The following is a 57,671-nucleotide window of genomic DNA, read 5'->3' as shown; positions in this document are numbered from 1 at the left end:
TGAGAGTCAGACGCTTCGTATGGCATGTCGGTCGAGTTTGAAATGACTGGGAGAGAACGGATGGCGGTTTGGCCGCCAACATAAAGGGGAATTCTTACCGAATCGCGCGATCTTGACAGCGAATCGACTAAAACCTAGAAACATGCGCCCCTATATAGCTGTTTTGCAGATATTCGTTAACCCGCGTCGTTTCAAGACGAAGGAAATTGGTCGATGAGTGAAGAAGAACCTAAGAAGTCCAAGATTGAGCTGCTCAAGGAAGAGAGCATCGGGCTGCGTGGTTCGATCGTGGCCGAGCTCGCCGACCCAACGACCGACCAAGTCGCCGATGGAACCACGAAGCTATTGAAGTTTCATGGTACCTACCAGCAGGACGACCGGGACCTGCGTAAGTCGCGACGGAAGGAAGGTCTCGGAAAAGCCTACTCGTTCATGGTTCGCAACCGGATTCCCGGCGGCAAGATCACCGCTGCGCAAATGCTCGGTGAACTCGACATTGCCGACGAACTTGGCAACGGCACCATGCGGATCACCACCCGCCAGAGCATCCAGCTCCACGGCGTTGTCAAGAATAACTTGTGGGGCGTGATTCATCGCATCAATGAGATCAAGCTCTCGACTAAGTCGGCCTGTGGCGATGTGACGCGGAACATCTGCTGCTGCCCGGCACCGCTGCGCCACAACGGTCTTCGCGACCAGCTTCAGAAACTGGCTGATGAGATCGCGATTCATGTCCAGCCCACCACTGAGGCTTACCACGAAATATGGGTCAAAGACCCAGAGACTGGTGAAAAGGAACAGGTTGTCGGACCGCCAGTCGAGGCGGAACCCGATCCCATCTACGGAAAGGCGTACCTGCCGCGAAAGTTTAAGATCGCATTGGCGTTGTGCGATGACAATTGCATCGACATTTACGACAACGATCTCGGGCTGCTCGGAGTAACCGAGGGCGACGAGCTGATTGGTTTCAATATTCTGGCCGGTGGCGGTATGGGCACCACGCCCAGTAAGAAAAATTGCTTTCCGGCGCTCGCCAAGCGTCTAACTTTCGTGAAGACGGAGCACTTACTCCCGATCATCACCGCAATTATTCTCGTTCAGCGTGACTTCGGTAATCGCGAAGATCGTAGCCAGGCGAGAATGAAGTACCTGATTAACAATCTCGGCATTCCCGCATTCCGTCAGAAAGTCGAAGAATACCTGTCACAGGCGGAGGCAATCTGCGGTGTCGCTGATGGCAGCGTGCCGCGTCCATTGCCCGAACCGCATGCCGCCGACGTGAGTGGACACAACGACCACATGGGTTGGCACGAGCAAGGGGACGGAAAGTGGTTTCTGGGACTGCCGATCGAGAACGGACGCGTTAAAGATGAAGGCAAACTGCAACTGAAGTCTTGTTTTCGGGTGCTCTTCAACGGGCACGTTAGCAACGCCCGTCTGACAATGCAGCAGAACATCATCCTCTGCGATATCGAGCCGGAAAAACGGGGCGAGATCGAACAGATTTTGGCAGATCACGGCGTCGTCAGGATTGAGCAGATCAGCAACGCCCGCCGATTCTCATTCGCGTGCCCGGCGCTGCCCACCTGTGGGCTGGCGGTTACTGAGAGCGAGCGCGCCCTACCCGGCGTGATTGATGAAGTCGAAGCGGAATTGAGTGAGTTGGGGCTTGCCGAGGAGCAATTCACAATTCGCATGACGGGATGCCCCAATGGCTGTGCCCGTCCCTACAACGCCGACATCGGCTTGGTCGGTCGTAGCGTGGACGGAAAGTCTGGTGAAGGCCGCTACACCGTGTTTCTCGGCGGTAATTTGCTGGGTAATCAAATGGCAGAAATTTACAAAGATCAAGTGCCACGTAGTGAAATCGTGGCTACCCTGCGACCTGTTTTCATCCATTTTAAAGAGAATCACCAGCCAGGTGAGTGCTTTGGCGATTTCTGCCATCGCATTGGCGTCGGTGCACTGGGCGAAATGGCCGAAACTGCGGTCGAGTGAGTCTCAGGCTCGGTAATTCGCCCGACACAGAGTGAACGGGCAAAGCGATTTATGCAGATGAGTCGATGCCGCTCTCTGATGGTGGTAGCGACTCAAGCGGTTCAGTCGCGTGAGGGAGAATCGTAGTGATTTGTGCTGAGCTTCTCAATCTAAATAAGCGGGCAGCTCGGCACGCATGGCCTCGCGTTCGGATTCCATGTGAGGTGCGTCGCCACAGAGCATGATGGCGTGTAGGCGAACGGCGGCCGCTTCGCGAGGTTCGAGCCGGTCCGCGATCTTGCTCCAACGACTGGCGAGATTGGCACGCGCCTCCTCAAGTGTGACCCCCTCGGGGTTGTGAAGCGTGCCGGATTGAATCAGTTTCCATTCGGCCTTAGCTGCTGCCGCGATGGCAGGATTGCTGGCCTGGCCGAGCCATGCCAGGCCCTCATCCCAGCGACGCTGTTGCAAGCAGTAGATGCTGGCCATGAGGCCGGATGGAGGCTTGGCAGCAGCCAGACGTTCCCATTCGTTTGAATTTGGCAGCGTATCGATCGCGCGCCAGAGCGAATCGGTTTCTGAAATGGCCTCTTGATCGCTAGAAATCTTTACGAGCTGCTCCACATCGACGCGAAACGCTGCTAATAGATTGCTGCGATCGTGTGGCGAGAGTCGGTTGCTGATCAGAATTCGGTCTAATAGCACATTGGCCTGGCGCAGCATTTGATCTAGGTCGCTCGTCCGCACAACTCGTTTTCGAGCCGCTCGCCATGAATCGAGTAACAACTCGGTTTCATCCTCATCAAGGTTAGCCGTGTTCTCGAGTTCCTGTGCACTGGCACCAACGACGCGTACTGACGTTGAGAACTCCGTTGCTCGAAGTTGGGCGACAATCGTCGCCAGCGGGTGAATCAACCAAGAAGCTTGTCCAATCAATCGCTGTGCGGCCATGTTTTCGGCGGAACCGGACCGTGAGATATCTGCGATGAGAGCCCAGGAATCGATCAATTCGTCAGCGGTGACCGCCGTGAAGCGACGACCGGCCGCATCTGTTTCAGACCACAGATCTAAAGTCGCTGTCGTAATTGCCGCACTACTGGGCGGCGGTAGGGGGGCATCTCGGATGACGTCGGGTGCCTCCGCTGGAGGCGGAGCCGGGTTGCTCGATCCATTCGACGAAGGCGGGATATTCGCAGGCTGAGGATTGATGGAAGGCGGCGTATCATCCGGCAGTTGGGGTACGGGGCGCGTGGGGATATCCGGGGCGGGCAATCCGATGTCAGGCATTTCGGTAGCCCGCGCAAGTGCTGCCATCAATTCGGCGGTGGTCAGTTCGTGGGGCTCGGCCTGATCGCGCGTGGGTGTGTGCATCGCGGTGTCTGGAACGGCAGGCAAGGGAGCCGGCGGGCGTGTCGGTATCGTCTCCGGTGCCGTCAACTCTGAATTGGATGTGGGTAAGGCCACTTCCGGCGGAGGCGATGCAACTGCAGGTGGCGGTGCGGGTTGCGCCAGCGGTAAGGGCGAGGTGAGTGCCTCCTGAATCAGCGGTTGAGACTTCCTCGCCGATAGTTTCTGGGTGGACTGTGTCACGGCCAGATCCTCTGCCGATTGCGGCAGCGACATCCGATAGCCGATGGTTGCAGCAATTAATAGAATTGATGCAGCTGCGAGGGAGACAATTAAACGAGGTCCCTGAAACCAACGTGTCCATCGCGTCGAACGGGAGCGGAATTGTAACTCAGCGAGCACCTCGATGGCTTCGGTTCGATAATTAGCATGTATCTTCGGAAGGCGCCGTTGATCAGAAGCCTGTTGTTTGACAGGGTGGCGAAACGGCCGTCGAGCGGTTGGGGGAGCTACGCCAGGCGGATCCGTCGCGGGCTGCGGAATCATGTGACCGAACAGACGGAGACCATGCTGCTGATCGTCTTGACTCGATGGTTGCAACGAGGGGGGCGTCCCATCGATGCATGAAGCAGATTGCAGCACGATCGGAAGCATCCGACCCACACGAACCTGTTGGAAATAGCTGCCGCGGAATCGCGGATCGATCAACCGGTAGGTCGATAGCACGATTCGGGTGAGTTGCTGTTCATTGGATTCGGAGGGTTCCACCAGCTGACTTGACGCGATCGCATCGGCGCTGCGATGGGCGGCGCTGCGTATGATTGGCAAACGCCATTCGAGATTGCGGACACCAATGGTGGCGAAGTCGCCCTCGTTGGCGCCGAGCGTACCAGACTGCTCCCGCTGGGGCGGAGAATCGATCGAATCGTCTTGGAGGGAGTCGCCACCGAGATCCAACTCGAATTCGCGAATGAGTTCATCGACGGAAACTCCGCTAGCGGCCACGTCCTGCTGCGTATCAATCCGATTGCCGTCACCTTCGCTGCCAGCGGCATTGTCTCCATCACCACGGCGATCGCTATCTGGCAGCGCACGGTTGTACGGCGGAACGCGATTGAGCGGATCCATCGGTGATGTGCTATTGGTGGAAACGGGTTCAGAAATAGTAGTCAATCCATTGTGTCCCATTGTACGCTCCCCACACGGGCGGGGGTCGCAATTTTTAGTTGCCTGCTCCATCGGCCGAAAATTTCTGAGCTGAGGGCGCTCTCGCCCGCACGTATGATGGCGGCTCGATAGCCTATTTCCAGACGTGATTCCAGCGTGGACCGGTCCAATCGCTTCGTCGGCGAGATTCCGCCCCGCAGGATGCTCACAGCGGCAACCCGCAAAGAATCCACTCATTCCAGCAGATCCCGCAAATTCCGATCAAGTCGCCTAACCGTCAAAGTCGATACTTCGGTGGCAGGACGGTCTGGCGTCGGGTCGCCGTGCCTTGTTACACACACCTGCGTCGACTCGTTTCTAGCCGAAAGATTGAACTGCCGTGATACCGCCTTGCACTCGATTGAAGAAACACAGCTTTGTTCGCGAACTGGAGATGGACCGTGTGTCTGGATTGGGGAAGGCGAAATCGGTCTCGATCCCGTTAGCGCAAATCACTCGTTTGCTGATTGACGCCAGCGACTCAAATCGAGCTTGGTTGCGGGATTTCGCTGATGATTGTGTGAAAATTGATGCAGATTTGTACGAAGTCTTGTTGGCCTACCAGTCGCTACGTGGAACGTCCAGTTAGCGAGGTGGACGGCGGAAAGTTTCGCCGCCACGGTTCTTAGTTTACTCAGCCCTCTCATAGGAAAAGCGTCATGCGTTCGATCGCAGTTATCAACCAAAAAGGCGGTGTTGGGAAAACGACCAGCAGCGTGAATCTGGCCGCCGCTCTGGCTCGGGCTGGCCGCCGTGTGTGCGTGATGGATCTTGATCCGCAAGCTCACGCATCCTTGCACTTAGGCATCACCGCCATTGATGGTGAAGCGACCATGTACGAAGTGCTATGCGGGGAAGCCTCACTGAGCGATGCACGCCAGCAGGTCGATGAGAACCTGTTCGTCGTGCCCTCCAACCTCGATCTCGCGGCTGCTGAGATGGAGCTGGCCTGCGAAGTCGGTCGAGAGATGATCTTGAGCGATAAGTTGGCCGACGACAATGAGGACTTTGACTACCTGATCCTTGATTGCCCTCCCAGCCTTGGCGTGCTGACGATCAACGCGTTAGTTGCAGTCTCGGAAGTCTTTCTGCCGCTGCAGCCGCACTTCCTCGCCCTGCATGGACTCAGCAAACTGCTGCGAACCATTGAAGTTGTTTCGCGACGCATGAATAGCCGACTGCGACTGTCCGGTGTTGTGCTATGCATGTACGACTCCAATACGCGTTTGGCAGCAGAGGTCAGTACGGACATCGACGAATTCTTTACCGCGTCGAAAGACTCTCGGGAGTTCTTCCGAAATGCCAAGTTCTTCGATACACGGATTCGTCGAAACATCCGGCTCGCGGAAGCTCCAAGTTTTGGCAAGTCAATCTTTGACTACTCCGGCGAAAGCAATGGCGCCATCGACTATCAGTCTCTGGCTGACGAAGTCATCGCTCAGGAGGCGAGTCGAGTGGGGACTATTGCCACGCCGATCGCTGCGTAGGATTGGGGGCAGCCCCGAGCACGAGCATAGGGTAAAATTGCGACAACTATCTCACTCGGGGAACGCTCATGTTGATTAATGGACCTTTTGCTCAGAATCGTGGCGTCTCGCGCCGCGATGCATTGTTGAGCGGGATCGCGACAGCCGCGGTAGCCGCGGGTAGCTCGGTGGCGAATGCAGCGGATGCGGACGGGAGCCCGCGAGCCAACACGCCCGATGATCGTTGCCAATCTCCGAAGCAATACTCGTTTCGTAAATCGATCAATCTGTGGGCGTTCCCGTATCCCGACCGGATGACACTCCGAGAGTGCATGCAGCTCGCCAAGCAAGCTGGCTTTGATGGCATCGAGCTCAACTACGATCTCGAGAATGATCTTTCGCCGAAAGCATCTAACAAACAGCTCGCTGCGATCCGGCACATGGCCGACGAGATCGGAATCGAGATCAGTGGCTTATGCAGCTTTCTGTTTTGGCCCTACCCGCTGTCAAGCAACGATTCCGCCAAGCGAGATCGCGGGGTTGAACTGGCGGGGATGATGGCTGAGGCCGCAAGCCAAATGGGAGTGGAGAATTTGCTTGTCGTGCCTGGTGCAGTTCACATCCCTTGGCGTGACGATCACGAGCCGGTGCCGAATGATGTCTGCCTCAAGCGAGCAAAACAGGCGGTTGGAAAATTGGTGCGCCAGGCAGAGACATTCGGGGTCTACTTAAACATGGAGAACATCTTCTTCAATGGTTTCCTGATGACTCCCATGGAGATGAACCAATTTGTCGATGGCTTTGGAAGCGAAGCCATCCAGGTTCATTTCGATACAGGGAATATTTCGATGTTCCAATTTGCCGAACACTGGGTTCCCATCCTAGGCGAGCGAATCCGGAACGTGCATTTTAAAGAGTTCACTAAAAAGGGCACCGACTACTCACTGGAGACATTTCGTCCGCTACTCGATGGCACGACGAACTGGCCTGCCGTGATGGAGGAACTCGACAAAACGAACTACCGTGGCTACGTGACGTTCGAGTACTTCCATCCGTACCCGCACTATCCAGAAGCGCTTGTCTACCAGACATCGGATTCGCTTGATCGAATGCTGGGACGCTGGTCGGCCTAGTTGCAAGTTGCGTTGTTCATGCAAGTTGCGTTGTTCATCCGACACGCTCGCAAGACAGTCTACCTCGCTCCTCACCTGCGCCTCGGGTTAGTAGCGATGCACTCGGGTTAGTAGCGATGCACTCGAGTTAGTAGCGATGCATTCGGGCAGCGAGAGCAACTAACTCAACAGGCGGCTCGACATTTAGATGCATCCAGTGGGCCGCTCGATGCCAATATCGGGTGAGGTTTTGAACCTGTTGTTCTGTGCCACGGCGACCGCATGGGAAACACGAGCGAGCGATCCAGTAGGGGAGCGGCCCACGAAAATTAAATCACGTCACTGTGATCGATTATCCTCAGTCGTCCGCTCGCTATCTTCGATCAGTCCGTACACGCGCAGGCTTTCGCACTTACCCTGGACTTCTTGACGAGGCAATGCGGTGAAATGATCGGACGCTGAGAGTGCATGGAGGGTCGCCTCAGTAACTAGCAAATCGTGCCCGACACGCTTAGTCAGTGCTTCCACCCGCGCCGCTACGTTCACTGCGTCGCCCATCGCAGTATATTCCTGGCGTTCGGGCGCGCCGATGCTGCCCACCATCGCGATGCCCGTGTTGATCCCCACTCCGATCTTCATTTCGGACCATCCAACGCGAGCGAAATCGCCCTTCATTGCCTCGATGCGAGTGAGAAGTTTACGCCCCGCATTGACGGCATCATCGGCATGTCGCTCACTGGCGGAAGGATTACCACCGATTCCAAAGATAGCCATGAAACCATCGCCTAGAAATTTGTTAATCATCCCTCCGTGTTGCTCGACAATCTTCACCGCCTCGCCGAACATTAAGTTCAATCCGGCGATTACATCGTCAACGGGTGCGTTTGCTGAATGAGCGGTAAAATTGCGGACATCCACGAACATCACCGTGATCATTTGCTTGGTGCCTCCGAGAGTTCCAGGCGTGTTAGTTACATCACGAGCATCCTGAGCCGCCAGGATCTGCTTGACGGCCTCGCGGCCGACGTGCCGGCCAAATGTTGCTTGCAAGCGTTCCCGCTCAGCGAGCCCGGCGATCATGGCATTGAACTGATCGATCAGCATTCCGAACTCGTCTGCTCGGAGAGTTTCGATTTTCGCGGTTAAGTCGCCCTTGGCAACTGCCAGGGCGGCACTCTGCAGTTCTAACACCGGTGACGCTACCAAACGACCTAGTAACCACGACGTCGCGATGCCAAAACTGACTGCGACAACGGCCACGACGACGGCAAATATGGGAGCTGTTTGAGTCGCGTCAGGTACTAAAATTAACAATACCAGTGACAGCACTGGACTGACGACAGCCGATGCCGACCACATCAATCCACGCTGAGAAATTGTCATCGGCGCAGTGCCTGAGACGTTTGCAGGGGTTCCTGTCTGGAAGAAAACCGGAAACAACGTTTGCTGAATAACCAGTTCGACCGCAAAGAAACTATGGGTGACCGCGATCAGCGAAGCAATCAGGAAGGAAGTCGTCAGATGAATTACTACGTTGATCGAGAGCGGCTCATTCAGACTGGCTAGCGCCAACGGGAAGACGGGAATGCAGCTCAACCAGCCCATCGATGCGACGGCCAAGAACCACCAGGGCAAATTCACTACCTTTCGTCGCGAAGCCTCCAGATCTTCATCGCTCACGTTCGTGCCGTTGATCAGGCTGTGATGGATGGGACGCAGCTGATAAATCGGGATCAAAAACAGCAGCACCGCCAACGGGTAGACGACGAGGTTGAACCATTGCCAACACGCTGAGAAACGCGCCATCTGGAGTTGAGATAGCAGCGGCTCGATTTGCCAGAAATTATACAAGATGTTAAAGACACTGCCGACCAAGTTGGCGACAATCGGCGAGAGGACAACGAGCAACAACCCATGGCGGTGAAAGAACGTCCAGTCGCGTTTCGCAGATAACGTCGTGGAAGGCGACGGATTGGCATCGAGACTCAGGTCAATGGTGTCAGTAGTCAAAACAATCTTCCGGTAAACGATCCGCTCCTACTTAGCACGAGGCTCACCCGATGTCGACGATGCTGTTCTGCGACATTTCCTCGTCAGTTTCCGCTTTTATCACACAGCGCCCGTAGTTCGGCGACAACTTCCGATGCGTCAGCCGACCCCGCCAGGTTGGTGCGTTCCTCTGGATCGGTATCCAAGTCAAAGAGCTGCTCAAAAACAGGGTTCGTGTTAGGATAGCGAATGTACTTCCATTTGGTTGTTCGGATACCTTCGGACTCCGCAATGGGAGCACGTGGTGGGTCTGTGTTGTAGGTATGTTCGCAATAAAAATGAGATCGCCAATTGTCGGCACTCCCGTCGATAACCGGCATCAAATCCTTGCCTTGCATTGCGTCAGGAGGCGTGATGCCCGCCAACGCCAGCATCGTGGGGGCGAGATCGATGCCGAGGGCAAGTTCGTCCCGTCGTCCAGAACGCAGCGGTTCCGGAATACGAGGATCGTAGACAATCAGGGGAACGCGAATGGAATCTTCATAGAGTAGCCACTTCCCAAACAAACCGTGATCGCCAAGCAAGTCACCGTGGTCTGACGTGAAGATAATGACGGTATTCTCGTCAAGCTTCAGTTGTTTGAGCGCAGCGAGTATTTCGCCCACCGCCTGATCTGCTCGTGTTACCGTGCGGTAGAACGTGCGTAAGTGTGACTGCAGACGTTCATTGGATGCGAGAAAGCCCCTGCTGTTGTCTCCATTCAACGACTCGCGAATGAACTTGGGTTGCGACTCGAAATCGTCAGCGGTAAACGTGGGGGAGCAGGGGAGTTCTGCGTTTTCGTAAATATTGGGTGTCAGGGGATCGAAATAATTGAATGGACCGTGTGGCTCTTTGAATGCGACGGTCAAGCAGAACGGCTGGTCCGGCGTGGACTGTTGTAGAAACTCAATCGCTTTGTCTGACATCACCTGGGTCAAATACTGGCCTTCCCCGTCTACGTCCTGCCGGTACGCGATGTTTTGCGGAAATCCGTACCAATCGTCGAACTTGTTGGCAGGAAGACAGAGTTCGCGTCGATGCAGGGCTGGGTTGCCGATAGCGTATTTGCCAAGATAGCCGGTGCGATATCCCGACTTCCGTAACATCGCGGGATACGTCTTGGCAAACGCGGCGGCGCTCAGCGGGGCCTTGAAATCTCGGATCCCATGGCGATTCATTTGTTGGCCGGTGAACAGACATGCGCGGCTGCTGCAGCAGATTGGCGTGGTCACGAACGCATTGTCGAAGTAGATGCCGCGTTGCGCAAGTGAATCCATGTGAGGCGTGTGGACGGCTGTGTTACCTGCGAAGCCCATGACGTTTTGCGGCTGGTCGTCGGTGAACATGAGCAGAATGTTCGGACGCTTGTCCTCCGCACGCGCGGACGGTGACAGCAACGCACTAGCCGCTACCAGGGTGACGATGCAATGCAACCAAAAGAGCCTCATGGTGTCCGACTTTCTCAGGGAACGTAGCGGGATCGAGGATGCCGCACCCCGATCGCTCAGGCCGGTAGTATAGCACCGCCCTGTCCCTATTGCTGAGGTGTTGCCGCGACCGACGCTCGAAAATACTCTCCGAGCGCGACTATCGAGGACGGAGGGAAGGCGTCTGCGTTGGCGACCACATGGCAGGGCAATGTTTCGTGGCGCGATGACGCTGCGACCGCGACGAGAGTGTCGTCGGCGCATAAAAAAACGGGGTGAGTCTCTCTTTTGGAGAAACTCAGCCCCGATTGAGCGTATCGACGTTTTCTCAACTCTGTGATCGGTTCCCCCCGCCCGAATTCCCCACCGGCTGCTCGTTATTCGTAAAGTTATCCGAACAGGCGCGGTGAGTGGAATTCGTTATGGGGAAGCGATATTCAGCGTGGAAAGCGTCCTCTTGAACTTCGCTTGATACTCAATCCATCAGGATGGATGATTAGCATCCGCAAGCCGGTGCTGCGTCGCAGCAAGGCTCAGCAACTTGGCAATCGCATCCGCAGTTGTGGTTGTGGAACAGTTTGTTCAACAGGCCCTTCAGGCACGATTGACGAGGAGCACAGCAAGGGGCTGGTTCGCAGCAGTCGTTTGCACAACCGCAATCCGAAGCCGATCCGCAAGTGTCGCAACCGTTGTCGCAGGAGCTAGCTGCATTGCAGCAAGGTTCTGGGCAGCAAACGGTGACGGGAACTTGACGGCAGACGACGCGAGGAACGCACTTGGTCACGGTGTAAGGCTCGCAAACTTTGCGGCACTTAGCAACGCGGATCGTTTCTTGGTAGCATTCTTTGCGGCAAACCGTGTGGCACACGGTCTTGGTGCGGCATTCGGGAACCATCTTGCAAACTTTGTACGTGCAAACCTTGGTGCGGCATTCTGGGACCATCTTGCACACAGTGTAGTTGCAAGTCTTTTGACGGTTTTCGCAAACCATCTTGCACACGGTGTAGTTGCAGGTCTTGGTGCGGCATTCTTGAACCATCTTGCAAGTTGTGTACTTGCAAACCTTTTGACGGTTTTCGCAAACCATCTTGCAAACTTTGTATTCGCAGGTCTTGGTGCGGCACTCTGGGACCATCTTGCAAACGGTATAGTTGCAGGTCTTTGTGCGGCATTCTGGGACCATCTTGCAAACTTTGTATTCGCAAACCTTGGTACGGCACTCAGGAACACGACGGCATACGGTGTAAGGAATTTCGCGGGTGCGGCATTCTTTCACGTACTTCGTGCAGGTGATTTCTCGTTCTTCACAGGTAGGAACCCAGACCTTCTTGCAGATTGTCTTGGGGCAGCCTTGAACACACTCGACGCGGCACTTGCCGGGGCAGTATACCGTACGGCAGGTGGTTGGGTCGTAGTGGCATGTGCCGGGCTCACGCACGGTACGACGAATCATTGGGCCAGGAACCGTTTCGGTAACTGTGTCCCAATGTCCACCCTTGACCTGAATGGTCTTGGTGTACTGGACTGGAACCGTAACGGTGTAGTTCTCTGTGCGAACTTTGTCTTCACGCACGGTGTTGTAGACCGTGTAGTTGATGTTCCGTGTACGAGTTTCGTAAACGGGTTTCATCACGGTGTAGTTGATCGTCTTTTGACGAGTCTCGTACACTGGCTTGTTGACGGTGTAGTTGATCGTCTTGGTGCGAGTCTCGTAGACGGGCTTTTGGACCGTGTAGTTGATCACACGCTCGTGTTGCTCGTAAACGGGCTTGCTAACAGTGTAGTTGATCGTCTTTTGACGAGTTTCATACACAGGTTTCTTAACGGTGTAGTTGATCACTCGTGAGCGAGTTTCGTACACAGGTTTGTTGACTGTGTAGTTGATCGTCTTTTCGCGAGTTTCGTACGTTGGCACCATGACGGTGTACTGCACTTCTTTTTGGACCGTTTCCGGCACCATCCGAGTGCGATTGACAACTTGGTCAACATAGTACGTTTCGTTCCGTGTACGATGGCGAGTCTCTTGGACTTGTTCCATCACAGTCTCGCGAACTGTCCGCATCACGGTGTACGATCCATTTCCAGCACCTTCGCTGGTGACCACACCAGGAGCGGCAACAGCAACGGAACCATCAACGACGACCGAGTCGTCGGAGACAACACCACCATCGGCAACGACAGAGCCGCCGCCACAGCTGCTGCAGCCTTGGTAACTGATCGTGCTACAATAAGCAGCATGAGCAGCATTGGCACCCGACACAACCGCGATCAACGCGAGTGCGGGTAGTAACCACAACCTTTTCATAACACTTTCCTCTCAAGTAACAACGTTTAAAAGCGTTGTAGGACTTAGCTTTCCACTGGCAGCCGGAACCCCCCGGCATCGCCCATCAACATCGCAATTCATTCCCACCAACCCAGTCCATGCGGAGCGAAAACGGTAGATACCGCGTTGCGTCCCCGATGTCTCTTGTCCGCGTGGTGCCCGTCGGCCACACTAAAGCCGGTCGGTCGCTTACAAGAGCGGGAGGGTCGAGTTGCAATCACTCGCCGCTAACACGTACACAAGGCGTGAGGGATAGCGAAAATGATTTCGATGCACAAACTACATCGTCTGCGGATGAATCATGGAACAAAGAAAGGTGTCCGACCAGGTAAAATATGGGGTCTAGGCTGTGCAAACGTGCCGTCCGTTCCGGTTTTACCGATTATCCGTTTTTTGACCCCATCCTCGATATGCCACCTTCCATGAATCCACCAATCTCAGCTGGGCACCCGGATGGAGCTGGTTCCAATGAAATCGTTCGTACGGATTTATCCACTCCGGCCGTCGGGCGGCTGAGCCTTTACTTTCGCGAACTACATCGCTTGCTCGATGCTGGGCAAACGTCGACGAACAGTCGCGACTTAGCGGCGATGGTAAACGTCTCGGCTGCCGTCGTCCGACGGGACCTCAGTTCGATTGGGTCGGTGGGCCGGCGTGGTGTGGGGTACGATGTCGCATCACTTGCTGATCATATCGGGGTCGTTTTGGGCAGCGGCGTGCACTGGAAGGCCGTGATGATCGGGGTCGGGTTCCTCGGCAATGCTCTACTCCGCTATCGCGGGTTCGAGCGACTCGGATTTTCGCTGGCTGCTGCATTCGATACCGACCCGACCAAGATTGGTGGCGTCGTTGGGAATACAAAGATTTTGCCCATGGACCAACTCGAACCGGTACTGCGGGAACTGAAACCCGAACTGGCAATCCTCGCCGTACCAAGCGAACAAGCGAAAGAGGTGGCCGCCCAAGTCGTGGCGTTGGGCATCCAAGGAATCCTGAACTTCGCTCCCACCACGCTGAGAGTTTCCTCGGCAGTAGCCGTCATCAACGTGGACCTCGCCAGCGAGCTGCAGCAGCTCGCTTTTCGCATTCAGAATGCCTGAGCAGGACTGCCCCAATGATTGGGCTCAGAAGTCGTTAAACACTAGCCCACGCTGCGACGGAGTCGAGGTTGATATGGTTTTTCGACCATTGATTTCGTTGCCGTTCTGTTCCGCTGTTCTGAGTCGCGATATCGACGGCAGGCAGTAGCCCCGGACGCCAGACCGGGGTTGGAAGAAAAACGCACTTATCACCGCATTCACGCTAAAAGCCGTTTACGGCGTGGGTGGCGAGAGGCGTCGCCAACCATTCTGACGCTGGTTTTTTCGAGGAAGGCCTATCCAGAAAACTCGCCGCCACGTCTCTTTGGAAAGTAACGCGATCCCTAGTTCAGCCGAATCACAATTCCCCTGGTATCGGCAGACTTGGTGGCTTTCTTGGCAGCAGATTTTTTCTTGACAACCTTTCGCTTGTTCACGGTGCGATTACTATCGATTCGTTTTTTGGTCGACTTTTTATTCGTCGGTTTGGATACGCGCTTCTTGACTGACTTGACCTTCGCGGTTGCCGGGGCAGCCTGTTTGCGTTTGGTGGGCTTCTTCTTTACCGCTTTTGCCTTCGGCTTCTTCCTAACGTCTGTCTTTTTCTTCACTGCCTTCTTCGCCACCTTCTTTGCCACCTTCTTTTTCACCATTTTACGCGACTTTTTCGCCGCGATCGGTGTTTGCGCCGGTGACGCCAACTCGATTCCAAACATCGCCCCCAGATCTTCACCGGCAAGTTCAGAGTCACTGTCCAGGCCCATTGCGGATGTGGCGTTCTCAGCGACCATGGCCTGTGAGATCAGTTCATTTTGATCCACTCCACGGAGCAAAAACAGCAGTTCGGGTGCCGTATCGAGCCGATTGCCAACCCCGTAGAGCGCGGCCGCGAGATGCTTGCAGAGTGATGCACCATCGGGACAATTGCAGTTCATCTCAATCTCATTGCCCGCTGGAAACATGCCGCGTTTCGGATCCGTCATGCGGCGGATCACGTCATCGCCGAGCTTGCCACGCATCAGATCGATCAGCGAATGAATCGATGCGCTGCAGTCACGACAAATTGCTTTCCAGTCCGTATCGGCTAGCGGCGTGATTTTTATGGTGATGTCGTATAGCGACGAACCGCAAACCATCGCAGTGATCTGACCACGCGTGATTCGCAGGTCGGCAACCGATCCGTTGCGCGCGTAGGTTCGCCCTCGCGGTAGGCGATTGGAGTAGTCACTGTACTTTTCCAGATGAGTGCACCAGCTCTTGCCCCAGAACGTCGTTGCGATTCTGGTTCCCGAGATGTTAAGCGGCTGCAGGCTCTGACCCTTCTTAATGCGTTTGGCGGCCGCCTTGTTGCCGCGTGCGAGACGCTGGGCGACCGGCACATAGGGTGCGAATCCTCCGTACCATGACATGTAGTTGAATCCTTGAAAATCCATTAAGCAAAAGTAATACAAGGGGCTGCATGCCCAGAATCGGTACCGTCGTCAAACGGTGGAATCGACGTTGGAAGTGAACCTGGCTACGCGGTTGCCTTGTTGAGATCGAGCGACACGAAATCGAGAAGTTGCGCATCGTTCATTTCGGTCAGCTGCATTTCGTCTTTGCCCTGGGCACCAAACAATTCGCGACTGAGTGCTTTCTTGTCGCGAATCATATCATCTATTTTCTCTTCGAGTGAACCACGACAGACAAACTTGTGGACGAGGACATTGCGTCTTTGGCCGATCCGAAACGCTCGATCCGTAGCTTGATCCTCCACCGCGGGGTTCCACCAACGATCAAAATGCACCACGTGCGAGGCGGCCGTGAGATTCAGCCCTGTACCACCCGCTTTGACCGAAATCACAAAAAACGGTGGCCCCGTCTCAGCTTGGAATTCATTGACCAATTGGCTACGTTTTTTTGTTGCCGTTTTCCCGGTAAGCACCAAACCCTCACGCTCGAAAATACCTGAGAGGTAGTCGGCAAGCGGTCCACACATCGACTGAAACTGTGTGAAGACAAGCATCTTTTCTTGCTTCTCGATCAGCGTCTCAGCAATCGTCCGAAGCTCTGAGAACTTGCCCGAATCGTCCGGTGAGAAGTCCGACTGTTTGAGATGCAACGCGGGGTGGTTGCAAATCTGTTTGAGCTGCATCAGCGCCCCCAGCACCATCCCTCGACGCTGGATCCCGCTAGCAACCTCGAGGGAATCTTTAAGATCGTCGGTAACGGCCTTGTACAACGTTGTCTGCACCCGGGTCAGTCCGCAATCAACTCGCATTTCGGTTTTCTGCGGTAGATCTGGCACGATTTGCGGATCGGTCTTCATCCTCCGCAACACGTAGGGTTGAATCAATTTGCGGACGCTGGCGAGCCGTTGCGCGCGTGCATCCTCGTCTTTTGCATTCACAAAACGCTTGAACGCGGCTGCGGTACCGAGCAGACCAGGGGCGCAGAAATCAAATAGAGACCACAGATCGCCAAGATGATTCTCCACCGGCGTGCCGGACAGCAGGATCCGTCCACGACCTGGAATCTTTTTAATTGCCTTTGTTTGTGCTGCACCGGAGTTCTTGATCGCTTGCGCCTCGTCCAAGATAACGAGATTCCAATCTATCTCCGTTAACCATTTTTGACGACGCGCCAGTCCGTAGGTGGTTGCCACGAGATCGTACGGGGCCAGTTCGGCGGTGGGATTGGCCGCGATTCGTTTGAGCGTATCAGCATCGAGGTTGCTGCGATGAGCGACCAGCATGTTCAGATCAGGGGCAAAGCGTTCAACCTCACGCTGCCAATTGCCGAGCAAGGAGGTGGGTAGAATCAACAAACTCGGGCGGCTTTGCTGGGCCTTCGCAGCAACTTTGGACGCACCCTTTGTTTTTCCTTGACGCTGCGTCTTGGCCGTTCCTCTGGTCTCGGATCCACCTGGATATTTCAGGTGTAGCAACAGCGAGATGACTTGAATTGTTTTTCCCAGACCCATGTCATCGGCGAGACAAACACCGAGTCCCAATTGCGTCGCAAAATATAGCCAAGCGACACCATCGGACTGGTAGGGACGCAGGGTTGCTCGCAGGTGAGAGTTCTCCGTAATTTCTACTTTGCCATTAGGACTGCGCAGTTTCCCCAGCGTTTCGCGGAGCCAGTCGCCGGCCTCGATCCGTGTCCAAGGCTGCACCGATTCATCAACGTCGTCACCAGTGATCGCCGCTCCTGCGAGCAATCTCATACCTTCGAGGAAACCTATCCCGGAGGCATGAGCGTCGCGAAGATCTTTCCATTGCTGCAGGGCGGATTGCAAATGATCCGCGTCGACCTGCACCCATTTCCCACGCAGCAAAGTCATGCCCTCGCGAGCGGCCATCAACTGTTCGAGCTCGTCATCACTCAGCGGCTGACCATCGAGGGTGATGCCCACGTCCAGGTCGAGCGACTCACTACCGAGCCTGGCTTGCTGCTTCGAACCCACCCGCACAGTGACTTGCGGTCGTGGCGGTCGAGAGGCGTTCCACCAGTCGGGAATCCGGACGATGACGCCCGAATCCTCGATCTGTGGCACGCTGGAGAAGAACTCAAACGCTTGGGATATGCCCCACGCCTGGGGTGAAAACAGAGCTTTGGAGTCGAGCAGCTTCGCGATGGCTGGACATGCCTCCGCCGCCCGTGAGACGGGCGTGAGCAACGCATCGAGTTGCTCCGAATTGCCGCTGGAGATAGATGCCTTGAGTGCTTCCGAAAGTGGGACATGACGCGGTGTCGCGCCGGTCGTCTCACTGCTCGTATACGTTGCCAGAAAGGCGAACGGACGCTCAGGGTTTTTCTTGTTCTCGGCTAAGTGGAACGTCACTCGACCGTGCAGGTTCCACTCGGGGCGTAGCGAATGCAAATACGCCGCCAAACCACCTTTGCGTCGTTTCGCCTGAACAGACGTGTGCTCATCGAGGAGATCCCACAGTTCGACGAGCGTTTCGGGACTGGCGTATTCCAAGCCCAGCATGGGTGGTGCCTCGGCCAGAATCTCCTTCAAGGTCGCGGCGTCGGGCGGTTCAGGCGACCGCCAATCCCCGCCACCCGTCGAATTGCTGCGCCGGAGAGCTGTAAAATACCGATTGGCGAAGGCACGCCAGAACTGTAGCGGCGCGGGCAGTGGACCATCGGCACGTGAGGAGACTGAATAGCTTAGTCCCGCCGCGGGGGACTCTTTGAAGGTTTTAACCAGTTTCACGGGCAATTCTGCCGCGACCCCGTAGGCGACGTCTTCGTCCGTGCCCGCGACGAGATGAAGGTGCCCTAGCGGCGTCACGGCGATACGATGGGCGAGTGTCATGGATTTCTACTAATAAAGTCATGACAAGCACGTTGTCACTCGTAGGCGGATCGGTTTCGCCTCATTTTTAGTCTTTTCCAATTCTGAGTTGAACCACCATGGCGGCCCACAAAGCTGTTGAGGGTGCTATCGGCGACGTCTGCGGTGCAAACGAAACCGATGACCCGAGCGAAATGATTGCTCGCGCCGTCGACGAGCATCAGCGCAGCCTGCTGTCGTACGCTGGCGGCATCCTACGGGACCCAGTCGCCGCTCAGGACGCGGTGCAAGAAACTTTCTTGCAGTTGTGTCGCAAAGCCCGCCAAGTCGCTAGTAGTGACGAACCCCCGACATTGGCCGAGTTTGCCGCCCGACTGGCACCCTGGTTGTTCACGGTCTGCCGAACGCGAGTGATTGACATGCAACGCAAAAAAACACCTCAAAGCTTCGCCACGCGGCGCGGCTTCGACGAGCAGGGCGACAGCGCCCCCGAAGCCGCGGTGATGGATCCTGGTCCCACCCCAGCGGACGCCGCCTTGGCCAGTGAAGAACATCGCCGCGTGGCCGACTCGATCGGCTCACTGACTCCGAAGCAACGCGAGATTTTGCAGCTTCGCATGCAAGCCGGGCTGAGCTATCGCGAGATCGCGGACGTCACCGGCCTGACCACCTCCAACGTCGGCTTTCATCTTCACCAAGCGGTCGCGTCCCTGCGAGATCAACTCGTGACCGCCTAGCACACCGGTGTCACCAGCGAACAAACACATATCAATTCATAGGGTTACGAACATGTCCACAACCAATCCATACTGGGACGATCCACGCATCACGGCGTACGTGATGAACGAGCTGTCGCCCACCGAGACGGCCGAGTTTGAAGCCGAGATGCAACAGCAACCGCTTTTGGCAAAAGCAGTTGACGAAGCGAGACGCGTAACAGAACAACTCTCGGGATTCTACGCAGCGATGCCGGCGCCCATGCTCGACGCAGACCGTCGCGATGAAATCACGGGGGCCGCTGCACCCGCCGTTAAGCCTCGAGTCGGTGGCGCGAGCACAGGGCTACGAATCGCTTTGTGGGCGGTCGCCGCGTCGATCCTCATGCTCGCCGTCGCGGTCCCAATGTGGCAGATGCAAACGGTACAGACCGCGAGCACTTCGGTTTCCGACGAAACGCCGTCCCTGGAACTGGAGACTGCACGGTCCAGCAATGAGTTGATCACTGACGCCGAAGTGACACGGGGGCCTCAACCAACCGAATTCAGGTCGATGGAGTCTGCATCGGTCGTCGAAACCGCATCGGTCGAGGTCGCCGAGCAAGAAAAGATGGCAGTGATGGAGTCTGGCATGCGAACCTCTGGCGGCCCCGAGCCGGCAGCGGCTACTCGGAGTTTGAAGACTGCCCGAGGTGTTGCCCCTCCCTCAGCTCCCCTCGCGGCTGAGAGTGCACGTGGTGAGATCGCTAAAAAGGAAGTGGACTTGCCTGCCGCAGGCGCAGCGGTCAAAGAAAAACCTGCACGCCTCAGCCGAGTGATGGGCATGGATGAATATGGTATGGATGCAGAGGCGATGGAGGAGATGAGCATGGATGCAGATATGGACGGCGCCATGATGGGCGTCGGCGGTGAAGCCACGCGTCTCCAAACCTTAGGACGTAATGCCGACAGTATCGATCTAGCGATGCCTATGCCCATGGAGACCAGGCTGACCGACCAGGGTACTGGCCCAGGTTCACCGGGCGACAAGTTTTCCCCGCTTGACGAAAATGAGTTCCGTCGTGTTTCCGAGCATCCTCTGAGCACGTTCTCCATCGATGTCGATACGGCGAGCTACGCCAAGGTTCGCAGCTATCTGCAGAGCAATCAACTGCCACGTCCCGATGCGGTCCGGATCGAAGAGATGGTCAACTACTTCGATTATGACTACACCGGTCCCACTGCGATCGATGGCGAATCGAGTGATCCGTTCGCTGCAGCGATGACCGCGACGATCTGTCCCTGGAATCCGGAACATCGGCTCGTACGAGTTGGCCTGCAAGCGAAAAGTCTGACCGAGCAAGAACGTCCCCAATGCAACCTCGTGTTCTTGATCGATACCAGCGGTTCGATGAGCCAACCGAATAAACTGCCATTGGTGATCGAGGGCCTCAAGGTGCTACTGGACGAATTACGCGATGATGACCGTGTCGCAATCGTCGTATATGCGGGCTCGGCCGGCTTGGTACTCGATTCGACGCCTGTTGAAGAGCGACAGCGTATTCTCCGGTCCTTAACGCAATTGCAGGCTGGCGGTAGCACCAATGGCGGTGCGGGGCTGCAACTGGCCTACGCCACTGCTCGGGAGCATTTGCTCAAGGGTGGCGTCAACCGCGTGATCCTGTGCAGTGACGGTGACTTCAACGTCGGTATGACTGGTACCGACGCGTTGGTGCGTGAGGCCAGAACGCAGGCTAAGTCGGGCATTGATCTGACCGTGCTCGGCTTTGGAATGGGCAACCACAACGACGCGATGATGGAAAAAATCTCCAACGACGCTGAAGGCAATTACGCGTTTGTCGACACGATCGCCGAGGCACGAAAAGTGCTCGTTGATCAGTTGGCTGGAACACTCGTGACGGTCGCCAAAGATGTGAAGATTCAAATTGAATTCAATCCGGCGGTGGTTTCGTCATACCGACTGATTGGCTACGAAAACCGCCTGCTCGCCAAGGAAGATTTCAATGACGATACCAAGGACGCGGGCGAGATTGGTGCCGGCCATCAGGTGACGGCTCTGTACGAGATTGTTCCCGCAGGCGTCGAAGTTGACGCCGTCGCACCTCCCGTCGATCCGCTGAAGTATCAACCCAATGCTTCGACGGAGTCAGAAAAGGAACCGGCGACCGAGGAATCTGCCCAGGACAAACCACTGAGCGACGAGGTATTGACCCTAAAACTACGCTACAAGGCGCCGCAAGGTGAGACTAGCAAGCTGATGACGCGAGTGCTCACCGATTCGCAGACTCCGTTTGATCAAGCAGACGCGGATTTCCGATTCGCCACCTCGGTGGCCGCGTTTGGGATGCTGCTGCGAAACAGTCCATTCGTGGGCTCATGGACCTATGAAAACGTCGAGCGAGCGGCCGAAAACTCCATGGGTTCGGACCCTCACGGACTTCGCACCGAATTTGTCGGATTAGTGAAAACGGCTGAGAACTTAATCGTCAGGGAGTAACAGGGAGCTGTCGGTGGAAAATTCACCGTCGAGAGGTTTCGCTAGTGAAAGCGGCGAGCCGGCACTCTCATTCGTGTTCGCGAATGGGTTGCGTCCGGCCGCCGCGATTGAGATACAGCACCAAGTTGTGAGTCGCCCGACCGCCAGCGATAATATCGGGCCAGCCGTCACCGTTGACGTCCTCAACCACCAGATCCTCGCAAGCGACTTCGTTCCCGACGCGCTGCTCCGTCCAACTGCCATCGTGCTGGCGATCATACAGCAGGATGCCGACCGCGGGATTGGCGTCACGGTAGCCAACGACGATCTCGTCACTACCGTCGCGATCAATGTCCGCGCACCACACGGCATGACCACCGAGCAGTTTGTCGGTCAAGACCGTTCGCTCGGGCGATTTGTCCGTCAGCGCACCTTGGAGGAGGTAGACCACCGCGTGGGTGCCGTGCATCGGTTCGATCGTTGCGAGGAATTTGGTGCCATCGGCCAGTTGCCCCAGTTTGACTTCGCCCACACCTCGCTGTGATGGCTCATCGCCGTCAGCACCTGGCAACAACGTCAGACGTCTGTAGTTATGCTGTGCATCAGGATCGGGCGATATCACTGAGATCCCCTCCACACTGGCCGTCAGAGTTACCGGACGCTGCTCGTTGGATACAGTTGGCATGCCAAGTTCATCGGGCGCGACACACCAATGGTTGTGCATCCGATTGAGATCGCTGTTGAGGAGAGTGGGCTTCCAGCGATCAACGCGGGGATCGCCAGGAATCTCCAACGCCAGTAGACGTACACCCCCAGGGTGAACCGACGCATTGAGCGGCGAGACGACCAGCTGTGGCTCACCTTTACCGAGCACATCTGCCCATCGCATCCGATGTGTCCATGGTTCGGAAGTGATGGGATAGAGTTGCCAAGGATCGTCAATATTCTCGCCACGTGAGAGCCACTGAATTGTTCCACCTTGGGTGGGCCAACCGGCACCGAGTGCTAGATCAACATGGCCATCCCGGTCAATATCCAGTGGCGCAACGCACACATTGTCAGTTTGAGTCACGCCATCGAGTAGCACGCGGGCCCGCCAATCTGGAGCTTCGTAGCACAACACGCGGCTTTCTGTCACGCACACGATGTCGTCCGCACCGTCACTATTGATGTCGGCAATTGTCACGGCATAGACGACTTTTCCGGGGTGAGCGTCGAGGACTCGCGGGGTGAAATCGACTGCGTAGACAGGGGCTCCCAGTAGCGTTGATACCAGCCATGCGGAACACACCGCCAGCAGCGTACGGTTGTCAGACGGGGTTGCATTGGCAGGTACTGTCGATCGCATCGTATCATCTCCCGGTTGAAGGTAATTCAGGCTTCTGAATTGTATACCGGGATCGTATGGCGTGCGGGCCAGCCGCGGTCGGCAATCGTTCCGCTGCTGATGCTCACGGAGCGTTGGAGGGTGGATGTGAAGATCCACGCGCTGCAATGCTCCAGCTGATTCTGTGCAGGCGGCTCGCCCCCCAACGCGTCAGTATCGCGTTGGAGAGCACCTCCTCGTCCACGCAACGAATTACGGGGATGAATCACCCTACGCAGGGACTTCTCAATCCTTAGCGGATCACGCTATCGCTGGACGTGTCCGCCTTTTCAGCAACTTCGGGTGCTGGCAGCTCGCTCGCATCGACTGGCGTTAGTAGCGTTGCCAACGCATTGCTTCGCCATTGATTGAGCGTCTCGATTACGTCTAGCAGCGTGAGTTCTTCGACTGGCGGGGTCAACGCCAGCTCATCCGCAGCGGTGGCTACGGCCTCCGGTGCCGACTCTTCGTTGGACGCGAGTTGCTCGATCACGTCCAATTCCCAAGCTTCCATGACGCCAGAGCCCGATTGCTCATCGCCCTCCATGTTGATCGCTACAATTTTGGCCACGGCAATTTCGGCTACGGCAATTTCGGAGGAGGCGGGGCCTTCCGTCTCGCTGACGATGGATTGCTCCGGTGTATCCGCATCAGCGGCGGCGTCAATATCCGACACCGCGATTAATTCACTTTGGACCTCCATGGTAACGACTTCTGCCACGGCGACCTCTTCAACCGATGGGATCTCCAGCTCGTCAGTGGCGACCTGTTCCTCTGTCGCCGCGTTTGGCGCGTCGTCGGCGATTGGTGCCGGAATTAGCTCTCCATCAATCTCCATCGTGATGACTTCGGCTATGGCGACTTCCTCAACGCCAGGCGTTGAGGGCTCGTCGACAACAACCTCCACTGAGGCGACCACAGCGGAAGCTTCTGCTGCGGCGTCAGCAGGCGGATTTCCGTCTGCGACGGGCTCCTCGCCCTCAGCCAATACTGCCAGGGTGACCGGCTCATCTGAACTGTCCTCCGCCAGCTGCTCGGTCTCGGCGGTTTCGCCGAGCGTCGATGCAAACCAACTTCCAACGGTTTCTCCCACGGCCATGAGCGTCAGCTCATGGAGACTATTCTGCTCAGCAAATTCGTTAGTGTCATGGATCAACTCTTCGAGCAGACATTCGGGAGAACTCTGAATTTCAGGTTCCACGATCGCGATTTCAGCAGCGTTCTCAACATGCGGCGGATTGTCGAGGGCAACATAGTTCTTCGGACGAATCGGTTGAACGGTGGTCAACGCCAGGTAGTCCAGTTCAATATCCCGCTGAGCGATGTCGTAAGGAAAGTATGCGTCTGGAATCGTGGCGATCACTGGTGCCGAACCGATACCTGTCACCACTTCGTCGGCGACGAGGTCACTTGACTCCTCAGTCGGACTTAAGAACAGCTCGTCCGTCTCGGAGAGTTCAGCGATCCAATTCAACGCGTCCTCGCCAAGCCACCAGCAATCCAGTGCAGCGACATCGGTGGTCTGCTGTTGTTGATCGGCTGGGGATGTTGCGACCAAATCGAGTTTCTCATCGGCGGCGGGAGATTTCTCCAGCGATGTCGTTGCTAACGGTGCCGATTCAATTGGCCGCAATGGATAGGTGCTTGAGTCTGGAGTGACCGACCCCAGCCGCCCCACCACTGCGTAGGGTTCTAGAAACTGCTCCACCGGGATACCAATTCTGTCGGCAGATGCACTGACCGCTGCCGCGATGGACTGACTGAATTGAGTCGATGTGCGGTGGAGCGGCGTTGGGGGGAGGAGAGAGTCATGGTCTTTGCTGAAGACAGGAGACAGGTTCGTTTCGGGAACGAACTCATGAACGAGGATAGAGATTCCGCCGAGATAGGGAGGCGGACCGTCAGCCGCCAGAGCAGGAGCTGCCGCGGCGAGGAGCGAGCCGCCGGTAAAGAATGCCGCTAGCAGCATCCGGCGGCGACGTCCGCGACGAGTTGCACAGAAGCGTGAGGCGAGTTTTTTAATTGTTTTGAATGATTGCGATTTCATTTGAATAATCCTATGTATAAAAACCTGCGATCCTTCGCGGGCATGAACCAGCCCGGTATGGGCGTTTCACGGGGATGAACGGCGACGGATCTCGGAGGTTAGCGAGCAATAAACAACGCCCGCACGAGGTGGGAAAGTTGAGGTGGGATTCGATCGATGTAGGCCGGCACGGATGAAAGTGCGAACCGGATAGTAGATAAGAAACCGGCTTTCTCGCCCGTGTGCCGACCTGCATCGATCGCGGCATAGCACGTTATCGACGACCTCACCGACTGGGCGGTAAGATTCGATAAGCTAAACTTGTCCTTTTCGTGAAAACTGCCCGCTTGTATGGATTGAAGGGAAAGGTTCGCGTGATCGCCGGCTTGATCGTTCGATCTTCTCGCCCCACACTGACGGAATGCTTCGTTTTCCTCCGCAATGCAGATTGATTGCTCATGCCCCCTGATTCCAAACAGCTCGTTGACCCAACTATTCTGTTTCGGTTTGAGGTCCGGTTGCTTAAGCAGAAGATGGAATGGACATCACGCGGTATCAAGCTGCCGGAATCGTGCCGCATGCCCTCTTTCGCCGCCTTGTCGGGGGGGCCGATCTTCGCGGACCTTCGCATCGCTTGGTCAGTCGAGGGGATCGGGTTTTCGGTCAAGGTTGCTGGCAAACGAGCCATGCCCTGGTGCCGCGACACCCGCCTGGATGAAAGTGACGGGTTGCATTTATGGATGGATACCCGAAACAGTCCGAATATTCACCGTGCCACACAGCACTGCCATCGATTCCTTTGGCTGCCCGCCGGGGGCGGGCCGCAACGGGAACGGCCCGTCGCGCAGCTCGTTCCGATCAACCGCGCTCGCGGCAACCCGAAACCCATCGGTAGTCAGGCTCTCAAGATCCATGCAGCGCCGAAGCACGATGGCTACGAAATGTCAGGCTGGATCCCCGCCGATGCCATGACTGGCTACGAACCCATCGATCAACCTCGAATGGGATTCTTCTACACGGTCGCCGACCGCGAACTGGGGAACCAGTCGTTGACCTTGAGTGAACAGTTTCCGGTCACGGAAGATCCGTCACTGTGGGGCGAGGTCGCATTGATTTGAAGTTGGGAGGCCACGCTTGACGGGATGCACTGGCGTCTCTGCCGTCGTCGCTCGGTTGTTAGCCCAAACTCGCTAATGTGCGGCAGACCAAGTGGGGATGCAGGTGGGTGTTAAAATCGTGTTGTGACGAAATCTGCAGAGCGGCAGCAATGCACTGGCAGTCGCCGCCGGTGACCACAACACAGGACGGGTTGCCGTATAAACGCACGAGGCGCTCGATGCCGCCCACGACACTTGACAAGATCCCCAGTCGAATCGCTGAAATGGTGTCCTTGGCGGGCACGCAATGCGGCGCAGCGAGGCTGGCGGATTCGCACGAATCCTGCCAGTCGATGTGGGGAAGGGCATCCGTCCCTGCGGCCAGGGCTCTGGTTTGCATCTCGAGCCCGGGGATGATCGCCCCGCCTCGATAAATGCCCTCGGAATCTACGAGGTCAACTGTCACCGTCGTCCCGGCATCGACCACAACGAGCGGCAGGCGATAGACCTTCGCCGCACCGTAACAGCCAACCAGACGATCGATCCCAACCCGTTCGGGAGAATCGGTTTCGACCGCAAGGGGCAAATCCGTATGAGTGATTTGACGAAAGGCAGTGTTTGTTCCAGCCTTCGTTTGCGTGCGTTCAATCAACTCATGCGTTTTGGTGCGGTTGACACTGGCGATGCGAATGTCCGCTGGTTCGCTTCGCGAAGCCGCCCAGAGCGTTTGCGATAGCGACTCGATCGCCTCGGGGTCGGAGACTCGTTTGACGATGGCCTCGGATTCGTGTGCGAACGCGAGTTTGATTGCTGTATTGCCGACGTCGATCCCAATGATCACGGTTGCTCGTCCGACGTATCCCGCGGACGATTGCCCTCGCTGGTCTCCGGAGGCGCAATAGTACGCCCCATCGGCGATTGCTTGCCCCACATTTCCGGAATATCTCGAGCTTGATGATCGTTGGAGAGCGACGCGGTCGGACCCAACTTGTGCGGCGGCACGCGTCGCTTTTTCTTACTCTCGGCGGGCACATCGACTTCCCGGATCGGGCTCAGCTCTTCGCCCGCCTCCAGCATCTGCTGGCGTCGGGCGGCGACACGGACCATGATGGCCTCGACGAGGTCGCGCAGTCCAATCTCCGCGGCGGCACTGATTGAAAACAACTCGCGTGTGTGTTCAACGGGATGATCGGTGAAGTACTGCTGCATTCGCGAAAAGACTTCGCCATCGAGGTCGAGTTCGCTCTTCGTGAGCACCACCATTTCGTCACGATCGGCCAGACTCTCGTCATACTGCCGCAACTCCTCACGGATCGCTACATAGTTTTCGATGGGGTCACTTCCATCGACCGGCGTGGGTTCTACGAGGTGCACGAGCAAACCGGCCCGCTCGACGTGCCGTAGAAATTCGTGCCCCAGGCCGATACCTTCGCTGGCACCTTCGATCAGGCCTGGGATATCGGCGGTGACAAACGAACGTTCTTGATCGACGTCAACAATGCCGAGATTCGGAAACTTGGTCGTGAACGGGTAATCAGCAATCTCGGGTCGGGCGCTCGAAATGCGAGAGAGCAAGGTGCTTTTGCCTGCATTGGGCTTGCCGATCAATCCAACATCCGCAATGGATTTCAGCTCCAGCACGACATGACGTTCCTCGCCGGGTTCGCCGTCGGTGTGGATTCGCGGAACTTGATTGGTCGACGTCTTGAATCGGGCGTTGCCGTGTCCACCTCGCCCGCCGCGACACAGCACGAATGTTTCACCGGGGGTTGTCAGATCCTTGATCACGAAACCATCGGCGATGTCAATGACGCTCGTTCCACAGGGGACGTACAGTCGCATTTCACGGCCTTTGCGCCCGTGGCGTAGGGAGCCTTCACCGTGCCGTCCCTTCTCGGCGCGAAAAAAACGACGATTGGCAAACGCTGCCAGTGAGTTCACCCCGACACGAGCTTCGAAGACAATGCTACCGCCTTTCCCGCCGTCACCACCATCGGGACCGCCCCGGGGGACAAACTTTTCACGCCGGAAGCTCGTGCAACCGTCGCCGCCTCTACCAGCAGTGAATTCAACTTCGACGCGATCAATGAACATTCTGAGAAAGCTACTAGCTTCTAGCTTCTAGCTGCTAGCTTTTCGGCTGGCGACTGTAGGCGGTGGAGAGAAACAAAAAAGGCGTGATGACGATTCATCACGCCTTCATGGTAATGGATGCAGCGATCTTAGGTAGGATGGGACCAGAGTCCCGTCCGAGCCTTAACGCCCGCGATTGGGAACATCGTCCCAAGCCACGATTGTTGGCCCCCAAAGCTCCTGGGCTCAATAGCGAACCATCCGAAGCTAATCGCTGATCATGTCGTCTTAGAGGAACTTGGCCAAACGGCTGCACAAGTCAGCGGTACGGCATGAGTAGCCCCACTCGTTGTCGTACCATGAGACGACCTTGACGAACTTGCCGTTGTCACCGAGGACCTGCGTGAAGTCAGCTGCGAAGATGCTGCTGTGCGGGTCATGCACGATGTCGCTGCTGACGATCGGGTCGGTTGCGAAAAACAGAATGCCCTTGAGCGGTCCTTCGGCAGCCTTCTTGATCGCGTCGTTGATCGATTCCTTGGTGGCTTCCTTGGCCAAGTTGCAGGTCAAGTCGACTACGCTACCGGTAGGTACGGGAACTCGCATGGCAATACCAGTGAGCTTGCCTTGAAGTTCTGGAATGACCAAGCCGACTGCTTTGGCAGCACCAGTGCTGGTCGGGATAATGTTCAGGGCGGCAGCACGGGCGCGATACAAATCGCTGTGAGGCTGGTCTTGAACGTTCTGATCGTTCGTGTATGCATGCACGGTCGTCATCAGACCTTGCTCAATACCGAATGTTTCATGCAGCACCTTGGCGACGGGGGCCAAGCAGTTGGTGGTGCACGATGCGTTGGAGATGCACTGCAGATCGGCAGTCAGCTTGTCATCGTTGACACCCAAAACACAGGTCAGGTCGGCACCGTCCTTCGCGGGAGCGCTCAGCACGACTTTCTTCGCACCAGCTGCAATGTGGCTGTCATAGCCAGGCTTTTCGCCCGATGCACGACCGGTGAAGAAACCAGTCGACTCGATCACGATGTCAACTTTGAGGTCCTTCCAAGGCAGATTGCGAGGATCACGCTCGGCCAATGCCGCGATCTTCTGGCCTTCGACTGTCAGCGACGAGTCGTCGTAGCTAACTTCGCCGGGATACCGACCATGCACGCTGTCATACTTTAGCAGCGTTGCCAAGGTTTTGTTGTCGGTCAAATCGTTGATGGCAACGACCTCGAATTCGTCCTTGCGTTCCATCAGGTTGCGGAAGGTCAAACGTCCGATGCGGCCGAAGCCGTTGATTGCTACTCGAATAGCCACTTTGCTCAGATTCCCTTGTAGGTGAAGTTCAGTTACCACTGTGTTGCGCGGATTATAGGAACCTTCGCAAGAATTGAAACAGCCCCCGCAACATCGGACTTGTCCTTCCAACTGACCTTTTTCATGCCCAAATCCTCCTTTGAATCCACGGACTCGCCCCCCCACGTCGAGCAGAAAAGGTCGATCCCTGCCGACCAAACGCTATGGCGACGACCCGCCGGTGTGTCCTCGGGGACGTGGCGGTACGCTCACGAAGGGTCGATCGCTGCCCGCTACAACGATTTTGTGGCCGATACGCCGCTTTGCCGGGTCGATCTGCAATTGCTAGCAGAGGTTTTCCCGCAGTACGAGGCCGACGCAAACCGTTGCGATTCGGTGCAAACAGCAGCCACTGCTGGGGCGGTCGCCCCCCACGTCGAGCCGGGAAGTCCACACCAGAAAAAAATTGCTGGTGCAGCAAAATGGGTGCTCGATCTGGGCTGTGGGACGGGCCGGGCGTCGGAGTTGCTCGCCGCCGCCGGGTTCGAGGTCATGGCCATCGACCTCTCGATACCCATGCTGCAGCAGGTTCAACAGCGTGGGCTCAAGAGCGTGCTCCCGATTCATGCCAATCTGGTGGAACTTGACTGCATTGGGGACGATGTTGCGAGCGGCGCAGTTTGTCTGTTCAGTACTCTCGGCATGATCCAAGGCCGCAGCAATCGGCGGAGATTTCTGTCGCATGTTCGCCGCATCGTTCAGTCGGGCGGGCTGTTTTATTTGCACGTGCACCATCGCTATGCGGCCCTCACGAGTCTTCCGGGCACCCGCCAGCTCGCGGGCTCGGCGATGCGGGCTATGGTCCAGCCCCAATGGGAGTTCGGAGACGCCGTCTATCCATACCGCGGGCTACCTGACATGTTCCTGCACCAATTCTCCCGTCGGGAGTTGCGAGCCGATTTCGCGGCGTCGGGTTGGCAGGTTCAACGTTGGGAGCGGCTGTCGCTTGATGGATCCAGACTGCTTGGTAACAAGGAGCGAGCCATCGCTGGCGGATTCCTAGTGGTGGTGAACTAGATATTGTTTGCTGATGAAGAGTCATGCTCGCGGGGGCGATCTTTCGTAGCTTTGCAAGTTGCTCGCGTTCGCGCTCTGCCGCTGCTGATCCAAACTCGAATCTTGTCTACCGTTCGAAGGCCGCGAGTGTGGCCCATCTAAACCGCCCGGGCAGAATAAAAGCAGCCGACACCGCGCGGCGTTGTCCTGCGCGTCGTACCACGCCGATCCAACGCCAAGCGATTTTCCGCCGTTGGTCATCGACTTACCTGTGATGCCTCGATGGCAGCCACGCGGGGCGAGCTCTCGGGACTGATGGCGAGGGCCAGCCAACCATCCCGCAATTCAAGCTGGCTAATTGCCAGCCCTTGCATGGCGGGATGCCTGATGATTCTCGGTCCGGTTAGGGGAATGGGGCGTTGCTCCGAGAGTATCTTGTTGAATAATGCACGGACGGCAATGCGTTGGCCCATCGTCATGCCCGGACCGCTGATGCTGAGGTGCCCGTCGCGGACGAGGTGTGCATCGAGACCGTTAACCTTGGGCGCGTACCCCGCGCGTACGATGAACCTCGTCAACGCGGAACCTTCAGGCTCCGCTAGCCGCACGACTCGCAGTGTAATCCAGACTTTGCCGTCGACCATCTCAACGGTGATCGGTCGCGTGGAGGCAAACTCGATCATGGCCTCGCCCGGCACATCATCCGGCAACGGCTTGGCGTCCTGGCCGAACAGTTCCAACGTGTCGGCGTAGAACTGTTGAATCGATTTGGCGTGACCTGTGGGGAGCAATCGCTCCAGAGTATTGTTCAGAGCAGATTGATGGATCTGCACACTCACCAAGCTGTCGCTCCACGCACGCGGGCGCGGGGTGTGCGATGCCAATTGCCAATCGCCCGCCAACCGATATCTCGCCACGAGACGCTGCGGTGTCGTTTCCAGATCAATGACTTTGGGATCGAGGTTGAGCCGGCCGAGCGGACCTAGGACGAGGTCACTCAACTGCGTTTCGGCACCACGAGTCTTCTGCGTGAGCTGCGTCTGCAATTCAGCAGTGACTTCACCACGAATTCGTTCGTTGCTAATGCGTTCTGCCACCGGCAATGCATCTTCGAAACGACTTTCCGCGATCCCGTGCACGAGCGATCCAATCAGCGGCCAGCCGTCATAGGAACTTCGAATACCTCGCAAACGCTGATCGCCGGTTACGCTCACTTCGGTTTGACCGATTTGGTACCCATTGGGGCGAATGGTCACCGGTGTGCGGGCATTAAAATTGTTGTGGCCACTGCTTAAGACAGTCACCCCAGACTGTCCGCCGCGGCTTTGTGTTTGGACGTCACCGAAAGTTCCTAAGGAAAGTTGCCACGCATGGGGTGACGGAATGAGTTGCAGATTGAGGTCCGACCTAACCGTGCTCACACCCCGCACGGAATTGCCGAGTATCGTCGCTTGGATCGGCTCGGTACGTGTCGGAACGGTTGGCAGAAATCGATTGAGCATCTCCGAGGAAATGGCTGTTCGCACATTTGCGTTGCGATAGGTCACGTCAATCGCCTTGGCCACGCGTGCCGCTTCCACGCTTTCGGAAAACCGCAAAGTCTGGAATGCCTCACTGACCTTGATCGCCGCCAGGTCGATGGAATCGGTCTCCCCCCGCTCCAGATCGCCGAGCAGTCGAGCGTAATCGATTGGCTGAGCGGTCCACGATTGTAGGGAAACTGCCAGTTGCCGGATCGCGTGATGTTGTAACCATTTGCGATGCTCGCTCTTCAGCGAGAACTGATCCAGCCGCGACAAAAATCGCTGGGCGAGCAAGGCGCGCTCGTCTGCATCGTAGCTCGCAGCAACCGCCTCGATTTCGTCGAGGAGTAGGAATGCGGACCAGCCGGATTCATCACCCGTCGTGCTTAGCTGTTGGCGGACGGCTGCTACGAGTACGGCAACCTGTTGGGGCTGGCTCACTCGATTCGGCTCGGGAGTGTTCGGTTGAAAGCGTGCTAGCGAATACCCTACGCTATCTCCTGACTGCTCAACGCCGGGGACCGATGTTGCAACTTGACTGGCGGGTGATTGTTGTTCGTCACCGGACATACGAGCCAATCGCCAAATCGGTCCCCAAACGGCAGCCCGACGGGAGAGCGCGTGGGACGCTCGTAGCCATCGGACTTGTTGGTCGCGTGCCGGCACTCGTTCGGCTAACTGCAACCCTGTTTCAGACAGTTCCTTGAGTTCGCGGATCTGCTCTCCGCTGCGTTCATCGCCGATTCGCGGCAGACTGCGTAGTTCATCTAGCGAACGCTCGACGTCAGCGGCCCACTGTCCCATTGCAAGTGTTGTGGACTGCCGCTCACGCTCTGGCGCGGTGACTCGGTGGTGATCAGGTCGGTTGTTTTCAAGTTGGTCGGCACGATCAAACAGTTCCGCAATGATCTGCGCGTTGGTTCGACGTTGCAGCGATCCGGCGTTGATGCTGGACGGCGACGACAATGACGTTAACATGCTGTCGCTCTCGCTACGCCGCTGGGACAACACGAGGTCAGCGTCCGTAGAAATGACCGCGAGATCCTCGTAGAGCTGGACTGGTTGCGGCCATGTCACGGGACTGCGAGCGATTGCGGACGAGAGTTTCGCGTGATTCGTCGCGGGGCTGGATGCGTCGCTAGGTTCCTGCTGAGCATCCCCGCGAGCGTTCGGGCTCTTGACTTTAGCTACATACTCGATCGGTTGGGGTGTCGGGGAGCCAATACAATGCACCACCGCGATCTTCGGTTGTTCTGCTGATGCCGCCATCGCCAAGGTTGCGCCACGATTCAGCCGCCGCATCCAATCGCCGACATTGTCGCGATCTGCAATGACCTGTTGAGACGGGTTCCCGGTGGCGGTGAAGGGATCGTCCATTCCTGGGGCAAGAATGGAGGGGAGGTCGAGACTGGCTGAAGCAATTGGCTCCTGTCCCGAGTATCCCGCGAGCTCCGCCACCGGGTCTAATACCGGTGCCAACAACGTCCGAGCGATCACCTGGGAGCTCGATCCCAAGTCCGCTGCCTCTGACGAGCGTCCGCCCTCGTCGCGACCATCCCCCGAAACAATGCCGATCCCGCTGGCTTCCAGTGATCCGCCAGCGAATCGCGTCGGTGTCGCCAACCCTCGCATGCCCCGGTCCGGGCGATGCATCGGAGACACGTCGCGAAGCGAGCGAAACATCGAACTGTTGGCCAGTTCCTCTGTATCGACACTCGCAACCTGCATTGAGCTCTCGTCAACGTCATGCACAGAGCCGAGGAAACCATGGACAGTCGACACGATTCTCGCCACAGTGGTCGAGCTTGTCGTTAACGACCGCAGTGACGTGGAGTAAAACTGCGAGTCCCAACACATTGGTAGCGTCGTCGCCGCGACCAGCGCAGTCGATGCGAGTGTAGGCCACAAAAGCAGTGCTCGTTTAACGTCCTTGTCCATTGTTCCAATGCCTGGTGGAGGCATCCGTTGCAGTGTGGGGGAGGTGCACGGGGCGAACGTGATACGTGAAACATCACGGCAATCGTTGCCGGCATTCCACTTATTCACAACTCGTTCGAGCCCAGCAGAATCGACGGTGGGAGTTCCGTAGACTACCTAAGCCCGAAAGACGACGTGCCCCATAAACTTTCGCTCGTCGTCAACCTTGCTATCGTCGACGTCACCGACGAAAAACCAGGTTCGCTGGTCGCGATCATGCGAAGGTTACGAACGTGGGAACCAACAGCATTGAAACAATCTGCACAAACCGCAGAACCGGACTCCACGGCGAGCGGAAGCGATGGAAAGGGGGGAGGGTGTAGCCGCCCGTGTTGACGGTGTCCTCAAGAGTCGCTCACGCTTTGCACGTACTTGACTGTGCGCTCGTTCCGCGGCAGGACGAGCTGCATGATTGACATGTCGTGCAGCTGACCAATCTTGCGACCAACATTCCGAACGTTTCCTACCAGCTCGAACCCGCAGCTTGCATGCAATCGGGTCGAGCTTTCATTCCGCGCCCCGCCGCCAATGAGCGCTACGAGATTGAGAATCCCGCGCTGACTGCAATCGTCGATCAATCGAGTCAGCAACAGCGTGCCGATCCCATGCCCGCAGAAACCGGGATCCAGGAAGATGCTGTTCTCCGCACTCGGATGAAATGCTGTACGTCCGTAAAACAACTTCGTTCCGGCAAATCCTACGCACACGCCGTCGACCTTCGCCACCACATAGGGATACCCTCCGTCGAGACAAGCTGCGATCCGCTGCTGCATTTCCGAACTGCTCGGCGGAACCTCCTCGAAGGTCGCGAAAGTATTGAGCACATAGTGACGGTAGATGGTCGCGATCTCAACACAATCCCGGTCGACGTCGACTGGCAAGATTTGAAGCGAGAGGTTCTTGGCGGTCATGAGCGAGCCTCAGCGATAGAACTACAAAGCCTGTGAAACAGCGTGAAACCCGCTTAGCATACGGGCGCACTGAGTCGGCAAGTAGTGGTGAGGGGCTCGATCGCGATAATGCGACCCCTGATTTCGCGCCTCCTTCAGAAAAGATCTGACGTAGTGCGATGGCTTCTCCCGGCAGCTCACAAGTGACCGCTGCCGGCCACTGCTGTGGGAAGGAATTTGGCGACCTCATAATCCCTGCGGTCGCCCTGCTATTTGTCCCGACTCCCCGACCCCAACCGAGCCCAACCGAGCCCAAGATTCCGCATGACGCGGCCGCCCGAGCGCCTTGTATCGGGCAGACCACCAAGCTGGCCCACGGACGCTCGCCAACATGCAAAGCGTCTGCACAGGCCTCGCCCAGTCGACCTTTCAGATCACCCAGCAACCTTGAGTTGCGGGCGGGCCGCCGCACCAAGCAAATCTCGAAGACGCTCAAACTCATCCGCATCGGTGAAGTGGATAGTGATCTTGCCGCGGCTGCGCGCTGAAGCTTTGATTTCAACCTTGGTCCCAAACACCATTCTCATTTCTTGCTGCATGGCCTCGATGTGCGGCGGAATGGGTTTGCGTTTCTGTCGCGACTTATTCGTGACCTTCACACCCGTATCCGCATCCTCTTCGTTACGAAGCATCTCGCCGACGGCACTTTCGGTCACCCGCACATTCCAGTTCTCTGCCAAGATCTTTCCGGCCATCTGAACTTGAACATCCTCTTCGCCGATAGGTAGCAGCGCACGTGCGTGGCCCACGGTGAGCTCGCCAGTGGTAACCATCTCGAGAATGGAGGCTGGAAGTTCAAGCAATCGCATGAGGTTGGCGATCGTACTTCGGTCGATGCTTAAGCGCCGCGCAAGATCATCCTGCTTGCATTGATGCTCGTCAATGTAGCGTTTGAAGGACATGGCTTTTTCGATGGGATTGAGATCCTTGCGTTGCAGGTTCTCGATGATTGCGAGCTCGGCGACGAGGCGATCATCGGCTTCACGTACTTCGGCTCGAATTGATTTCAGGCCAGCGTGGATTGTCGCGCGGAGTCGTCGTTCACCACTGATGAGTTGATACTTGCCGTCGACAACACGAACGAGCACCGGCTGGAGCTGTTGGTGGTTCTTAATACTTTCAGCGAGTGACGCGATCTCGTCGGGATTGAACTCGCGGCGCGGCTGGAAGGGATTGGCACCAATCTCATCAATTGGTATTTCAAGCGTGCGAATCGAAGCGACGTTTGCCTGCTCGGAATCTCTTGCCGACTGGCTTGCGTTCCCTGCGGACTTGCCCTCCGGAGCGAAGGTACTTGGCTCTTCGACCGGCATGCCGTCATCGTCCATGGGCTCCCCGAGGAGAGCCGCAAGTCCCTTGCCGAGGCGTCGGTCCTTGCCTCCACCTGAGCGTTGAGTGCCGCCGCCGCTGCGAGGCGAGGAGCCAGATGAAGAACCTTGAGTCGTTGCATTAGTCACGTTGCAGCACCTCCATGCACAGTTGAGTATAAGCGAATGCACCGCGGCTTCGCGGAGCATATTGAAAAACAGTTTGGCCGTGGCTGGGGGCCTCGCAGAGTGCGACGTCCCGCGGCACGACATTCTCAAAAACGATGTCGCCGAAAAAATCGCGAACATCTTCGTCGATCTCACGAGTCAGCTCGAGCGACTCGTCGTACATTGTTAACAGGATCCCACCAAAGGTCAGTCGTCCATTGGTGGCTCCGATGACCTTCTTGATGGTCCCGATCAATTGAGCTACACCGACCATCGCAAAGTATTCGCACTGGATCGGAATCATCACTTCGGTGCTCGCCGTCAGGGCGGTCTCCGTCATCGCGCCAGCGCTTGGCGGGCAGTCAATGAGGATGTAGTCGTAATCGCCCATGACACTATCGAGATGACCTCGTAGCCTGACGGTCGCGTTTGCATCGGAATTGGCCATCACGTCTGCGTCTTGAAACCGACGACTGCCTGGTAGGAGACTGAGCCCTGGGGTCTCAGTTTGGATTACCGATTCGCCCAGCGGTGAGTCACCGAGAAGTGCATGACGCGAGGCGGGGTCCACGCCGACCGCACCGGTGGCATTGCATTGTGGATCGATGTCGATCAGCAGCGTACGGTTCCCGGCGAGAGCCAATGCCGCGGAAAGGTTTACGGACGTCGTCGTTTTGCCGACACCGCCTTTCTGGTTAACGACACTGAAGATTCGAGCCACGGTGGGGTGTTCCTAATGATGCGTCCTAGTCGACTCACTTTACCGGTTGGTTTTAGGTGAAACTCGTTCAAAAAAACAAGGTCGGTTTCACACGAAACCGACCTTGACGAGGGGGAGTGGAATCTTCTAGGGACGTTTCACATGGAACCATCGGGCCGCTGTGCTCGCGGCCTGACGGCGGATGCTGTAGTCGCCCCAACTTGGAGTCAGTCCGGTTGGCGGATCCAATATCGCTGGCGGGCAGGAGCAGGCTCAGTGACCACCTCGGTTTGATTGGGGCGGGAGTCGCTCGCCAACCGCCCGACCACCGCGCTGGGCTGCGGTGCTCCACTGCTTGCTGTTTCGCTCGATGTGCTCGATGTGCTCGGCCGCGAAGTTTTCTGTAGAATGGACTGCGGAAGGTCGTCTGCCATTTGCCAAGGTGGAAGCTTGGCGACGGCGTTGGGCTGGTCGTCAGCAGCCACCCGCATCGACTCGTACTGACGGCTGACAGCGACCATGGGATTGCTACGCGGCTGCTGAGGCGATGTCTGCCGGCTTGCCAAAGCATCGAATCGTCCGTCACTGAACTGGGTCGCAGTCAACGGCACCGCGAGATCATCGTAGGTCAGTGGTAAGCGCAGATCACGCCGTGGGCGCGGCTGCGCATCGGACGGGATGCCACGCATGGACTCGGGTGACTGAGCTTGAGAGGCCAGCGACATCGCAGTGCTGGAACGGGTACGCGATTCGCGCACGCTGCCGTTGGCGTGTGGATCGACGTACCAGGGATCGTACGACGGATCGTAGGTGGCATTGTCATTGGTAACCGCGAGTTCCGATTCAAAATCAGACACTGGGCTATGCGACGCGGTGTGGGGCGCCGGATCAACCGAGGCTCGGCGAAAAGGCAGCGCGGCGATGGTGCCCCCGCAAACGATCACGGCACCGATGGTAAGACTTCGCACAGCAGGGACTCTCAAGCTGGATGGTGAAAAGAAGACCAGCTTCGTCCTTGAAACGCACATGGATCGCTTCATGCGTGTGCTTCTATCTCACGTATCGACGCATTCGTGAGCCAAAATCCTCAGATTTTCGATTGTGCGGAAAAACCCGAGTATTCGCGACAGTCGCAACGTGCCCATTCAAGCTGCCCGCTCGATGAGATCACCTGTCAGCTCGCCGATGGCATCACCAATCAAACTGAGCGTCTCATCGCGGCAAGCCACCGATCTCGCCACCCAAGAGCGGTTGAGGACGACTTCGATCCCCAAATAAACATCTGGTAGGAACTGGCCGCGAAGTGCTTTTGTCAGCGAATCGTTGGTGCCACGCCAGGGATGATTGCGACGCACTTTGAGATCGGGAGCTGTGTGGTAGAGCTCTTCGACCAAATCCATGCACCAATCAACTTCGTCTTCGCGTGATGGATCGTACAGCAGCCCAATGTCACCACGCCGCCACCGCCCGTCGCGAGTCTTCGCGTTGAAGGTGCGAACCGATAGATGCACAACGTAAGACCACGTTCGCAGCATGTCGAGCAACTGGCGTTCGACGCGAGTGCGGTACGGGCTGTAAATCTCCTCGATGATGGCAGAGCGGGTCGCGGCAGGCAACTCACGCACAGCCGGCGAAAAGAGATCGCGGTGGTGTAGCGACCGGCCAACATCAATCAAGTCTGCTCGGTACTCATTGCAGATCGCGATGCCGCCGCTGCAATAGGCCAGCCGGCGGGTCGCAAAATTTGCTTCTCGGTCGATCCCTTGACGCACCAATCGATCGATCCCAATTTCTCCTGCAACCATTTGGTCGCTTGACGACAGCTCCGTGTCGTCGAGATGCGAGCGTAATCGCGTGGGAGTCTTCCAGCCGCCGGTGTCGCAGGTGATCAAGAGGCTCACGTCACCGGCTCCGCGTGCGGGGCCTCAGAAGACCAGTGATGAGCACGTCCCGTCAACATTTCCAGGTCGGCCCAGAACTCGGGATACGTTTTGCGAGTGCAGGCGGGGTTCAGTATTTCAATCCCGCCTATGCGCAGTCCGAGCAATGCAAAGCTCATCGCCATGCGGTGATCATTGTAGGTCTCCAGGACAACAGGCGAATCGCTCGCCATGCGCTCGGCAGTCAATGGATACACGGTCAACCCATCGTCATGCTCGTCAATTCGCGCTCCCAATTTACGCAGCTCAATGGCAAGGTTGCCGATTCGGTCCGTTTCCTTGAAGCGATTGTGGGCAACGCCGCGGATCCTAGTCGGCCCGTCCGCAAAGAGTGCGACAACCGAGAGTGTTTGCACGGTGTCACTTATCTCCCCCATCTCCACGTCGATACCGCAGAGCAATGGGGAGGAGGAGGATGCGGAGTTGGGGGGAGGCGTCGACTGAGGGCCGTTGGTAATGCGAATCCCTTCGCCGGTGCTGGTGTACTCACAACCCATCTGTTCGAGTACGCGGGCAAAGCCGACATCGCCTTGAGAGGCATCCTCGCTGAGGTCCCGTACCAAGACACTTCCACCCGCGACGGCCGCTGCCGCCCAAAAGTAACTCGCGGCAGATGCATCAGGTTCGATCGACACTTCGGCACCTTGGTAGTCCCCGTTGATGGTGACGCTCGATAGCCTGCCGTCAGCATCATGTTGCAACCCAGTCCGGCCACCGAATGCGGCCATCAGGTCAGCGGTCATCCGTACATACGGCATCGAGACCATGTCACCGAGGATCTGAATCTCAACGGACTTGCTGGCAATCGGGGCGGCCATCATGAGACCACTGAGATATTGGCTGCTGACGCCTCCGCTGACCCGGAGGGATTCGCCTGACCAACCTTTGGAGTCGATCTCCACGGGAGGACATTTTCCAGGTGAGGTCGCCACAATTTGACCCTCGATCATCGGTTCGATCGCGTCGACCAGATCGCCGATCGGTCGCTCATGCATCCGCGGAATACCTGCCAGACGATACCGTCCACCGAAAGCAGTGAGCGCTGCGGTCAGGAAGCGGATCGTCGTTCCGCTGTTGGCGATGAACATCTCCACAGGTGCGTCGTTGCTGATGCGACGGGCGTCGTCACTGACAACACCGCCAACGCCATCGACGACCAGCGACTGGCCACCATCGATAGGTTTGATCGACACTCCAATCTTGGCCAGCGACTCGATCATTACCTCGGTGTCTTCGCTGACGAGCGTCCCGCTCAGTCGGCTTGTTCCGCTTGCGAAGGCGGCACAAATTAATGCGCGGTTGGTCAGGCTCTTGCTGCCTGGTGGCTGTATTTCACCGTCGACCGGCCCCCCCGGAACGACGCTCACCCGTGTGGTCGGAACGGATGCGATATTATCGGTCATAGCGGCGGGCATGGCAGGGAAGTCAGAACAGTGGGTAGTTTTCTAAGCCGAGGCTGCGACAGGTCGATGGCCATTGCACAGTCCTCCACTCCGGAAGAGCAGGCGTTCGATCTGCATTCTTCAGCCTGATGGCTCACTCAACCGGCAAAGAACGGGTCCTCTGATTTATTGTAAGCATGTTGCCCTGGAATCCAAAGCGAACCTACTACCATCAGAGACAGTGTCGCGGTGTGGATCAGCCACGCAGCGTTCTGTGTCATCACAGTATGGGCGGTGACCAGCGACATCACGATCAGGACGGCCAGAAATCGGCGTTCAGCACGTCGGGCTGCGGTCCCTGTGGTCAATTTCGCTAGCATCAGTGCGGCGATCGCAATTAAGGGGAGACCAAGCACGCTAAATGCGGAGGTAATGAATACAAACTGAGCCATAATGTTACATCCCTGTGTGTCGCCGATGAGGTTCGAACGTGCTGTTCGAGCGTCCGATTCGCGTCCTTGCCAACCCGACAGGTCGCTTTTCACCTATTTTGCACACGTCGGGGAAGGTCGAACTTGAGTAATTTTTTAAATTTTCTGACATAAAGTTCAACCGCGGCGGAACAACCGGCAAATTCTTCCCATTTTGACTCAGGCCATCGCCTGCGAACGGCCGAAAACAAAAATGGCCAAGTTTGCCACCCGACGTTTTTGGAAATGCAATTCAATTTCGGTTCCCGCCATGACTGTTTCCCGCCGCACTCGTTCGCACTCCATTCGTTCCGCCTCAAGTGCTCTCGCGCACACGCCCGCTGTGCCCGGCCAGGTGATTGCTTCTGCGAGTAAGCGGTGGATCGGTGGTATGCTCTGCGTTCTGATGCTGCTCGGAGGCTGTCGTCTATGTGCAGACTGTGATGACGATGCGTATCCGTCCTACGGCGGCATATGGCAGCGAACGAATCGCGACTCCGGTCGGGTAGGAAGCATTTTTGACCCCGGTGGCAGTCGGCAGTCGGATCTTTCCCAGCGAGCGGAGTCTGACGGCGAGGATACAGCGAATCGATTCGAATCCAACGGCGGTAGCGGGAATTTGCCCGCGGACGGCGCTGTGCCTTCGCCCAGCCAGAATGGTGAACGCGACATCATGGACACGGATGGATTGGAACCGCCCGAGCAGCCTTCCGATGAGGATTTGAGAGAACTGGAGCAGCGGTACCGAGACTTGAAACTCGAAGAGATCAATCACCGCCGGCCCCCGGTCAACGCGGGTCAGTGGCAGTAGAGGAGCAGGCAGCGCTTAACAACCCTGCTACGATACCGCGATCGGATTGGCTGCAACCTAATCGGTCCTTTGAAGGTGCGGTGTTCCCGATATCTCGGTCGCGTCCTCGGATGTTGGTGTCCCCGAATTTTCCTCCCGCAATGTCAGCGAGCGTTAACTTCCCGTGTTCAAGGTTGATCCTCGCAAGCTCGTTGGTCCAGCGATGGCGCTGGTGTTGTTTGTCTTTGCTATTCGGCTGCTGCTCAACGAAGCAGGCAAGGTCTCGCGGGAAGAATTCGTTCACGGCCTGACGAGTGTTCAGCCAGCATACCTATTCATTGCCGCATTCTTAATCGCGTTGAACTATGGGCTACTTGCCTGTTACGACCTGCTCGCCCTGCGCTATGTACGCCGCGTCCTACCTCTGCGCCGGGTTTTGCTGGTGTCATTTCTTGGATACTCACTCGGGAATAATCTCGGCACGCTCATCGCCGCCGCTCCGATTCGCTATCGGTTCTACCACCGCTGGGGGCTGACCCACACACAGATTGTCGCGTTGGTTTCCGTATTAGGCCTGACGTTTTGGTCGGGCGTCTGCGTGCTCGGTGGTGTCGCCTTGACGCTCGCACCGGTCGAGTTGCCGGAGAAGTATGCGTTGCCCTTCGGTACTCGGACGCTTGGTATTATTCTGCTCAGCATCAGTGTTTTTTACGGGCTGGTGTGCGCGTTCTGGCACAAACCTTGGCCCATTGGCAAGTTGCACCTGCGACCGCCGTCCTTGGGCCTGGCAACCGTCCAAGCGTCTGTCGCGGCAGTCGATCTGCTGATCTCGGCCACCGCCCTGTACCTCGTCATGCCTGGGAATGCAGTGGTTCCTTTTCCGATGGTGCTGGCGGCCTACTTGGTTGCCATTGTCATCTCACTGATTTCCCAGGTGCCCGGTGGTTTGGGCGTGCTCGAACTCATTCTCTGGACCTTGCTGAAAGATACCGTTGGTCAACCAGTGTTGGCATCGGTGCTGATCTTTCGCATTCTGTATTACTTGCTGCCGCTGTTCGTCGGCATGATTGTGTTAGTCGCACACGAGATTTACAGTGGAGCCGTTGAAGCGCGAACCGATGCGAAATTTGAAGCGGACCATCCGCTGGGAGTTTCAGATCCCGAGCTGCCCACCCCAACTTCGATGGAGGATGCCTGATGCAAGAGTCCTACAACCCACTCAGCGCCGAAGAGGCCCGTGTGATCCTGAAGAAAGGCACCGAAGCCCCAGGCCCCGGTGGATATACCAATACGAAGGACGCGGGCACCTATATCTGTCGCCAGTGCAACGCACCGCTGTACCGCAGCGACGATAAGTTCGACAGTCATTGTGGTTGGCCGAGTTTTGACGATGAGATCGAAGGCGCCATCCTGCACGAAGTCGATGCCGACGGGCGGCGCACCGAAATTATGTGCAAGAACTGCGGCGGGCACTTGGGGCATGTGTTTCAAGGCGAGCGGCTGACGGAAAAGAACACCCGCCACTGCGTTAACAGTATTTCCATGCGGCTCGTGCCTGCAGGCGAGGAGATTCCTGAGACGATTCACGCCGACTAGGCTTCCCGAAGCGGGCGCGTTTGCCGGTGCGGCGTGCCGGACGTCCGTCGTGCGGTTGTCCCGGGAGTGGCGGCACACTACCTGATCACGACAAGGCGGTCTGGCGATTTTGCTGCCGGGCGATCGTCCACTCAATTGCGGCGATAAGCGCACGGGCTTTATTGAGCGTCTCTTCGTATTCTTTGTCGGGGTCGCTATCAGCGACGACGCCACAGCCCGCCTGCACGTGGTAGGCATTGTTCTGGAAAACGATGGTGCGGAGAGCCAAGCATGTATCCATGTTTCCGCGGTAGTCAATGTAGCCGACCGCACCGCCGTAGGGCCCTCGCCGGTGCGGTTCGATCTCGTCGATGACTGCCATCGCCCGGACTTTGGGAGCTCCGGAAACGGTACCCGCTGGGAGGCAGGCTTTCAACGCGTCGAATGCATCGAGTCCTTTTCGCAATTGGCCACGCACCTCGCTGCTGATGTGCATGACGTGCGAGTATCGCTCGATCACCATGACTTCGGTTAACTCGACACTGCCGAATTGAGCCACCCGACCAATATCATTGCGTCCCAGATCGACCAACATGACGTGCTCGGCGCGCTCCTTGGGGTCTGCCAAAAGTTCTTTTTCGAGCGCGACGTCCTCCGCCTCACTTGCACCACGCGGCCGCGTCCCCGCGAGCGGTCGCACCGTCACCATGCCATCTTTGACCCGGCACATGATCTCGGGACTGCAGCCGACGAGCACACATTCCGGCGTGCGGACAAAGAACATGAACGGCGATGGATTCACTACGCGTAGCGAGCGATAGACAGCGAACGGATCGACGTCACTACGCACCGTCAAACGCTGGCTGGGAACGACTTGAAAGACGTCGCCAGCGCGGATGTATTCGACACAGGTTCGAACCGCATCACAAAACGAGTCGCGCGTGAAATTCGACTCCACCGGTAATCGCTGGCTCTGGTCAGCATCGAGAATCTCTTCGCACTGGTGTGGCAGAGGTTGATTGAGGCTCTCGATGGTTCGATCTACCTCCGCAGCGGCCTCTGCGAATGCAGCGGCAGGATCAGTGTGCTGTGCGGCCAGGCGACTCTGTTTGTCGGAGCCTGAGTTTGTTTGGTTCGCATGAGGGGCGGAGTCGTCAGTCGACGATGGCTCCGCGGAAATCCCCCGACAATCCGCCAACGACACGACCGTGATCGTCTTGTCCACATGATCGAACACACAGAGCGTGTGGTAGAACGCGAAATCCAGGTCCGGAAGATCTCGATCGTCCTGCGTCGTATCGGGCAGATCTTCGACATATCTCACAACATCGTAGCCCGCATAGCCAATGGCGCCACCGATGAAGGGAGGCAACGCGTCGACGGTGGCGGTACGATCGTGAAACCGCTTGCGGAACTCGTCCAACGGATCGTCGCTCTGCGATGTCACGGTCTCACCGGTGACCATGTCCGTCTGCGTGATCGTTTTGGCTTTGGCAGCGAATCTCGCCAGCGGTTTCGATCCCAGGAAACTGTAGCGGCCCACCTTTTCACCGCCGATCACGCTCTCGATCAAGAAGGCGGGACCCCCGTCATCTAGCAACGTGAACGCTGTCACAGGCGTCAATGCATCGGACAACAAACGACGATAGACGGGCACGAAATCGTACTCGCGGGCGAGCTGGGCGAATTCGTCGGCGGACGGATGATGCATGTTGGCTTTCTAAGGGAGTCGCGGCACGGAACCAGTTTGGACATTAATTGAATAATCGACAACCGGGACAACGCAAGCGTTTTTTGGGTTCACCGTCACAGACCAGCTGCCATCGCCAGGCTGGCGACGTTGACACTCCATTGCCCAGCGATAGAATCCTTGGACAACCCAATCTGAACGCTGTCAGCACTTTCGATCCTCTTTCCACCTTCGACCGTAATACCGACACCCCCCACGCGAGATTCTCATGAAATGTCAGTATTGCGACAAACCAGCGACCTTTCACATCACCGAGCTGACCGAACCTGATGGCCCACAGATTCTGCATCTCTGTGAGCATCATGCGAGGACGGTGCTGCAGAAGGAGGAGCCCAGCCCAATCAAGACGATCACCGGCGCCCTAGCCAAACAGTTGCAGCTCGGTCAGACCAAAGAGGAACTGCGAAAACTCGACAAGAAGGCGTGTCCTTCGTGCGGGATCACGTTTTTCGAGTTTCGCAATACCGGGCGGCTGGGTTGCCCGATGGACTACACCCATTTTGAATCGGATCTCACCCCGTTGTTGATGAACATCCACGACTCATTGGAGCACACGGGGAAACGCCCCTCCCGAGCGGCAGCCAATGTAGACGCGCAAGCCGAGCTGATCAGTCTGCGTAAGGACATGGAGGCTGCCGTGCGGAGCGAACAATACGAGAAGGCGTCTGAGATCCGCGATCGGATTAATGAAATTCAGGGCGACCCCAAGCATCCTGGATTCGTCGCTCCACCGGCGAGTGAATCTCATGACGAGGATGCCGATGATTCAGCCGGCAGCGGTGGAGGTGGACTGTGAAGGAACCATCCGACCTCAGCATTTTGGTAAAGAATAGCGGCGAGTGGCTCAAGGGCACCGGTCCGGAGTCCGACATCGTGATCAGCAGCCGGATTCGTTTGGCGCGGAACTTAGCAGGATTCCCCTTCATCAAGAAGTGCAGTGAAGACGATCGGCGAAAGATCGAACGTCAAGTTCGTACACGTCTGGAGGCGCTGCCCGCTTGGAACGAGATTCAGTACGTCCACGTCGATTCACTGTCCGAGATTGACCGGCAGTTTTTAGTCGAACGGCAATTGATCAGTCGTGAGATCGCGGAGGCTGAAGGTAGCCGCGCCGTCGCGATCGATCCAGGTGAACAGTATTCAGTGATGGTCAATGAAGAGGATCATCTGCGAATTCAGGTGATGCACAGTGGTCTGGACTTGAACAGTGCGTGGGATCAGATTGACCAACTTGATGACGCCATCGAAGGCGAGCTGCTGTACGCGTTTCACCCCAAGTTCGGTTATTTGACCGCGTGTCCGACCAATGTTGGTACCGGACTGCGGGTCAGCGTCATGCTGCATCTGCCGGGGCTGGTGATCACGCAACAGATCGACAAGGTGTTCCGCAGTATGCAGCGGATCAATGTGACTGTGCGTGGTCTCTACGGCGAAGGGTCGCAGTACACCGGCGACTTCTACCAGGTCAGTAATCAGGTCACGCTGGGGCACACCGAACGCGAGCTCTTGACGATGGTGGGCGAGGAAGTGGTACCACGGATTATCGATTACGAACGCAAAGCACGTGACTTCCTGATGGAAAAAGGGGAGCAGGACCTGCTAGATGATGTCAGCCGAGCGCTCGGGATTCTCAGCACGGCACGAAAAATCAGCAGTGAGGAGACGATGCACTACCTGTCCAAGGTACGGCTGGGGGTGAACTTGGGGCTGATCGACGATGTCGAAGTCGCAACCATTAATAAATTGTTCATTCATACCCAGCCCGCTCACTTGCAGAAGCTGCAGGGGCGTTTGCTGACAACGAGCGACCGCCACGTCGAGCGAGCTAACTATCTCCATCAGCACTTGAGAAACGGCGGCCCGGCGGACGTGAATTGATGGCCAACACTCGGCAGACGTCCGCACGCGAGATCACAGTCAAGGGCGCTCGGGAACACAATCTTCGAGATATCGATCTCACGCTACCGCGTGGGAAACTGATCTGTTTCTCCGGCGTCTCCGGTAGCGGTAAGAGCTCGCTCGCCTTTGACACGCTCTATGCTGAAGGACAGCGGCGGTACGTCGAAAGCCTGAGCAACTCGGCCCGACAATTCATGGGCCAGATGCCGAAGCCGGATGTCGACCTGGTTTCAGGGCTGAGCCCCTCGATTTCAATTAGCCAGAAATCGACCGGAAATAATCCACGCAGTACCGTGGGTACCATCACCGAGATTCACGATTTCCTCCGGGTTTTGTTTGCACGAGTTGGTACTGGCTACTGTCCACAGTGTGACATTCCAATTCAAGCTCAGACCAGTGACGCGATTGTCAGTCGCGCCCTCGCCTGTGTCGCTGACGCCGAGTGGACTCGTGAGGACGAGGTCGATGAATCTCCCATCGCCGAGGAGCCGGACGAAACCGCCGAGGAGCCGGACGAAACCTCCGCGGCGCTGTGGATTTTGGCGCCGTTGGCTCGTGGCCAGAAGGGCGAATTTAAAGATCTGTTTGAGGACCTCCGGAAACAGGGCTTCAACCGCGCCCGTGTCGATGGGGACACCATTCGACTGGCCGAGCCCCCCCAGCTCGATCGGACCGTCCGCCACGATGTTGAAGTTGTCGTTGACCGGATTGTGCTGCCGCGCAAAATCGACGCGTCGCTCGATCGCGCTCGCGTGAACGAGGCCGTTGAGTTGGCGTTGAAACTCGGCGACAGCACGTTGATCGCGTCTGTCGGCCGCCCTGACACGGACTTCATGCTGCCGGTCAAGCACGACCATCTGTTCTCATCACGGTATTCGTGCCCTCAGTGCGGGACGAGCTTCCGCGCGCCGACGCCGCAACTGTTTAGTTTCAACAGTCCGCAAGGAATGTGTGAGTCCTGTGACGGTATTGGGCGGATGTACACGTTCGTTCCCGAATTACTGATTCCGGATGCGTCGAAGTCCATTCGGAAGGGGGCGATTGCGCTACTGGGCAAATGGGGTGATGTGGGGCGATATCGCCGGCACATCTATATGGGTTTCGCGGAGGCCCTTGACGAAGCCTTCGAGCTGGAAGCGGGCTCGATGCTCGACACGAGCTGGGAGGAACTTCCCGAGTCCGCAAAGCATGCGTGGTTGTGGGGAGTCGATGACTCCGTTGACCTCACGGGTGTTTCCGGTGCCAAAGCAAGGAAGTACATCAGCGAGTTTGACGGGATGATCCCCGAATTGCTCGACCGTTATCGAACCAGCCGAAACAAGATGCAATTGCGGCAGTTCGAAAAGCACATGAACACGATCGACTGTCCCGATTGTCACGGACGCCGGCTCAACCCGCAAGCATCTGCGGTGCGGATCGCCACCTGTGAAGAGTCGTTTGCGAATGACGCATCCAAGACGCTGCCACAGCTCTGCGACCTGCCGATCGAACAGCTCGCAGATTTCTTTTCCGACATCGAACTGACAGCGACCGACGCAACCATTGCTGCCGAGGCCCTCAAGGAGATCCGCGGACGGATTGGATTTTTGCTCGGCGTCGGTCTGGACTATCTGACGCTTGGGCGGACAGCCCCGACGCTTTCCGGTGGTGAATCACAACGCATTCGCTTGGCTGGGCAAATTGGTTCGGGACTGGCTGGTGTGCTGTACATTCTCGACGAACCCTCGATCGGGTTGCACCCGCGTGATAATGATCGGCTGATCGCCACCCTGCTACGATTGCGTGACGGTGGCAACACGCTGATCGTTGTCGAGCATGATGAAGATACGATGCGGGCCTCTGATTTAATCGTCGACTTTGGCCCGGGACCTGGCGTCAAGGGCGGACATGTCGTCGCCATTGGGACGATCGACGAGGTTTGTCAATCCACCGAGAGCGTCACGGGTGCTTTTCTATCAGGGAGGCGTTCGATCGAGCCTTCCGCAACGCCGCGGGCAATCGACCCCGCCAGGAAGCTCACTATTCGTGGAGCAAAATTCCACAATCTCAAGAATATTGATGTCGAAATCCCGCTTGGCGTGGTCGTCTGCGTTACCGGAGTTTCAGGCAGTGGCAAGAGTTCCCTGATCAGCGGGATTCTCGAGCCGGCACTTCGTCGTGATTTGAATCGGGCCGAATCCGAACCCGGCGAACATGATGCGATTGAAGGCATCGAGCATCTCGACAAGATCATCGCCATTGACCAGTCACCGATCGGTCGCACGCCACGCAGCAATCCCGCGACGTACGTCAAGGTCTTTGACGAGATCCGTAGCTTGTTTGCCAAGCTGACTGACGCGAAAACGCGGGGGTACGCGGCCGGGCGATTCAGTTTTAATGTCGATGGCGGACGATGCAGCGCCTGCGATGGCAATGGCGCCAATAAATTGGAAATGGATTTCCTCGCCGATATTTGGGTGACCTGCCCAGTCTGTGAAGGTAAGCGATACAACCGCGAGACCTTGGCGGTAAAATTCAAAGGCAAATCGGTCGCCGATGTGTTGGAGATGGATATCTCCGAAGCGCTCGAATTATTCGAGAACGTACCCAAGATCGCTGAAAAGTTGCAAACGCTCGTCGATGTTGGTCTGGAATATCTCAAACTCGGCCAGCCTTCACCGACGCTCTCTGGAGGTGAGGCGCAGCGTATCAAGCTTTCTAAAGAGCTCAGTCGGCGCGACACAGGCAATACGCTCTACGTGCTCGATGAGCCGACGACTGGACTGCATTTTGCCGACATCGAATTGCTGCTCGGTGTGATCAATCAGCTCGCAGATCGCGGGAATTCCATTGTGATCGTCGAGCACAATCTCGACGTGATCAAGACCGCGGATTGGGTCATCGACATCGGCGTCGAAGGCGGACGCGGCGGCGGTGAATTGGTCGCGGAGGGACATCCCTCGGAGATTGCCACAGTTGCCAATAGTTACACCGGGGAAGCAATCGCAAATGTTTTGGGCATTGAACGCGTTCGACGCAAGGAGGTGGCGAAGGTCATTCGCGAGGTTGCGATGCCGGACGCTCGGGCGCGAACCCATGTGGTGGTCGAGGGCGCCTGCGAACATAATTTGCGGCACGTCAACGTCTCGATACCCCGTGATGCCATGACGGTTTTCTGTGGGCCGAGTGGGAGCGGGAAGAGTTCACTTGCAATGGACACCATCTACGCCGAAGGCCAACGCCGCTATGTTGAGTCGCTGTCGAGCTATGCCAGGCAATTTATCGGCCAAGTCCAGAAGCCAAAAGCGGAGCGGATCGAAGGATTATCGCCCGCGGTGGCCCTCGAGCAAAAGAACCTCGGGCACTCGCCTCGCAGTACCGTTGGCACGGTGACGGAAGTCTACGATTATCTGCGTATCCTATTTGCGAAACTTGGTACGATGCACTGCCCGGATTGCGAGCAGCCAATCGGAACGCAGACACCAGACCAAATTATCGACAAAGTTCTGGGTATGGCGGAGGGTACCCGGGCCCTGCTACTCGCGCCGATTGAAGTCGCCGCTGGCGAAGCTTCGTTAGAAACGTGGCAGACCCTGAGGGCGAGCGGTTACGCACGGGTACGAATCGATGGAGAAACCGTCGAGCTCGATGCTGCCAAACCGCTCGATTCTCGGCGCGTGCAGAGCGTCGCGGTCGTCGTCGATCGGATCACGATTCGCGATGAAGAGCAATCTCGGATCAGCGATAGTGTTGAGCAGGCACTGTCCCTCGGAGTGGGCGTGATCGAAATTGCGATCGCCGATTCGGATCGTCCGGAACCGGAATGGGAAACCATCCGGCACAGCCAGCATCTGGTTTGCAGTTGTTGCGGGCGTTCGTTCCAGCAACTTACTCCGCATCACTTCTCGTTCAATTCCGCGATCGGCTGGTGTCCTGGCTGCCAGGGGCTGGGGACGCAAACGGGGACTAATCCGGCTGCCTTGATGGGGACCCCCAGGCAAACACTCGGCGATGGGGCCGCATTGCTGTGGCCAAAAACCGATCAGGCCGTCAGTCGCTGGATGTTGCAAGCATTGTCGCGGTCGACCAACATCCCCATCGACAGCCCCATCGAGCAGCTGACGCTCTCGCAGAAGCGGATGCTGTTTCATGGGCTCGGGGCCCGCTGGGTCGAGGTCCGTCGCAGTGACGCAGTGGACACCGCGAGCACGACCGGCGGCGGTAGTGTTGCCGGTGGCAAGGCCAAGGGACATCCTGACGATATCTTGTTCCGTTTTCAGTTCAAAGGTTTTTATCCCGCTCTCGAAGAGGCTTCTCGATTGACGCCGGGGCTGCGTGCGAAGCTGGAAACGTTTGTGGCGGAGATTGACTGCAGTGTGTGCAACGGCGCACGACTCCGAGATGATGCTGCGGCCGTGCGATTTCGCTCGCATACAATTGGCGATCTGGTCCATATGCCCTTGGATCGCATTGACGCAGAGGTTACTGCGTGGCAACTCGACTCGCGTGAGCAGAAAATCGCTGGTGAACTCGTTCGCGAGGTGCAGTCTCGTGTGAAGTTTTTACGCGACGTTGGGCTGGATTACCTGACGTTGCACCGGGGTGCCGCAACGCTGTCAGGGGGTGAGGCTCAACGGATTCGTTTGGCCGCTCAGTTAGGCAGCGGGCTCTGTGGGGTGCTCTACGTACTTGATGAGCCGACTATTGGACTGCATCCACGCGATAACCTGCGGCTGCTCTCCGCACTCCATCGGCTGCGTGACCAGGGCAACACATTGTTGGTCGTCGAGCACGACCATGATGTGATTGCTGGCAGTGACTACCTCTGTGATTTTGGCCCTCGCGCCGGTCGACATGGCGGCAATATTGTCGCCGAAGGACCGCCCGAGAGCATTGAGCCGATGGCCACGTCGGTGACCGCACCATATCTCTCTGGAGAGCGGCAGATCGAGTTGCCTGCGGTACGGCGGCCTGTGATGTCGCCGGCGGGCAAGCCCATGGTCGATTTTGTGAGTATCTGCGGTGCTCGGGAAAACAATCTGAATGATGTCGACGTCAATATTCCGCTCGGTGTGATGACCGCCGTGACGGGGCCGAGCGGCAGCGGAAAGAGTTCGCTGATTAACGGAATTCTCTATCCGGTTCTCGCCCGCCGTCTCCATCGAGCCAAAATCAAAGCCGGTCGCCACGACGAAATTACGGGGCTGCGGTACGTTAACAAGGTGATCCGGGTCGATCAGTCACCGCTGGGCAATTCTCCATCGAGTAATCCTGCTACTTACACCGGCGTGTTTGACTTGATCCGGGGTGAGTTTGCAAGCCTGCCAGCGGCTAGAGAGCGACGTTTCACGCCGCGCACATTCAGTTTCAATGTCGCCGGTGGACGGTGCGAGACTTGCGAGGGCACGGGGCAACGCAAGATCGAGATGCACTTCTTGCCCGATGTGTGGATCCCTTGCGAGGAATGCCATTCACGGCGGTACAACGAGGACGTGCTGCAGGTCAAGTTGCATGGTCGGAGCATCGCTGATGTGCTCGAAATGCCTTGTTCCGAAGCAGTCGACTTGTTTAGTGATCAACCGAAGATCCAACATGTCATTCAAACCCTCTGCGATGTGGGACTTGACTATGTCACACTCGGACAATCCGCCCCCACACTCTCGGGCGGCGAAGCTCAACGAGTCAAGCTGGCCGCAGAACTGGCGCGGCCCGCGACCGGGCACACCTTGTATCTGCTCGATGAACCAACGACGGGCCTGCATTTTGGCGACATCGAGAAGCTTCTGCAGGTAATGCAGCGGCTCGTCGACATTGGCAACACTGTCATCGTGATCGAACACAATTTGGACGTCATCAAGTGCGCTGATTGGGTGATCGACATGGGACCGGGAGCAGGCGTCGATGGCGGCAATATCGTCTTTGAGGGTACGCCCGAATCGCTTGCTGCGACCGCCCAGCGTCCATCGGGATCCATCTCGGTCACCGCTCCGTTTCTGGCAGATATCCTTCATGGCACGCGGACTGCGCAGCCGACGCTGCCGTCTGACGTGCCAGCCGCGGGGAACGGCCGCCTGCTGAATGCTCTCGCGAGCACCGTTGGATCGCCCCAGCAACTCGCTCCAGCAACGTCACCACCGGAGACCCCCGATCCGTCGAATCCCACAGCGATTGCAGACGATTTCTCATCCGGTGACATCTCCGCGAGCTCAGACGGCCCCATGAGCGAACAGGTTGATCCGAACCAATCATTTTCGGCACCCTGGAGGATACTCGGTCGACGTTGGCATACTCTTCCGAAGGGTTTCCCTGACAACGTGCGTCCTGACTGGCCACTCGAGCTTGTCGACAGCGTGCTGGATTTACTCGCCAATGTCGCCGGCGAACATGCCCTGGATTTCCCAGCCCCGGATCGCGTGGGTGTGAAGCTGGAATCGGGGAGCAACGGTGATCTGCCATGGTGGGCGGAACTCGAGACAAAGCAACCTGATGGTGTGCGATTGAGACTTCGCGGTCCGAAAACTGCGATTGATCTCGATCAGCTGCTGTCCTTAGATCTCTTGCATGCCCGCGATGCCGATGGCACGGTCAGCCTCCATGACGCTGACCATGTCACGCTCACTCTGCGATTAACCCAACTCGACCAGGCGCGTGGTAAGCAACTCCGCTCGTTCCTGCAGACCCACCTTGACCGCACGCGGCTGAGCAGCTGATCGGGTGAGAGGTAGACGCTGTCGACTGGGTCAATTTGCGGCGTCCCGCATCGCCGTCCAGGCCAGTTCCAAGGCACCTCGGACGGGCTCTTCGATCGGACAAACGCTCGTCGGAGCGACCCCCATGTGGTCGAGCTCCTTGGCCAGCAACGCCTGGTAAACCGGTTGCCTCAACAGCACACTGCCCGCGCAGGCGAGCGTGAATTGATCGGCAGAAAACTCGATTTGGCGGGTCACGGCCGCAACGAGCTGGGCGAGTGATTGGGCTCCCGCATGCACGATTTCTTGCGCAGCGGCGTCGTGAGGGTATTGCTGAAAGAGAACGGGAGCCAGCGAGGCGATTTGGCGTCTCGGGTCAGACGACTCATAGCACCAGCCGATCAGCTGATCGGGAGATGCGAGATTCAGGTGATCGAGGACCGCCGATAGTAGACTCGTCGGTGCGGCACGGGCATCGATCGCCATACACACACGACGTAGCGTCTGCGCGGCCAACCAATAACCGCTGCCTTCATCGTCGAACAGATATCCTTGACCGCCTGCTCGCGCGACATTGCCGGCTGCATTGCGTCCCCAGGCCATCGATCCCGTTCCGGCAATCAACGCGACCCCGTATTGAGCGACCGTCGCTAAAAGACATTCCGCGTCACCCACGATGACGGGGGACTGAGCTAGGCCGGTTTCTCTGCACCAATCGAAGATTCGTTGCTGTTCTTCGAGACGCCCTGCACCCGCCACGCTCAAACACGCATGAGAAGCAGGGACTTGCGTTGATCCGGCGTTACGGAATGCCTGTGCAACGGTGTGCCGGATAATCTCGAATGCCGAATCGAATCCAACCGAGCGAGGGTTACCAGCGGGCCCAGCGGAGCTGCCAACAATCCTCATCTGGTCTTGGGCAACTTCGCCGAGCAGGACGCGGGTGTTTGAGCCACCGGCATCAATCCCGATCAAAAACTTTTTATCCACGGTCGTTTACTACCCCGTTGACGGCGTCACGCAGTCGCCCGTCCACGCGATTGAGTTGATCCCGAGCCGTGGTGGCATCGATCGCACCGAGGTGGGAAAGGATCGCAGTTTTGACATCCCCGTCACACCTATTGAGCAATTGCTCGGCAGAAGTTTCACCCAGTCCGGTCACTTCACTCACGATGCGAATACTACGGCGGCGGAGTTTCGCGTTGGACGCGCGCAGATCGACCATCAAATTGCCGTACGTTTTACCGATTCGCACCATCGCGCCGGTGGTGAGCATGTTCAACACCATCTTGGTCGCAGTACCAGCCTTCAGTCGGGTCGATCCGCTGAGTACCTCCGGCCCGACCACAGGGGCGATCATGATGTCAGCATGACGATGGAGTTGGGAAATCGCGTTGCATGTCACTCCGACTGTCGTGGCACCGCACTGCCGAGCATAGTCCAGTCCGCCGATGACGTAGGGCGTTGAACCACTCGACGCGATACCGACGAGCGTGTCTTGAGCGCAGAAACTGTATTCAGCTAGATCTTGAGCGGCCAGCGTCAATGAGTCTTCAGCTCCTTCGACGGCGTTTCGCAACGCCGTATCGCCTCCGGCAATGATTCCAATCACCATCTCAGGTGGGGTATTGAACGTGGGCGGGCACTCTGACGCATCGAGTACTCCCAGCCGCCCTGAAGTCCCCGCTCCGATGTAGAATAACCGACCTCCTACCCGAAAGCTCGCGACGATCACATCGATCGCGCGGGCGATCGATTGTGATTCATTGCTGACAGCTTCCGCCAAAAGAGCATCTTCCGAGTTCATGAGACGAACGATCTCAAGTGCGGTCAACGAATCGAGATTCGCCGAGCGTTCGTTTCGCGTTTCAGTCGTTAAAAGATCTGTGGATTTCATGATGTGTTTCATAATGAATGATCGGGTATCGCTGTCAATTTCCCGTTGCTGTCCCTGACTTGAAGGTTATACGTTGCTTCCAATCGGTACTGTTGACGCCCTTGTTCTCGTGATTTCGGTTACGGCCTCCATCGTGATTGGACTACGATTGAGCGGTAAAAACGATTCGGTAGAAGCGTTCTTGGTGGGGAACCGAGATCTTCCTTGGTGGGCAATTCTAGGTTCCATCGTGGCGACGGAAACCAGTACCGCGACGGTGCTGAGCGTTCCTGGTGCGGGCTACGGTCCGGTAGGGATGCGTTTTTTGCAAATCACGTTTGGATTTTTGATTGGCCGTACAATCGTTGTGTATTTGTTGCTGCCGCTCTTTTTCCGTGGCAAATTGATGAGCGCCTATGAGGTGCTCCAGCAACGATTCGGTGGAGTCGTCGAAAGGTTTGCGTCGCTCTTGTTTTTGGTCGCTCGGAATATTGGCGATGGCTTGCGTCTCTTCCTTGCTGCCGTGGTGCTGCACAAGCTGGTGGGGTGGGAACTCCACACCAGTGCCATCGCCATTGGCGTGATCACGATCTTCTACACGTACTTTGGAGGGATGAAAAGTGTTGTTTGGAATGATTGTATCCAGTTCGTGATTTACATGCTTGGCGCTGTCGCGACCGTGTTTGTAATTTCCAGCCAGATTACTGGCGGATGGGCTGAGTTCTGGGAATTTGCCTCCGTCCACGACAAGTTGAGCGTGTTTCAGTTTTCTCCACCGGTTGGTGACACACGCTCGCTGAGTATGTGGGTTTTGTCGGACCCGTTCAACTTCTACGCCGCTGTCATAGGTGGTGCGGTGCTGTCGTTGGGGACTCATGGCACCGACCAAATGATGGTCCAGCGATACCTCAGTGCACGCAGCCAGCGAGACGCCGCGAAAGCTATCCTGCTCAGTGGCGTAGTTGTCATGCTTCAGTTCGCCTTGTTCCTGTTTATCGGTGTGCTGTTGGCGTGCTACTACGCACAGGATCCCACAGCTACGTTTGAGACATCTGACGAGGTTTACGCCGACTTCATCGTCCACCACTTCCCTCGCGACACAGGTCTGGTGGGCTTGATGCTCGCAGCAATTCTCGCGGCGGCAATGTCCACCCTTTCCAGTTCACTCAATTCGTCAGCCTCGGCAGTATTGAACGATTTCTATCTTCCGCTGAGACGGTCGACTCCGTCACCACAACGGCTGTTGGCGATTACCCGCCGGTTGGCGATCGGCTTTGGTGTCATACAAGTTCTGATAGGTATTTGGGCGATCTCGCTGGACGCATCGGTTGTAAGTAATTCGCTGACGATCGCTGGCTATTCAGCGGGCCTGCTATTGGGGCTGTTTCTATTGGGCGTGTTGACCACGAAGGTGCGCGCCGCCCATGCATTAGTGGGAGCGGTCTGTGGATTGGCCGCACTACTCTTCGTGCAGTTCCTCCTGCCCACCCTCACTCAGTCGCCTGGCCTTGAATTTGGCGTGCAGGTCGCGTGGCCTTGGTTCGCATTGATAGGGTCGAGCGTGACATTTTCAGTGGGCAGTGCATTGGCAAGCGTCTCCAAACTCACGTCGCAGAATCCTTGACCCACTGCAAAATCGTTCGAACGTTTCCGTGTGAGCCGGGCAGTTGAGCGGATTGACCGACATACCGCTCGCAGGTTGCGTTAGCCTGAATGATCGCAAAAGGAATTTGAACAGTGGCCGGTCCTCCCAACCCGTATCAGACGTCCAGCGCCATCGAGGACAGCGATCCCCATGTAGAGAATTCGCTCGGCAAACCCATGGCGTCCTTCGTGGGCGTTCTACTGGGTGGGATCTCTGCGGGTTTGATCGCAGAGATGCTGGCGCTGATCACAATTGTCCTACCGATGAATAATCTGACGTCTCTTTCAGGAACTTTTTACGCATTTTTGCTGATATCGATGCCGCCGACGGCCAGCCTCTGCGGTGCACTGGCGGGGATCACCGTCGGATGCCTGCATGATCATCCATTGCGATGGCTCATGGGGTTAGTTGTGGGAGCACTTCCAGTCGCGATCGTTTCTTCTCAAGCGTATGATTCCATTCTCGCCGATGACGGAGAGCTGACGCTGATTCCGATAATCTTGGTAAGTGTGATCATGTTGACCGCGACCTTTGCTGCCGTGTTTTTCGTCAGCCGCGTGCTCGAGTCGGTCGAGCAGCAGCGGACCACAGGAAGAGTCGACGCGAAATCCTGATGGGGTTCAAGCAATGTCAATTTGCCCCTTACCTCTCTGGAGCCAATCCCTCGATCGTCGCCGGAGAGACATGCA

General features: G+C 57.0%; 41 protein-coding genes (1 of these 41 cut by a window edge). 18 read left to right on the top strand and 23 right to left on the bottom strand.

Going from position 1 to position 57,671, the window contains the following annotated elements:
* Nucleotides 1–26, bottom strand: the beginning of a protein-coding gene (metH, locus tag Poly21_RS24290) for a methionine synthase (RefSeq protein ID WP_146409661.1). Its footprint begins 3,661 nt before the window's first position; only the first 26 of its 3,687 coding nucleotides appear in the window; it begins with the start codon at nucleotides 24–26; the stop codon falls past the left edge of the window.
* Nucleotides 27–213: 187 nt separating this feature from the next.
* Between metH and Poly21_RS24285 the strand changes: the two genes are divergently transcribed.
* On the top strand, nucleotides 214–1,998 hold the full coding sequence (locus tag Poly21_RS24285) for an NADPH-dependent assimilatory sulfite reductase hemoprotein subunit (protein ID WP_146409660.1): 1,785 nt from the start codon (nucleotides 214–216) through the stop codon (nucleotides 1,996–1,998).
* 144 nt (nucleotides 1,999–2,142) lie between these two features.
* Here Poly21_RS24285 and Poly21_RS24280 read toward each other — a convergent pair whose 3' ends face one another.
* Complete coding sequence (locus tag Poly21_RS24280) at nucleotides 2,143–4,497, bottom strand: hypothetical protein (RefSeq protein WP_146409659.1); 2,355 nt, start codon at nucleotides 4,495–4,497, stop codon at nucleotides 2,143–2,145.
* A gap of 373 nt (nucleotides 4,498–4,870) precedes the next feature.
* Between Poly21_RS24280 and Poly21_RS24275 the strand changes: the two genes are divergently transcribed.
* From Poly21_RS24275 to Poly21_RS24265, 3 genes are all read left to right on the top strand, one after another.
* Nucleotides 4,871–5,119: a hypothetical protein gene (locus tag Poly21_RS24275; RefSeq protein WP_302120466.1), complete on the top strand. Its 249-nt coding sequence runs from the start codon at nucleotides 4,871–4,873 to the stop codon at nucleotides 5,117–5,119.
* A 70-nt stretch (nucleotides 5,120–5,189) separates the two neighbouring features.
* Entirely contained in the window at nucleotides 5,190–6,017 is an 828-nt protein-coding gene (locus tag Poly21_RS24270; protein ID WP_146409658.1) for a ParA family protein, read from the top strand.
* A 68-nt stretch (nucleotides 6,018–6,085) separates the two neighbouring features.
* On the top strand, nucleotides 6,086–7,129 hold the full coding sequence (locus Poly21_RS24265) for a sugar phosphate isomerase/epimerase family protein (RefSeq protein ID WP_146409657.1): 1,044 nt from the start codon (nucleotides 6,086–6,088) through the stop codon (nucleotides 7,127–7,129).
* A 318-nt stretch (nucleotides 7,130–7,447) separates the two neighbouring features.
* Here Poly21_RS24265 and Poly21_RS24260 read toward each other — a convergent pair whose 3' ends face one another.
* From Poly21_RS24260 to Poly21_RS24250, 3 genes are all read right to left on the bottom strand, one after another.
* Nucleotides 7,448–9,118, bottom strand: a complete 1,671-nt coding sequence (locus Poly21_RS24260) for an adenylate/guanylate cyclase domain-containing protein (protein WP_146409656.1) — start codon at nucleotides 9,116–9,118, stop codon at nucleotides 7,448–7,450.
* A gap of 83 nt (nucleotides 9,119–9,201) precedes the next feature.
* Complete coding sequence (locus Poly21_RS24255) at nucleotides 9,202–10,587, bottom strand: sulfatase family protein (protein ID WP_302120464.1); 1,386 nt, start codon at nucleotides 10,585–10,587, stop codon at nucleotides 9,202–9,204.
* Nucleotides 10,588–11,062: 475 nt separating this feature from the next.
* Nucleotides 11,063–12,871, bottom strand: coding sequence for a hypothetical protein (locus Poly21_RS24250; protein ID WP_146409654.1), 1,809 nt, complete (start codon nucleotides 12,869–12,871; stop codon nucleotides 11,063–11,065).
* A gap of 443 nt (nucleotides 12,872–13,314) precedes the next feature.
* On the opposite strand from Poly21_RS24250, the gene Poly21_RS24245 reads away from it, so the two are divergent.
* Nucleotides 13,315–13,992, top strand: coding sequence for a redox-sensing transcriptional repressor Rex (locus Poly21_RS24245; RefSeq protein ID WP_146409653.1), 678 nt, complete (start codon nucleotides 13,315–13,317; stop codon nucleotides 13,990–13,992).
* A 323-nt stretch (nucleotides 13,993–14,315) separates the two neighbouring features.
* Here Poly21_RS24245 and Poly21_RS24240 read toward each other — a convergent pair whose 3' ends face one another.
* Both Poly21_RS24240 and Poly21_RS24235 read right to left on the bottom strand, forming a co-directional pair.
* Nucleotides 14,316–15,380: an SWIM zinc finger family protein gene (locus Poly21_RS24240; RefSeq protein WP_146409652.1), complete on the bottom strand. Its 1,065-nt coding sequence runs from the start codon at nucleotides 15,378–15,380 to the stop codon at nucleotides 14,316–14,318.
* Nucleotides 15,381–15,487: 107 nt separating this feature from the next.
* Entirely contained in the window at nucleotides 15,488–18,277 is a 2,790-nt protein-coding gene (locus tag Poly21_RS24235) for a DEAD/DEAH box helicase (protein WP_146409651.1), read from the bottom strand.
* 98 nt (nucleotides 18,278–18,375) lie between these two features.
* On the opposite strand from Poly21_RS24235, the gene Poly21_RS24230 reads away from it, so the two are divergent.
* Both Poly21_RS24230 and Poly21_RS24225 read left to right on the top strand, forming a co-directional pair.
* Entirely contained in the window at nucleotides 18,376–18,993 is a 618-nt protein-coding gene (locus tag Poly21_RS24230; RefSeq protein WP_146409650.1) for an RNA polymerase sigma factor, read from the top strand.
* Between the two features lie 52 nt (nucleotides 18,994–19,045).
* On the top strand, nucleotides 19,046–21,469 hold the full coding sequence (locus Poly21_RS24225) for a VWA domain-containing protein (RefSeq protein ID WP_146409649.1): 2,424 nt from the start codon (nucleotides 19,046–19,048) through the stop codon (nucleotides 21,467–21,469).
* A 67-nt stretch (nucleotides 21,470–21,536) separates the two neighbouring features.
* Here the strand turns inward: Poly21_RS24225 and Poly21_RS24220 are convergent, their stop codons facing one another.
* Nucleotides 21,537–22,796 carry an FG-GAP repeat domain-containing protein gene (locus tag Poly21_RS24220; RefSeq protein ID WP_146409648.1) on the bottom strand — a complete coding sequence of 420 codons (1,260 nt, stop codon included), beginning with the start codon at nucleotides 22,794–22,796 and terminating at the stop codon, nucleotides 21,537–21,539.
* A 271-nt stretch (nucleotides 22,797–23,067) separates the two neighbouring features.
* Nucleotides 23,068–24,861: a hypothetical protein gene (locus tag Poly21_RS24215; protein ID WP_146409647.1), complete on the bottom strand. Its 1,794-nt coding sequence runs from the start codon at nucleotides 24,859–24,861 to the stop codon at nucleotides 23,068–23,070.
* 557 nt (nucleotides 24,862–25,418) lie between these two features.
* Here Poly21_RS24215 and Poly21_RS24210 point away from each other — a divergent pair.
* Nucleotides 25,419–25,958 (top strand): DOMON domain-containing protein, encoded by a 540-nt coding sequence (locus Poly21_RS24210; RefSeq protein WP_146409709.1) that lies wholly within the window; start codon nucleotides 25,419–25,421, stop codon nucleotides 25,956–25,958.
* A 58-nt stretch (nucleotides 25,959–26,016) separates the two neighbouring features.
* Here Poly21_RS24210 and Poly21_RS24205 read toward each other — a convergent pair whose 3' ends face one another.
* Both Poly21_RS24205 and obgE read right to left on the bottom strand, forming a co-directional pair.
* Nucleotides 26,017–26,778 (bottom strand): type III pantothenate kinase, encoded by a 762-nt coding sequence (locus Poly21_RS24205; RefSeq protein ID WP_146409646.1) that lies wholly within the window; start codon nucleotides 26,776–26,778, stop codon nucleotides 26,017–26,019.
* A complete protein-coding gene (gene obgE / locus Poly21_RS24200) occupies nucleotides 26,775–28,031 on the bottom strand; it encodes a GTPase ObgE (protein ID WP_146409645.1) in 1,257 nt (418 codons plus the stop codon). The genes Poly21_RS24205 and obgE overlap by 4 nt, the downstream gene beginning before the upstream one ends.
* A gap of 86 nt (nucleotides 28,032–28,117) precedes the next feature.
* Between obgE and Poly21_RS27890 the strand changes: the two genes are divergently transcribed.
* Nucleotides 28,118–28,288 (top strand): hypothetical protein, encoded by a 171-nt coding sequence (locus Poly21_RS27890; protein ID WP_302120456.1) that lies wholly within the window; start codon nucleotides 28,118–28,120, stop codon nucleotides 28,286–28,288.
* Between the two features lie 10 nt (nucleotides 28,289–28,298).
* Here the strand turns inward: Poly21_RS27890 and gap are convergent, their stop codons facing one another.
* Complete coding sequence (gap, locus tag Poly21_RS24195) at nucleotides 28,299–29,327, bottom strand: type I glyceraldehyde-3-phosphate dehydrogenase (RefSeq protein WP_146409644.1); 1,029 nt, start codon at nucleotides 29,325–29,327, stop codon at nucleotides 28,299–28,301.
* Nucleotides 29,328–29,450: 123 nt separating this feature from the next.
* Between gap and Poly21_RS24190 the strand changes: the two genes are divergently transcribed.
* The gene (locus Poly21_RS24190; protein ID WP_146409643.1) at nucleotides 29,451–30,383 is read left to right on the top strand and encodes a class I SAM-dependent methyltransferase; all 933 of its coding nucleotides are present in this window, start codon (nucleotides 29,451–29,453) and stop codon (nucleotides 30,381–30,383) included.
* A gap of 236 nt (nucleotides 30,384–30,619) precedes the next feature.
* On the opposite strand, the gene Poly21_RS24185 is transcribed toward Poly21_RS24190, so the two are convergent.
* From Poly21_RS24185 to Poly21_RS24150, 8 genes are all read right to left on the bottom strand, one after another.
* Entirely contained in the window at nucleotides 30,620–33,823 is a 3,204-nt protein-coding gene (locus Poly21_RS24185; protein WP_146409642.1) for a hypothetical protein, read from the bottom strand.
* 383 nt (nucleotides 33,824–34,206) lie between these two features.
* Complete coding sequence (locus Poly21_RS24180) at nucleotides 34,207–34,773, bottom strand: GNAT family N-acetyltransferase (RefSeq protein WP_146409641.1); 567 nt, start codon at nucleotides 34,771–34,773, stop codon at nucleotides 34,207–34,209.
* 413 nt (nucleotides 34,774–35,186) lie between these two features.
* The gene (locus tag Poly21_RS24175; RefSeq protein ID WP_146409640.1) at nucleotides 35,187–36,269 is read right to left on the bottom strand and encodes a ParB/RepB/Spo0J family partition protein; all 1,083 of its coding nucleotides are present in this window, start codon (nucleotides 36,267–36,269) and stop codon (nucleotides 35,187–35,189) included.
* On the bottom strand, nucleotides 36,262–37,008 hold the full coding sequence (locus Poly21_RS24170; protein ID WP_146409639.1) for a ParA family protein: 747 nt from the start codon (nucleotides 37,006–37,008) through the stop codon (nucleotides 36,262–36,264). The genes Poly21_RS24175 and Poly21_RS24170 overlap by 8 nt, the downstream gene beginning before the upstream one ends.
* Nucleotides 37,009–37,214: 206 nt before the next feature.
* Nucleotides 37,215–37,955, bottom strand: a complete 741-nt coding sequence (locus Poly21_RS24165) for a hypothetical protein (RefSeq protein WP_146409638.1) — start codon at nucleotides 37,953–37,955, stop codon at nucleotides 37,215–37,217.
* A gap of 177 nt (nucleotides 37,956–38,132) precedes the next feature.
* On the bottom strand, nucleotides 38,133–38,888 hold the full coding sequence (locus Poly21_RS24160; protein ID WP_302120453.1) for an N-formylglutamate amidohydrolase: 756 nt from the start codon (nucleotides 38,886–38,888) through the stop codon (nucleotides 38,133–38,135).
* Complete coding sequence (gene aroA / locus Poly21_RS24155) at nucleotides 38,885–40,342, bottom strand: 3-phosphoshikimate 1-carboxyvinyltransferase (protein WP_302120451.1); 1,458 nt, start codon at nucleotides 40,340–40,342, stop codon at nucleotides 38,885–38,887. The genes Poly21_RS24160 and aroA overlap by 4 nt, the downstream gene beginning before the upstream one ends.
* A gap of 125 nt (nucleotides 40,343–40,467) precedes the next feature.
* Entirely contained in the window at nucleotides 40,468–40,761 is a 294-nt protein-coding gene (locus Poly21_RS24150; protein ID WP_146409637.1) for a hypothetical protein, read from the bottom strand.
* A gap of 289 nt (nucleotides 40,762–41,050) precedes the next feature.
* On the opposite strand from Poly21_RS24150, the gene Poly21_RS24145 reads away from it, so the two are divergent.
* From Poly21_RS24145 to Poly21_RS24135, 3 genes are all read left to right on the top strand, one after another.
* Nucleotides 41,051–41,590 carry a hypothetical protein gene (locus Poly21_RS24145; protein ID WP_302120449.1) on the top strand — a complete coding sequence of 180 codons (540 nt, stop codon included), beginning with the start codon at nucleotides 41,051–41,053 and terminating at the stop codon, nucleotides 41,588–41,590.
* Between the two features lie 202 nt (nucleotides 41,591–41,792).
* Nucleotides 41,793–42,767 carry a putative bifunctional lysylphosphatidylglycerol flippase/synthetase gene (locus Poly21_RS24140; protein ID WP_367302574.1) on the top strand — a complete coding sequence of 325 codons (975 nt, stop codon included), beginning with the start codon at nucleotides 41,793–41,795 and terminating at the stop codon, nucleotides 42,765–42,767.
* Nucleotides 42,767–43,165, top strand: a complete 399-nt coding sequence (locus Poly21_RS24135; RefSeq protein WP_146409635.1) for a methionine-R-sulfoxide reductase — start codon at nucleotides 42,767–42,769, stop codon at nucleotides 43,163–43,165. Before Poly21_RS24140 ends, Poly21_RS24135 begins: the two co-directional genes overlap by 1 nt.
* 85 nt (nucleotides 43,166–43,250) lie before the next feature.
* Here Poly21_RS24135 and trpE read toward each other — a convergent pair whose 3' ends face one another.
* Nucleotides 43,251–44,855 carry an anthranilate synthase component I gene (gene trpE, locus Poly21_RS24130; RefSeq protein ID WP_146409634.1) on the bottom strand — a complete coding sequence of 535 codons (1,605 nt, stop codon included), beginning with the start codon at nucleotides 44,853–44,855 and terminating at the stop codon, nucleotides 43,251–43,253.
* A 247-nt stretch (nucleotides 44,856–45,102) separates the two neighbouring features.
* Here trpE and Poly21_RS24125 point away from each other — a divergent pair, with 247 nt between their 5' ends.
* The 3 genes from Poly21_RS24125 to uvrA are packed head-to-tail and all read left to right on the top strand — an operon-like array spanning nucleotide 45,103 to nucleotide 53,482.
* Nucleotides 45,103–45,690, top strand: coding sequence for a UvrB/UvrC motif-containing protein (locus Poly21_RS24125; protein WP_146409633.1), 588 nt, complete (start codon nucleotides 45,103–45,105; stop codon nucleotides 45,688–45,690).
* Entirely contained in the window at nucleotides 45,687–46,772 is a 1,086-nt protein-coding gene (locus Poly21_RS24120; protein WP_146409632.1) for a protein arginine kinase, read from the top strand. The genes Poly21_RS24125 and Poly21_RS24120 overlap by 4 nt, the downstream gene beginning before the upstream one ends.
* Nucleotides 46,772–53,482 carry an excinuclease ABC subunit UvrA gene (gene uvrA / locus Poly21_RS24115; protein WP_146409631.1) on the top strand — a complete coding sequence of 2,237 codons (6,711 nt, stop codon included), beginning with the start codon at nucleotides 46,772–46,774 and terminating at the stop codon, nucleotides 53,480–53,482. The genes Poly21_RS24120 and uvrA overlap by 1 nt, the downstream gene beginning before the upstream one ends.
* Before the next feature lie 30 nt (nucleotides 53,483–53,512).
* Here uvrA and Poly21_RS24110 read toward each other — a convergent pair whose 3' ends face one another.
* The gene (locus Poly21_RS24110; protein ID WP_146409630.1) at nucleotides 53,513–54,451 is read right to left on the bottom strand and encodes an N-acetylglucosamine kinase; all 939 of its coding nucleotides are present in this window, start codon (nucleotides 54,449–54,451) and stop codon (nucleotides 53,513–53,515) included.
* Entirely contained in the window at nucleotides 54,444–55,358 is a 915-nt protein-coding gene (murQ, locus tag Poly21_RS24105; RefSeq protein WP_302120444.1) for an N-acetylmuramic acid 6-phosphate etherase, read from the bottom strand. Before murQ ends, Poly21_RS24110 begins: the two co-directional genes overlap by 8 nt.
* Nucleotides 55,359–55,431: 73 nt before the next feature.
* On the opposite strand from murQ, the gene Poly21_RS24100 reads away from it, so the two are divergent.
* The gene (locus Poly21_RS24100; protein WP_302120443.1) at nucleotides 55,432–56,961 is read left to right on the top strand and encodes a sodium:solute symporter family transporter; all 1,530 of its coding nucleotides are present in this window, start codon (nucleotides 55,432–55,434) and stop codon (nucleotides 56,959–56,961) included.
* Between the two features lie 113 nt (nucleotides 56,962–57,074).
* Nucleotides 57,075–57,596, top strand: coding sequence for a hypothetical protein (locus tag Poly21_RS24095; protein ID WP_146409629.1), 522 nt, complete (start codon nucleotides 57,075–57,077; stop codon nucleotides 57,594–57,596).
* Nucleotides 57,597–57,671 lie beyond the last annotated feature (75 nt).

It is taken from the genome of Allorhodopirellula heiligendammensis, assembly GCF_007860105.1.
GTDB lineage: Bacteria > Planctomycetota > Planctomycetia > Pirellulales > Pirellulaceae > Rhodopirellula > Rhodopirellula heiligendammensis.
The sequence above is the reverse complement of the archived record's forward strand: the minus strand, read 5'-3'. Positions and strand labels throughout refer to the sequence as shown.

Coding starts and splice junctions, on each gene's coding strand:
- Poly21_RS24285 (WP_146409660.1), top strand. CDS start 214: ATGAGTGAAGAAGAACCTAAGAAGTCCAAGATTGAGCTGCTCAAGGAA.
- Poly21_RS24270 (WP_146409658.1), top strand. CDS start 5,190: ATGCGTTCGATCGCAGTTATCAACCAAAAAGGCGGTGTTGGGAAAACG.
- Poly21_RS24265 (WP_146409657.1), top strand. CDS start 6,086: ATGTTGATTAATGGACCTTTTGCTCAGAATCGTGGCGTCTCGCGCCGC.
- Poly21_RS24255 (WP_302120464.1), bottom strand. CDS start 10,587: ATGAGGCTCTTTTGGTTGCATTGCATCGTCACCCTGGTAGCGGCTAGT.
- Poly21_RS24250 (WP_146409654.1), bottom strand. CDS start 12,871: ATGAAAAGGTTGTGGTTACTACCCGCACTCGCGTTGATCGCGGTTGTG.
- Poly21_RS24245 (WP_146409653.1), top strand. CDS start 13,315: ATGAATCCACCAATCTCAGCTGGGCACCCGGATGGAGCTGGTTCCAAT.
- Poly21_RS24240 (WP_146409652.1), bottom strand. CDS start 15,380: ATGTCATGGTACGGAGGATTCGCACCCTATGTGCCGGTCGCCCAGCGT.
- Poly21_RS24235 (WP_146409651.1), bottom strand. CDS start 18,277: ATGACACTCGCCCATCGTATCGCCGTGACGCCGCTAGGGCACCTTCAT.
- Poly21_RS24230 (WP_146409650.1), top strand. CDS start 18,376: ATGGCGGCCCACAAAGCTGTTGAGGGTGCTATCGGCGACGTCTGCGGT.
- Poly21_RS24225 (WP_146409649.1), top strand. CDS start 19,046: ATGTCCACAACCAATCCATACTGGGACGATCCACGCATCACGGCGTAC.
- Poly21_RS24220 (WP_146409648.1), bottom strand. CDS start 22,796: ATGCGATCGACAGTACCTGCCAATGCAACCCCGTCTGACAACCGTACG.
- Poly21_RS24215 (WP_146409647.1), bottom strand. CDS start 24,861: ATGAAATCGCAATCATTCAAAACAATTAAAAAACTCGCCTCACGCTTC.
- Poly21_RS24210 (WP_146409709.1), top strand. CDS start 25,419: ATGCCCTCTTTCGCCGCCTTGTCGGGGGGGCCGATCTTCGCGGACCTT.
- obgE (WP_146409645.1), bottom strand. CDS start 28,031: ATGTTCATTGATCGCGTCGAAGTTGAATTCACTGCTGGTAGAGGCGGC.
- Poly21_RS27890 (WP_302120456.1), top strand. CDS start 28,118: ATGACGATTCATCACGCCTTCATGGTAATGGATGCAGCGATCTTAGGT.
- Poly21_RS24190 (WP_146409643.1), top strand. CDS start 29,451: ATGCCCAAATCCTCCTTTGAATCCACGGACTCGCCCCCCCACGTCGAG.
- Poly21_RS24185 (WP_146409642.1), bottom strand. CDS start 33,823: ATGGACAAGGACGTTAAACGAGCACTGCTTTTGTGGCCTACACTCGCA.
- Poly21_RS24180 (WP_146409641.1), bottom strand. CDS start 34,773: ATGACCGCCAAGAACCTCTCGCTTCAAATCTTGCCAGTCGACGTCGAC.
- aroA (WP_302120451.1), bottom strand. CDS start 40,342: ATGCCCGCCGCTATGACCGATAATATCGCATCCGTTCCGACCACACGG.
- Poly21_RS24150 (WP_146409637.1), bottom strand. CDS start 40,761: ATGGCTCAGTTTGTATTCATTACCTCCGCATTTAGCGTGCTTGGTCTC.
- Poly21_RS24145 (WP_302120449.1), top strand. CDS start 41,051: ATGACTGTTTCCCGCCGCACTCGTTCGCACTCCATTCGTTCCGCCTCA.
- Poly21_RS24140 (WP_367302574.1), top strand. CDS start 41,793: ATGGCGCTGGTGTTGTTTGTCTTTGCTATTCGGCTGCTGCTCAACGAA.
- Poly21_RS24135 (WP_146409635.1), top strand. CDS start 42,767: ATGCAAGAGTCCTACAACCCACTCAGCGCCGAAGAGGCCCGTGTGATC.
- trpE (WP_146409634.1), bottom strand. CDS start 44,855: ATGCATCATCCGTCCGCCGACGAATTCGCCCAGCTCGCCCGCGAGTAC.
- Poly21_RS24125 (WP_146409633.1), top strand. CDS start 45,103: ATGAAATGTCAGTATTGCGACAAACCAGCGACCTTTCACATCACCGAG.
- uvrA (WP_146409631.1), top strand. CDS start 46,772: ATGGCCAACACTCGGCAGACGTCCGCACGCGAGATCACAGTCAAGGGC.
- murQ (WP_302120444.1), bottom strand. CDS start 55,358: ATGAAATCCACAGATCTTTTAACGACTGAAACGCGAAACGAACGCTCG.